Source organism: Agromyces excoecariae (genome assembly GCF_051715505.1).
GTDB lineage: Bacteria > Actinomycetota > Actinomycetes > Actinomycetales > Microbacteriaceae > Agromyces.
This window is the reverse complement of sequence record NZ_JBPSLA010000004.1, coordinates 111,554-165,150: the sequence shown is the minus strand read 5'-3', so window position 1 is coordinate 165,150 and position 53,597 is coordinate 111,554. Positions and strand designations below refer to the sequence as shown.

Genomic DNA, 53,597 nt, shown 5'->3' with positions numbered 1-53,597 from the left:
CCCGAGCCGCAGCGGCACCGGGTGGCGATGCTCGCCCTGCCGGTAGACCATGGCCCACTCGTGCAGCCCGAAGCAGCCGAACTGCGCCGGGCGCGCGGCGGTTCGGCGCAGCATCCGCTCGACCAGGCCGAGCATCGCACCCTTCTCGGCGCGCATCGCGGTGGCGTCGACGACGAGTCCTCCCTCGGTCGTGCCCGGCGCGTACCAGCGCCAGTCGGCGCGGGGCGTGCCCGCGGCATCGGCGAGTTCGACGCCCGCGCCCGGGTGCCAGCGACGCAGCAGCGCGGGGGAGTACGAGTAGTACGTGAAGAGGAAGTCCTCGATCGGATGCCGCGCGCCGCGCGCCCTGCGCGATCGGTGGCCGGCCGTGAGGGCATCGGCCCGTTCCGCGTGCGCCTGCTCGCGGGCGCGCCAGTCGGCGGCGTCGAGCGCGACGGCGTCGCGGATCGGGGCGGTCGAGGTCACCCGTCGAGGATAGGCGGCGATGCTGGACGACCGACCCGCGCACGGCGCCGCAACTGGTGCTTCGTGCATGCGGATCGGCTCTTCAGCCGCCGTGGGGGGCGACATGGGGCGGATTCTCATGCACGACGGAGTGTTCCGCAGGTGCGCGGACGGACTCAGCGGGTGCGGGCGCGGCGACCCACCGCGAAGCCGAGGATCGCCATCTTCAGGGCGAGGAGGAATCCGCCCGCCGTCAGCGGCGTGACCTCGGGGTCGGGATCGACGAACGACTCACGCCACACGCGTTCGATCGGATACCCGATGCTCATGATCGCCCCGAGCACGCCGAGCGTGCGCGCCGCGGCCACGGGCGGTCGGCGGCCGACGAGCAGCGCGAGGCTCGCGAACGCCTGCGCGATCAGCATCACGGTCGGCGCGGAGAGCTCGGTGCCCTCGACCCAGTGCCGGCGCCGCACCTCGTCGGGCGATCGATGCGGGAAGCCCGGCACGTCGCCCCCGCGGCCCTCCGCGTACGCCTTCCGCAGTCCGAGCGCGCCGAACACGAGCTGGACGATTCCGATCGCCCCCAGGAGTCGCATGCGCACATGCTCCCACCGGCCCGATCGAGCGACAAGTGCCCGATCAGGGCGTGATCTCGTCGACGAACGCGAACGCATCGGCCGCGATCGCGCCCCACTCGGCGTCGCGTGCGAAGGGCACCACAGCCCATTCGCGCATCGGGCGGCCGCGCATCACCATCGGCGCGAGCGCGAGTTCGTCGATTCGCTCCTCGGGGAGCTTGACGACGAGGTCGCCGCCGCGCTCGACGAACGCGAAGAGCTTGCCGCGCACCGAGTAGCCCTCGGACCCGAACATCTTCCCGACCGACACGTCGGGCCGGACGATCAGGTCAGCGGCCGCTTCGGCGAGGCGCTCGCGCCCCCGAGTGCGTGCATCCATGGGGCGACGCTACCGCCGGCCGACGACATCCGCCGCGCCGTCACCGGATCGGGCCGGCGTCAGGCGTGGTCGTCGTGATGGCCGTCGTGCAGGTGCGCCGACGCGGCGTCGAAGTGGATGCCGCAACGGCGGCAGTACTCCGCCTTCAACTCCTCGTATCGATCGTGCGAGACGTGGTGCGGGTCGTCGTTCCCGGTCATGTCGCCTCCTCGACGGCGTTGGTGCCGCGGACCATCCACTGCTCGGGCCGTGCGAGCGGCTCGAACCCTAATCGTTCGTACAGGGTATGCGCATCGCCCGTGGCGAGCACGAGCCGCTTCAACGCGAGCGGCTCGAGCTGCGCGACGACGAAGCCGACGAGCCCGAGGCCGACGCCGCGACCGCGCGCCTCCGGCGCCACGATCACGTCGCAGAGCCACGCGAACGTCACGCCGTCGGTGACGATGCGTGCGTAGCCCAGCTGCTTACCGGTCTCGGCGTCGTACGCGCCGTAGTTCCACGACGCGTCGATCGCGGCGTCCTGTACCTCGCGCGGCCGGCCGAGCGCCCAGTAGGCGTGCTCCGAGATCAATTCGTGCACGCGTGCCCGATCGAGGTCGGCCGTGTCGCCCGAGTACCGGATCCCGTCGCTCATCCGCCCATCCTCCCAGCCCGGCGGCGGCCGGCCGATCAGTGGTAGCGGCCGGAGTACGCGTTGATCGCCGGCTGGCCGCCGAGGTGGGCGTAGAGCACGTTCGAGTCCTTCGGGATGTCGCCCGACGAGACGAGCTCGATGAGTCCGGCCATCGACTTGCCCTCGTAGACCGGATCGAGGATGACGCCCTCGAGGCTCCCGGTGAGCCGCATGGCCTCGTCGGTCGACTCGACCGGGATGCCGTAGTAGTCGCCCGCCCAGCCCTCGAGCACCGTGATCTCGTCGTCGCGCAGGTCGCGTCCGAGGCCGATCGTCGACGCCGTGTTCCGCGCGATGCGCGCGACCTGGTCGCGGGTCTCGTCGACCTTCGCCGAGGCGTCGATGCCGACGACCCTGCGCGGCCGTCCGCCGAAATTGTGCTCGAGGTCGGCGAAGCCCGCGATCATGCCCGCGTGCGTCGAACCCGTGACCGAACAGACGACGATCGTGTCGAAGAAGACGCCGAGCGCCTCCTCCTGCGCCGCGACCTCGTGCGCCCAGTTCGCGAAGCCGAGGCCGCCCAGCGGGTGGTCGGACGCGCCGGCGGGGATCGCGTACGGCGTGCCGCCCGCGGTCTCGACATCCGCGATCGCCCGCTTCCACGAGTCGCGGAAGCCGATGCTGAAGCCGGCGGGGGAGAGGCGCACGTCGGCGCCCATGAGCCGCGAGAGCAGGATGTTGCCGACCCGGTCGTTCACCGAGTCGGGCCAGTCGACCCAGTGCTCCTGCACGAGCACGGCCTTCATGCCGAGGTGCGCGGCGACGGCCGCGACCTGCCGCGTGTGGTTCGACTGCACGCCGCCGATGGAGACGAGCGTGTCGGCGCCCTTCGCGAGCGCGTCGGGCACGAGGTACTCGAGCTTGCGGGTCTTGTTGCCGCCGAACGCGAGGCCGGAGTTGACGTCCTCGCGCTTCATCCAGACGCGGGCGCCGCCGAGGTGGGCGCTGAGCCGATCGACGGGGTGGATCGGGCTCGGCCCGAAGGTCAGCTGATGACGGGGGAAGTCGGCGAGGGCCATGGTTCTCTCCTTCAAGGGGTGGGCGTGACGGATGCCGCGGGCTCGCCCGCCGCGCCGTCGTCGATGGCCTCGTCATCGTCGTCGAGGTGCAGCAACCGGCCGAGCGTCGACCAGTTGTCGTGGGTGGCGGCGGCGGCCTCGTCGGCGAGGCCGGCCGCGCAGAGTTCGATGATGCGGTCGTGGTCGGCGACCGAGCCGCGACCCGCGAGCGAGCCGAAGCGGGCTCGCTCGAGGCGGCGGAGGAGGGGCGTCACCTGCTCCAGCAGGCCCGGCAGCAGCGGGTTCGCGCTCGCCGTGACGGCGACGCCGTGGAAGGCGTCGTCGGCCGCCATCGCGGCGTCGACGTCGTCGCCGTGCAGGGCCTTGGCGAAGGCGGCGTTGGCGTTGCCCATCGCCTCGAGGTCGGCCGTGGTCAGTTGCGGAACCGCCTCGCGGACCGCCAGCGCGTGCAGCGTCGCCGCGATGCGCTGCGCGGCGAGGGCGGTGCGCGTGTCGAGGGGGGCCACGACGGTCTGCTTCGCGCGACGCGTCTGCACGAGGCCCGCGGCCTCGAGTCGGGCGATCGCCTCGCGGATGGGCGTCCGGCTGACGCCGAGCCACGCCTCGAGCTCCGGGTCGCGCAGGCGCTCGCCGGGTGCGAACTCGCCCGAGACGATCGCGTCGCGAAGGTGCGTGTAGGCGTGGTCGCGCATCGACTTCGGGCGCTCCGCGTGAGCGCGGACGGGCAGCGGCATGCAATATATTGCAGCGGATGCCGCGGCTCGCGTCAACCCCGGCCGACTGCACCGTCTAGATCGTCCGCGGAATCGCGCGCCCGGGGAACAGCGTCGCGTACTGCCTCCGGTACAGGCGCTTGCCGACGAGCCGGTACGCCAGTCGGATCGGCAACGGGATGTCGGTGATGAACTCCCGCTGCTCGTCGGGCGGGTTCGTCGCGAGGATCATGCCGAGGTACGCGAGGACGACCTTCTTCTCGAAGGAGTCGACGCCGTGTTGGGAGAGCTTCTCGAACTCCTCCTCGGTGAGCACCTTCTCGACCGCGGGCGTGACCTCGGTCACCTCGCGGCGCAGGTGCACCTTCAACATGGCCGAGAGGTCCTCGTACTCCGCCGCGAGCTGCTCGCCGAGTTCGGCGTCGGCGCTCTCCCGCCACCGCTCGCGGATCGGGGCGAGGTCGTCGAGCGCCCGCCTGACCTGCTCGTGCTGCGCGAGCATCTGCGCGACGTGCAGTGCGCACGCCGGGGCGCGCTCGCCGAGCTGCGGGTACATGTAGAGGTCCTCGCCCTCGTGGTGCACGTGCAGGAGCTTGTCGAAGTTGCCGAGCACCTCGCCGACGTACCGCGAACGGTCGGTGTCGCCGTCGGCGGCGGATCGCACGAGCCCGGGCGCCTCGTCGTACGACCAGAGGAGGACCCGGTGGATGCGGCGCATCGCGGCCGTCGCCTGGCAGAGCACCGGCCCGTCGGGGACCGGCGCTGCGGTCTCTCCGGCCTGCATGGTGAAGAAGTCGGACATCGGACCATCCCCCAGATGACCGCGTCGCATGGATGCGAGCTGCGTCGTCGAGCGCGACGTTATCCCTCGCGGGTTCGGCCGACAAGGGTGCGGGGCAGCCCCGTCCGGGGGTCAGCGGCGGCGGCCGCGCTCGTCGCCGTGCGCGAGTCGGCGCACGTGAGTGAGGCGCTCCGCGGTCTCGACGAGGAACGCGCCCGAGCTCTCCTCCGCATGCCAGTGCTCGTCGACGATGGTGATCGGACGGAGGAGCACCTGGCCGCGCGGCTGGTACAGGGCGAGGTCGAGACCGTCGACGTGCTCGGCCAGGCGCCATGACAGGCCGGTGCGCCGCGCGACGTACTCGCCGAACGCGGCGCCGAGGGCGTTGACCATGATGGCCGGGTCGTCGCGCTCGGGCGGGTTGATGCGCCGCCATCCGGCGGACCAGCGGTCGTAGAGCGTCTTGACCTGCTCGAGGTCGTCGGGGTCGGCGCCCGCATCGGCGACCAGCGCGACGTGCGCGTCGATCCAGTCGCGCTCGGGCTCGCCGATCTCGACCAGGCGCGGCATCGGCGGCGCGTCGTCGATCGGCGCCGTCCGGCGCGAGAAGAGGGGCACCAGACGATTCTGCCCCGAACCTCCGACCGCGACGAACGCGGGGTGACGGATGTCGCCGCCCGGGCGTAGCGTGTCGCGCATCCGCGCCGGCATCCGTCCTGCGCGACGCATCCGAGGGGGAACGATGGCCAACCTGGTCGTGCACTTCGAGATCCACGCGAGCGAGCCCCAGCGGCTCGTCGACTTCTACGGCGACCTGCTCGGCTGGCGCTTCACGCGGTTCGGCGAGATGCCGTACTGGACCATCGACACGGGCGAGGGAGCCATCGGCAACGTCGACGGGCAGCCCGGCATGGGGATCAACGGCGGGCTCACCCAGCGCGACGGACCGGCGCCCGAGATCGGTGCGCCCGTCAACGGCTGCAACCTCGTCATCGGCGTCGACGGCAGCATCGACGAGGTCATGCGTCGCGCCGTCGAACTCGGCGCGACCGAGATGCTGCCCGCGGAGGACATGCAGGGCGTCGGCCGCGTCGGCTACCTGATCGATCCCGACGGCAACGGATTCGGGCTCATCTCGCCGACGCTCTCCGACGGCACGAGCGCCATGCCGGGCTGAGCTCCTCGGGGGCGGGGTCATCGCGGGCGCATCGGATCCGCATGGTCGATGCAAAGGCGTGCCCGGCAGCGTGGTCGCGCACGCCCGCCACGAGACGAGGAGACCGCGATGGCGAACGAGAACAGGCCCATGATCGACCCCCGCTGGATCGACGAGCACGGCGAGGTGATCGACGAGGACCATCGGGGCCTCACCTACGACATCCGCACGCTCATCGACCGGCGCCGAGCGCTCGGCATCTTCGGCGGGGTCGGACTCACGTCGCTCCTCGCCGCGTGCGGCATGAGCGAGTCCGACCAGGCGGGAGCGTCCGCCGGGTCGACCGAGAGCGCCTCGCCGAGCACGTCGGCCTCGCCGAGTGCGACCGCCGCGGCATCCGGCCCCGTCGACGAGGTGCCCGACGAGACCGCCGGGCCGTACCCGGGCGACGGCTCGAACGGGGTCGACGTGCTCGACGACTCGGGCATCGTCCGGAGCGACATCCGCTCGTCGTTCGGATCGTCGACGGCGGTCGCCGACGGCGTGCCGCTCACGATCCGCCTCACCGTGCGCGACGCCGCGACCGGCAGTCCGATGGTCGGGGCGGGCGTCTACCTCTGGCACTGCGATCGCGACGGCGGGTACTCCCTCTACAGCCCCGGCCTGCAGGACGTGAACTACCTGCGCGGCGTGCAGGCGACCGATGACGGCGGCACGGTGCAGTTCACCTCGATCTACCCCGCCTGCTACACCGGCCGCTGGCCGCACATCCACTTCGAGGTGTACTCGGACGTCTCCAACGCCGTCGCGTCCGGGCCCATCGTGAAGACCTCGCAGATCGCCCTGCCCGAGGAGGTGAACGCCGTCGTCTACGCGACCTCGGGCTACGAGCAGAGCGTGCGGAACGCCGCCCGCGTGAGCCTCGCGAGCGACAACGTGTTCGGCGACGACGGTGGCATCCACCAGATCGCGTCGATGTCGGGATCGCCCTCGTCGGGCTACACCGCGGCGCTCACGATCGGCGTCTGAGACGGGCCGTCCGGCGCCGCCCGACGTGCCGACCGACCGGCGATCGACCGGTCAGGTCGTCCGGTCGTAGCGAGCGCCGGACGGGCGGCTCGGGAGCGCGAGCAGCACGAGCAGGATCACCGGTCCGGCCAACGGGATGAACAGGAAGAAGAAGAACGCGCCCGGTCGATCCGAGTCGTGGAGCCGGCGCCAGCTGATCGCGAGGAACGGAACGGTGAGTGCGAGCGAGACGATGAGACCGATGGACCAGGCCACCCAGTACCCCGGCGCGTACACCACGTCGTTGTCGGCGGTCACCGTCACGCGGGTCACGCCGGTGAGGCTCAGCACCCCCGAGATCGCGGTCCCGAGGACGACGTACGCGAGGTAGGTCCACCAGAACTCGCTGCGGCTCGCCCGGCCGGAGAACGTGGCGTACTTGCGGAAGAATCGTGAGATCGCCTGGCCGATCGTCGCGCCGTACAGCGGCTGGTCGAGCGGGACGTCGTCGGACGGTCGGACGGTCGGGGATGCTGCGGACACGAGTCTCCTTCGGTCGAGCCGGTCGCGCCCGATCGACGCGCAGGCCTCATCCTGCCCGTCCGGTCCGCCGGACCACAAGGGAGCGCGAGCGTTCTGTCGGCGGGCGGTGCGAGGATGAGCGGGTGCTGCTCGACGAGGTCGTGACGACGGTCGAGCGGGTCGCCTCCACGCGGTCGCGGCTCGCGAAGGTCGACGCGCTCGCGGGGCTGCTCGCCGGGCTCGCGGCCGACGAGATCGTGCCCGCGGTCGGGTTGCTGACCGCGAAGCCCCGGCAGGGCCGGGTCGGCGTCGGCTGGCGCACGCTCCAGGGCGGACTGGGCGGACCGGCCGACGCGGCGACGCTCGAGATCCTCGACGTCGACGATGCGCTCGAGCGGCTCGCGAACGCGGCCGGCGCGGGGTCGGCCGCCGAGCGCGCGGCCGTGCTGGCCGACCTCGGCGCGCGCGCCACCGACCGCGAGCAGGACTTCGTCTCCCGCGTGATCCTCGGCGAACTCCGCACGGGGGCGCTCGAGGGCGTCCTCACCGACGCCATCGCCCGAGCGGCCGAGCGCCCGGGCGACGTCGTGCGCCGCGCGGCGATGCTCTCCGGCGACCTCGGCGAGACCGCCCGCATCGCGCTCACGGGCGCACCGGGCGACCTGGAGGCCGTCGGGCTCCGGGTCGGGCGCCCCGTGCTGCCGATGCTTGCCGGCACCGCGCCGAGCGCCGCGGCGGCACTCGAGCAGGTGGGCGAGGCATCCGTCGAGTTCAAGCTCGACGGGGCACGGATCCAGGTGCACCGATCGGGCGACGACGTGCGCGTCTTCACGCGCAACCTCGCCGACATCACGCACCGCGTGCCCGAGGTCGTCGACGTCGTGCGCGGCCTGCCCGCGAGCGAGCTCATCCTCGACGGCGAGACGCTCGCACTCGACGAGGGCGGCGCGCCCCGGCCGTTCCAGGACACGATGGCGCGCTTCGGCGCCGAGACCGCACGCGAGGTGCTGCTGCATCCGTGGTTCTTCGACGTGCTGCACGTCGACGGGCGCGACCTCATCGACGAGCCGCTCACGGCGCGGATGAGCGAACTCGAGCGCGTCGCGGGCGGGCACCGCATCCCGGGCGAGGTCACCGCGGACCCCGAGGTCGCCGAGCGCGTGGCACGCGAGGCGCTCGCCGCCGGGCACGAGGGCGTCGTCGTCAAGGGCATCGGTGCGCCATACGCGGCCGGGCGTCGTGGTGCGAGCTGGATCAAGGTCAAGCCCGTGCTCACCTACGACCTCGTCGTGCTCGGCGCGGAATGGGGGTCGGGCCGGCGCACCGGCTGGCTGTCGAACCTGCACCTCGGCGCCCACGACCCCGACGGCGAGTTCGGCGAGCCCGGCGGGTTCGTGATGGTCGGCAAGACGTTCAAGGGACTCACCGACGAGCTGCTCCGGTTCCAGACCGAACGCTTCCCCGAGATCGAGACGCGGCGCACGGCGCATGCGGTCTTCGTCGAGCCGATCACGGTGGTCGAGATCGCGATCGACGGCGTGCAGCGCTCGAGCCGGTACCCGGGCGGCGTCGCGCTGCGATTCGCGCGCGTCAAGGCGTACCGCCCCGACAAGGGACCGGGCGACGCCGACACGATCCAGACGCTGCGGGCGCTGCTCCGCGGCGGTGGCGAAGGGGGAACGGCATGACGGATGGCGCTGAGACGGGTTCGGGCGAAGCGGGCGGAGCCGGCGCGGGGCGCGTGCGCCAACTCCGGCTCGTCGTCGAGGCCGAGGACTTCGAGGCCGCGCTCGCGTTCTTCCGCGACGTGCTCGGCATGCCCGAGCAGGAGTCGTACAGCGGCGAGGGCGGGGCGGAGGTGCGCATCCTCGACGCCGGCCGTGCGACGCTCGAGCTCTCGAACCCGGCGCAGGTCCGCTTCATCGACCGGGTCGAGACCGACGGCGGCCGCAGCGACCGCATCCGCGTCGCGCTCGAGGTCGACGACACCGCCACCGTGACCGACGACCTCGTCGCCGGGGGCGCCGAGCTCGAGGCATCCGCTCGCGAGACGCCGTGGCGCTCGGTGAACGCCCGGGTGCGGGCGCCGGCCGGGCTGCAGCTCACGATCTTCCAGGAGCTCGACTGAGGCCGGCCGGGGGACCGGCGATCCGTTCGCCGGGCGCGGTCAGCGCCCCTCCGGGTCCATGTCGATGCCCGTGACCGGCACGCCCGCGCGTTCGTAGACGAGCGAGATCGCGCCCTTCGGGAACGCGACCGGCGGCTGGGCGAGCGTGAAGGCCGCGGGAACGGTGCCCGCGTCGAAGAGCCGCTTCCCGCTGCCGAACGCGATCGGGTAGAGGTACAGGTTCAAGCGGTCCACGAGGTCGGCGGCGAGCAGCGACCGTGCGAGGGCGCCACTGCCGATCACGTGGATCTCCTCGAAGCGGTCCTTGATCGCGGGCACCTCGGCCGCGACGTGCGTCACGACGGTCGTGTTCGCCCACGTGGGATCCGCCAGGGTGTGCGAGGCCACGAACTTCGGCACCTCCTCGAACTTCGCGCCGATCGGGGTGTCGGTGTGCCGCGGCCAGTAGTCGGCGAAGATGTCGTACGTCCTGCGCCCGAGCATCAGCGCATCGAGCCGGTCGATGCCGGCGCCGATCACCTCGCCGGACGTCTCGTCGATGTACGGAGCCTGCCAACCGCCGAATGCGAAGCCGCCCTCGGGGTCCTCCTCGGGCCCGCCGGGCGCCTGGTAGACCCCATCGAGCGTGATGAACAGGTCGACGGCGAGGATGCCCATCTCGTGCTCCCTTCCCGCAGGTCACCGTAGTCGTCGGCGCCCAGGGCCGTCGAGGGGTTGCACGGGCGTCCGACCCTGTCGGCGGTCACGGGCGCGGCGTAGCATCGAGTCGCCACGGTCCCGTGCGGCGACTCGACCGGGGTGCGGCGGCGACCGTCCGCCGTGGGCCTCCAGCGGGAGGTGGACCATGTGGTCGCGACCTTCGAATGCCGTTGCCGCCGTCGTGATCGTCGCGAGCGTGGGCCTGCTGGTCAGCGCCTGCACGGCCGGGGGCACGACGGATGCCTCCTCCGGCACCCTCCCGCAGGGCGACGAGCACGTCGAACTCGACCCGGGCGAGTTCAGCGCCGACATCGACCATCCGTACTGGCCCATGGTGCCCGGGACGCAGTGGGAGTACCGCGAACTCGACGGCGAGGGCGGCGAGTTCCGCGTCGTCGTCACCGTCACGACCGACACGCGCGAGATCGCGAACGGCGTGACCGCTCGCGTCGTCCGCGACACCGTCTACCAGGGCGACACGATCGTCGAGGACACCTTCGACTGGTACGCGCAGCGCGACGACGGGTCGGTCTGGTACCTCGGGGAGGACACCGCCGAGTTCGAGGACGGCGAGATCGCGACGACCGAGGGGTCGTTCGAGGCGGGCGTCGACGGTGCGGAAGCGGGCGTGCTCCTGCCCGGCGATCCGCAGCCCGGCCAGTCGTACCGACAGGAGTACTCCCGGGGTGAGGCGGAGGACGAGGGCGAGGTCCTCCGTCTCGGCGAGCGTGCCGAGGCCCCCTACGGCGCGTACGACGACGTGCTCGTGACCCGGGACACGACGCCGCTCGAGCCGGATGTCGTGGAGTACAAGTTCTACGCCCGCGACGTCGGGCCGCTGCTCGCGATCGACGTCTCCGGCGGGTCCGGTCGCGAGGAGCTCGTCGAGGTCCGGACCGTCCCGGAGGGGACTGGGACGGGGCCGCTCGGCGAGCCGGGCTGAGCTCGGGGCGGTCCCGGATGCGCGAGCGCGACGTGATGGTCGAGGTCGCGGCCGGCTACTCGAACGCCGAGATCGCCGCGCGGCTCTACCTCGGCGAGACCACCGTCAAGACGTACGTCTCGCGCGCGCTCGCGAAGCTCGGCCTGCGCGATCGGGTGCAGGCCGTCGTCTTCGCCTACGAGAGCGGGTTGGTGCGGCCCGGCGCCGGGGGATGACCCGCGCACGCGGCATCCGTCCAGCGGGCCCCGCCTAGGCTGGAACCCATGCATCTCGCCCTCGTCCGCCACGGACAGACCGACTGGAACCTGCGCGGGCTCATGCAGGGTCGCACCGACATCCCGCTGAACGACACCGGTCGCGCGCAGGCCCGGGAGGCGTCGCGGAGCCTCGACGCGGCCGAGTGGGACGTGGTCGTCAGCTCGACGCTCGGGCGCGCGCGAGAGACCGCGGCGATCCTCGCCGACGGGCTCGGGCTCCCGGTCGTCGGCGAGTACGAGGATCTCGTCGAGCAGGACTTCGGCGATGCGGAGGGCACGCTCGTCGCGCAGATCGACGATCGGTGGCCCGGTCGCGAGTTCCCCGGCAAGGAGCCCGAGCACGAGGTCGGCCCGCGCGGGGCGCGCGCGCTCGAACGCATCGCCGCCGACCACGCCGGCGCCCGCGTGCTGGCCGTGGCGCACGGCACCCTGATCCGGCACGTGCTCGGCGAGCTCAGCGGCCACGAGGCCCGCAGCTACCCGAAGCTCGACAACCTGTCGGTCTCGAAGGTCGGGCGAGCGGATGCCGCGTGGCAGGTGCTCACCGTCGGCGGCGCGCCGTTCGACGAGGTGCTCCCGTGGCTGCTCCCCGCCGTCGGCGACGCCGCGGGGCTCGGCCGCACCGCCTGATCGGCGGACCCGCCCGCCGCGGCCCGTGTTGCGAGTTCGGAACGATCGTGCGACGGGCCGGTGACACCCCTCCCGCCCGCGCGCGCACCGGACGTATGATCCGGAAATGGAGGCACCCGGCAGCACCACGCTCGTCGTCGTCGGCGACGAGGCCGGCGCTGCGATCGGATCGCTCGCGGGCCTCGCGAACGTCGAGAGCGCGACCTTCGCCGAGCTGACGGAGGCCACCGACGCGGAGGTCGTGACGTGGTCGGCCACCTCGCAGGCGCCGTTCGTGGTGCACGACCGCGATCCGCTCGGCCACGTGGCATCCGCCTGGGTCGAGTTCTACGACGAGCGGTCGACGCTCGGGGTCCTGCAACTCGAGATCGAGCAGGTGATCGACGCCGTCGCGCGCCATGAGCTGCGCGTGCCCGACTACTACGTGGTGCTCGAACCGGAGTCGCTGCGGGGCACCTGGATGCACTGGTGGCTCGGCGTCGTCGCCGCGGCATCCCCCAATCGCGTGCTGCCATGGGAGCCGGGCGACGCGCCGCTCGCCGGGCTCATCCGCCGGCTGCCCACCGCGCGGGCGTGGCCAGACGTTGACCGCTGGCTCCCGGGCGTGGTGAAGGCCGTGCCCGATCGGTTCGGGCCCGGCCTTCCCGGCGCGGCCTGAGCGGATGCCCGTTCATCGACGCCGCAGCCGAGTATTCCGACCCCGACAGCGGCGTCCGTCAGGTCGTCGCCCGCCCACCGCGAGTGGCTCCGGTCCGAGCTCGAGCACGTGCTGGAGGCCGCGGAGGCGTCGGGCGAGCACGTCGAACGGCCCGCCCCACGCGGAGACGGGCCGTTCGATCGGACGGGAGGGTCAGCCGCGCACGTGCACGTCGACCCACACGAGCCGGTGGTCGCTCGACGGGAACGGGAACGTGCCCGTGAGCGCAGACAGCGGATCGGCCAGGAGCGGCCAGAACACGCCCGCGTCGGCAACGCGGAGGTCCTTCGACGGCAGCACGTAGTCGGCGCGGAGGTTGCCGGGGGCGGTGTCTGCGAAGTCGGCGGTGTCGTAGGCGGGGTCGCCCTCGTGCGTCAGGTTGGCGCCGCCCTGCAGCATGGAGGCCTCGACCGCGCCCTTCGAGGTCGGCAGCGGGTCGGTGATGCGCGGGTGGTCGAGCAGCTGCTGGATCGCATCCGCCGTCGAGTCGCCGTCGACGGGGTCGGCGTTCTGGTCGCCGAGGATCACGAACGACGAGCCCGGCTGCAGGCCGCCCCTCGCGCCGGTGTCGTCGTAGATGTAGCGCGAGGTCGCGCCGGGCGTCACGTAGTCGGCCCAGAAGCGGATCTCGTCGTGGTTGCGGGTGCCGTTGCGGTCCTCGGCGCCGTCGAACGTCGGCGGCGTGGGGTGCGAGACGAGGACGTGCACGGTGCGCCCGTCGATGTCGACGGGGACGTCCCAGTGCGACTTGCTCGAGAGGCGGAACACGTCGAGTTCCTCGGGCGAGTACCAGTCGGCCGGTGCCGCGGTGTTCGGGTCGTCGGGAAGCAGCGCACCCGGCATGTCCTTCCACAGGAAGTGCTGGAAGGTGCGCACCGCGTCGTGGTCGATGGGGTGCTTCGAGAGCACGGCCATGCCGTACTGCCCGGGGAAGAAGCCGAAGCCGAACGCGTCGTCGCCGCCGCCGATGACGCCGTTGTTGTTGAGGTCGAACCCGCTCGGCACGCCCGTGTTCGAGGGCGCGACGAACGCGTACGGGTACTCGACGGGGTCGGCCCCGCCCTGCGAGACCTCGAGGTAGTTCTCGCGGAACAGGTCGACGGCGGAGCCGCCCGGTTCGTAGTCGAACTCGTTGAGCAGCACGATGTCGGGGTTCGCGCGCTGGATGATCTCGGCGACCGTCTTCGCCTGCGCGTTCGCGCCCGTGGAGAGGTCGGCGAGGAGCTGGCCGGGTGCGTTCCGGTTGAGGGAGAGGTTGTAGGTCGCGACGCGCACCGTGTCGGCGCGACCGGGCGTGCCGCCCGGCGCCGCCTGCGCGGGCGCTGCCACGGCTCCGGCGACGAGCGCCAGGGCCGCGGAGGCGACGAGTGAGGCGCGGAGGGCGGTGCGGGAACGGTCGGATCGTCTCGTGGACATGCGAGCTCCTCTGCTGGCGGTTCCGTCTGCGGCCCACGGTAGGGCGTCCGGGTTGCCGCCGGAAGAAGCGTGCGCGAACGAGCAGGAACGGTCGGGTGGTGCTCAGAGGTGCACGGGCGTGGTCGCGAAGGTCACCGCGAGGGCGTCGTCGCCCTGCACCCGGAACCGGCGGTCCGGTGCCGCGAGGTCGGCACGCTCCCAGAGCAGGAGCACGAGGTCGCCGACGTCCGCGGTGATCGTCGTGCCGGGTTCCTCGCCCGATGTCGCGTCGGGCGCGACCCGCTCGAGCACCCAGGCAGGGGTGACGCGCCAGCTGTCGTCCGTGTCGGCCGCGACGAGCGCGACCGTGCCGCCCAGCGGTTCGATGCCCCGACGGCGCGCCTCCGCCATGAAGACCTCGCCGAACTCGTCCACCGCGTCCGCCGCGCCCTCGCGGCTCACCTCGCGAGGCAGCCGCGGATCGGACTCGGCCGCGGTGCGCAGGTCCCAGAGGTGCTTCGTCGCCTCGTGCGCCATCCGTCGACGCCAGAACCGCGTCGGTCCGGTCGCGCCGTACAGGATCGGAACGATGCGGTCGGGGTCCGCGCCCTCGAGCACCGACACGAGTGCGTCGCTCCCCTCGCGGAACCAGGGCGCGCGATCGGCGTCCGCCGGCCGGCGGAACTCGCGACGGTCGGCCGGTGCGCCCGTGCGCACGACCTCGGCCGCCCAGCGCTGGATGTTCCCGAGGTGGTCGACGATCCGCCCCGCGGTGGGCCAGATCGCCGATCGCACGGGCGCCACGGGGTCGGTCAGCGCGGCCGTCGCGGCGAACGCCGTCGTGACGGCTCGGAGGTCGCTGAGGGACGACATGCCCCCATCCTGCCGCGTGCCCGGGGTTCGTGCGCGGGCGATCACGCCGCGGGACGCGCCGACGGGGTCAGGTCGAGCGCGCGGCTGCGGACCTCGCCGAGCGCGTGCTCGATCGCCCCGATGGTCACGCTGTCCTCGCCGAGCGCGGAGCGACGCAGCTCGGGCGCGGTCGGGTCGTCGCTGTCGTCGAGGATCCGGCCCGCGCGCTCGATGACGTCGGGCAGCGTCTCGGCGACGGCACCGCCGACCACGACCCGGTCGACGTCGAGGAGGTCGCCGAGGACGAGGCAGATGCGCGCGAGCCGCTCGGCCAGCCGATCGATGATCGCCACGGCGGCGGCGTCGCCGGATGCCGCGGCATCGCCGACGGCGGCCTCGTCGAGCGTGGCCGGGTCGAGGCCCGCGAGCGCGCCGTCACCGGCCCGGCCCTGTTCGATCGACTCGACCGCCCAGCGCCGGGCGAGGAGGGCGAGGCCGTCGGCCGAGCCGACGCCGTCGACGTGGTCGAGGAAACGCAGCTCGCCGGCCGCGCCGCGCCGGCCGCGGATCAGCCGGCCGTCGATCATGAGGCCCGCGCCCATGCCCTCGCCGGTCATGAGCGCGATGAAGGACTCGGCGTCGCGGCCCCCGCCGTTCGGCGCGGCGCGTTCGGCGATCGCAGCCAGGTTCGCGTCGTTCTCGATCGTCACCACGCCCGCGTCGTCGCGGAGGAGCTCCGCGTAGTCGGGGTTGACCAGTCGCCAGAACCAGTTCTCGGCGGGGGAGGCGCCGTCGCGGTCGACGGGCGCCGGCACGGCGACCGTGATCGCCAGCACGGCCGACGGGTCGACGCCGGCGTCGGCCAGGGCGCCGTCGATCGCGGTGCGCGCGAGCGCGCGCCGCTGGGCGGCATCGGCGAGCCGTTCGGACCGGTCGGGCCGGACGGCGGGGATGACCACGCCATGGCGGCCGATCGGCGTTCCGCGGAGGTCGGCGACGGCCGCCGAGACGTGGTCGTGGCCGGCGTCGACGCCGATCACGACGGCGGCACGGTCGCGGAGCGCGTAGCGGCGGGCGGGGCGTCCCTTCGTGTACGCGCCGACGGCGCGCGCGTCGCCGAGCTCCTCGAGCCAGCCCTGCCGCAGCAGCTCGTCGCACACCCCGATGACGGTGGAGCGAGTCAGCCCCGTGGCCGCCATCGCGTCGCTCGCCGTGAAGGCGCCGGTACGCCAGGCGTGGTCGAGGATCCGCCGCGCGTTCACCCGCCGGAGTACCTGCGGCGACGTCGCCGCCCCGTTCCCGTCCATGCACTTGACCTTTCCGTCGTCCTCAGTAATTATTTACGACACAGAGTAAATCTACACTCCAAATTTACAAGACGGCGTCGTCGGCACCGGCAGCGACGCCCCATCCCGGAGGAGACGACGACGTGCCCCACCGACCATCCAGCCCCAGCCGCCGCGCGGGCGCGGTGCCCGGCTCCCGCCGCATGCGGGCCCGCCTCGGCGCCGCTGTCGCCGCCGTCGTCGCCACCGGCCTCGCCCTCAGCGGCTGCTCCGGTGCCGGCAGCGGCCCTGAGGACATCACGTTCCTCCTGAGCAAGCCCGAGGCCATCCCGTACTTCCAGGACGTCGTCGCCGAGTTCAACGACTCCCAGTCCGACGTGCACGTCACGCTCGACTCGGCCTCGAACCTCTCGGCCGGCTTCCTCCGCGGCAACCCGCCCGACGTCGGGCTGCTCAACTACAACTACGAGATGGCGCGCTTCATGGAGCGCGGCGCACTCTCCGACCTCTCCGACATGCCCGAGGCCGACCGCATCCGCCCTGACGTGCAGGAGCTCGTCGACCAGTACGCGACCTATCCGGGCCGCACCAGCGTGCTGCCGTACTCCGTGGCCGCGGCATCCGTCATCTACAACGTCCGGATGTTCGAGGAGCAGGGCATCGAGGTGCCGACCACTTGGGACGAGCTCATCGCGGCCTGCGAGACGCTCGAGGCCGCATCGATCACCCCGATCTACGGCACGTACAAGGACGCGTGGACGGTTGCGCAGGGCCTCTTCGACTACAGCGTCGGCGGCACCACCGACGTACCGGAGTTCCTCGCCGCGCTCGACGAGGAGGGCACCGACGTCGGCCCCGACTCGCCGGTGTCGTTCCAGAAGACGATCCTCGACCCCGTCGAGCAGATGGAGCAGCTCGCCGCCTACACGAATCCGGACGCCCCGAGCCGGGGCTACGGCGACGGCAACGTCGCCTTCGCGAACAGCCAGGCCGCGATGTACTTCCAGGGTCCGTGGGCGCTCGGCGAGATCGCCAAGACCAGTCCCGACCTCGAGCTCGGGACCTTCCCGCTCCCGATGACGACGGACCCCGACGACCTGAAGGTTCGCGTGAACCTCGACCTGGCCCTCTGGGTCCCGGAGGCGAGCAACAGCAAGGAGGCGGCGCGCACGTTCGTGTCCTACCTCATGCAGCAGGACGTGATGGACGCCTACAACGCCGCCTTCCTCGGCTTCGGCACCACGACGGATGCCGCGCCCGTCACCGACGAGCGGATCCTCGGCATGCAGGAGTACTACGACGCCGGCGAGTTCTACCAGGGGCTGTCGCGGTCGGTGCCGCTCACCATCCCGATCGACAACTACATCCAGGCGATGGTCACGGGCGCGAGCGTCCCGGCGACCCTCGCCACCATCGACGCGGACTGGGCGCGACTCGCGCTGCGCGGCTGACGGCGATTCGAAAGGACATCCCGACATGAGCACTCCGGTCACCACCGCCGCGGCATCCGCCGGCTCCCTCGTCGACGAGGCCGAGCACGGCCGGGCCGACCACCTCGCCGGCGCCCGACACGACCGACGCGGTCGCACCCGCGTCGATCCGATCTACTACTGGTTCCTCGTCCCGACGCTCGCGCTCTTCACGCTGGCGATCACGGTCCCGGCGGTGCTCGGCATCTTCTACTCGTTCACGAACTTCATCGGCTTCGGCGACTGGGAGTTCGTGGGCCTCACCAACTACGTGGCCGCCTTCTCCGACCCGGCCATCCTCGCCAGCTACGGGTTCACCTTCGGCTTCGCGATCGTGACGGTGCTCCTGGTGAACGTCATCGCGTTCCTGCTCGCCGTCGGGCTCACGGCCAAGATCAGGTTCAAGGCGGGGCTCCGCGCCGTGTTCGTGATCCCCATGGTCATCTCGGGCATCGTGATCGCGTACGTCTTCAACTTCCTGTTCTCGAACTCGGTGCCCGCGCTCGGCACGTCGCTCGGGATCCCGTGGCTGTCCGAGTCGATCCTGGCCAATCCCGACCTGGCATGGCTCTCGATCGTCATCGTCACCGCCTGGCAGTCGATCCCCGCGACGCTGCTCATCTACATCGCCGGGCTGCTCTCCATCCCCGGCGAGGTGTACGAGGCCGCCGACATCGACGGTGCCGGGCCGGCCAGGCGGCTCTGGTCGGTGACGCTCCCGCTCGTCTCCGGCTACGTCGTGATCAACATGATCCTGGGCTTCAAGAACTACCTGAACGTCTACGACGTGATCGTCGGCCTCACCAACGGCGGGCCCGGCACGTCCACCCGCAGCATCGCGATGACGATCTTCACGGGCTTCACCGGCGGCGACTACGCCTACCAGATGGCCAACGCCACGATCTTCTTCATCATCGCGGTCGCCATCTCGGTGCTCCAACTCCGAATCACCCGCGGAAAGGCGGAGATCTGATGACCCAGACAGCAGCGAAGCGCACGCCCGCTTCCGTGACCCCCGTCCCCGGCCGCGACGGCGCGGCGGTCGCCATCCGCCGCCGCGGCAGGGTGGGCCAGGAGAAGACCAGCTGGACGACCATGGTCATCCTGCTCCTCTGCGCCATCACGGTGATCCTGCCGCTCTACGTCACGATCTCGATGTCGCTGAAGTCCACGTCGCAGGCGGTCGACGGCAACGCGTTCTCGCTGCCGGCGCCGATCGACTTCTCCGGGTTCGTCCAGGCGTGGGAGCTGACGAACTTCCCGGTGGCCTTCACGATCTCGCTGCTCGTGACCGCGGGCACCGTCATCGGCACCGTGCTCCTCGCGTCGCTCGCCTCGTACGCGATCGTGCGCAACTGGGAGCACCGGTTCTTCCGCTGGTCGTTCTTCTACCTGCTGGCGGCGATGTTCCTGCCGTTCCCGGTCGTCGCGCTCCCGCAGATCCAGCTCACCGGCCTCACCGGGCTCGCGAATCCGGTCGGCGTCACGATCCTGCACATCATGTTCCAGCTCTCGTTCAGCATCCTCCTGTTCACGGCGTTCCTGCGGTCGATCCCGCTCGAACTCGAGGAGAGCGCCCGGATCGACGGGGCGACGACCTGGCAGACCTTCCGGCAGCTGATCTTCCCGCTGCTCGCGCCCATGAGCGCGACGGTCGCGATCTTCGCGTTCCTGGCGTCCTGGAACGACTTCATGATGCCGTCGCTGATCATCGCCGATTCCGCGCAGCAGACGCTGCCGGTCGTGCAGTCGATCTTCCAGACCCAGTTCAGCAACAACTACAACGTGTCGTTCGCCTCGTACCTCATGGCCATGGCGCCCGCCATCGTCGTCTACCTCTTCACCCAGCGATGGGTGATGGAGGGCGTGACGCAGGGCGCCGTGAAGGGCTGATCGAACGCGGCCGCTCGGTGCCGCGGGCCCCGGTCCGCGGCACCGAGCCTTGTCCGAGCCCGTCACCACCACCACCACCACTCCGGAAAGGACCTTCCCGCACCATGAGCGACGTGCTCGCACGCCCCCACCTCGACCGACTCAGCGACGACGCCGACTGGTGGCGCCAGGCCACGGTCTACCAGATCTATCCCCGCAGCTTCGCAGACGCGGACGGCGACGGGATCGGCGACCTGCGCGGCATCCGCGCCCGCGTGCCGTACCTGCAGGCCCTCGGCATCGACGCCGTCTGGATGAGCCCGTTCTACCCGTCGGCGCTCGCCGACGGCGGGTACGACGTCGACGACTACCGCGACGTCGACCCCCGGCTCGGCACGCTCGCCGACTTCGACGACCTGGTCGCGGAGCTGCACGAGGCCGGCATCCGGGTCATCATCGACATCGTCCCGAACCACACGTCCGATCGGCACGAGTGGTTCCGCGAGGCGCTCGCCTCGCCGCGCGGCTCGGCCGCCCGCGCCCGCTACGTGTTCCGTGACGGGCTCGGCCCGAACGGCTCGCTGCCGCCGGCCGACTGGACGAGCGCGTTCGGCGGGCCCGCGTGGGAGCCCGTCGGCGACGGCCAGTGGTACCTCCACTACTTCGCGACCGAGCAGCCCGACCTCAACTGGGACAACCGCGAGGTGCGCGACGACTTCCTGCGCACGCTGCGATTCTGGTCGGATCGCGATGTCGACGGGTTCCGCATCGACGTCGCGCACGGGCTCGCGAAGCGTCTCGACGACGAACTGCCCGACCAGGCCACGCTCGACGCGCTGCCGCGCGACGGCGCCCACCCGCTCTGGGACCGCGACGAGGTTCACGAGATCTACGCCGAGTGGCGTCGCGTGTTCGATGAGTACACGCCGCCGCGCACCGGGGTCGCGGAGGCGTGGGTCGAGTCGCACCGCCGGCCGCGGTACGCGAGCGTCGACGGGCTCGGGCAGGCGTTCAACTTCGACCTGCTCGAGGCGTCGTTCGACGCCGCCGAGTTCCGCCGCATCGTCGACGCCAACCTCGCGCTCGCCGCGGCGTCGGGGTCGTCGACCACCTGGGTGCTCTCGAACCACGACGTGGTGCGGCACGCGACGCGCTACGGGCTGCCGGAGCCGACCGCACCAGGCGAGAAGCACGGCGCGGCATGGCTGCTCTCGGGAGGGACGACCCCCGCGCTCGACCGCGAGCGGGGGCTCCGGCGCGCCCGCGCCGCGTCGCTGTTCGTGCTCGGCCTGCCGGGCTCGGCCTACCTGTACCAGGGCGAGGAGCTCGGGCTGCCCGAGGTCGCCGACATCCCCGCCTCGCAGCGGCAGGACCCCGCGTACTTCCGGAACCCCGGCGTCGACATCGGCCGCGACGGATGCCGCGTTCCGCTGCCGTGGACGGCCGACGGCGACTCGTTCGGGTTCGGGCCCGACGGCGCGCACCTGCCGCAGCCGACGTGGTTCGGCGACTACTCCGTCGAGGCGCAGCGCGACGACCCCGACTCGACCCTGTCGCTGTACCGTCGCGCGCTCGCGCTGCGCCACGAGCTCAAGGCCGCGGAGGAGCTCGAGTGGGTGCCGACCGCCGAGCCCGACCTCGTGCACTTCCGGCGGCCGGACGGATGGGAGGTCGTGGCCAACTTCGGCACCGAGCCCGTGCCGCTGCCCGAGGGGTCGGTGCTCGTCGCGAGCGGCGACCTCGTCGGCGGCACGCTGCCCGGCGAGACGACGGCCTGGCTGCGTCGCTGAGCGACGCGCCGGCCGCTTGACGAGCGGGGCGCCGCGTGGTCGCATGACCTGTGATGGTTGCCACGCGGCCCCCGCTCATCACCGACGACGAGCTCGACGACCTCGAGCGCGAGGCGATCGGGCGCGTCCGCGGGCGGGTGCTCGAGATCGGCGCCGGCGAAGGTGAGAACTTCGGGGCGTTCGACCCCGAGGTCGAGTGGATCGGCCTCGAGCCCGACTCCGATCGCCGCCGCGAACTCGCGCAGCGCGCTCGGGAGTGGAAGCACGCGCGGGATCCGCTCGACGCGGTCGCCGAACGGATCCCCCTGGACGACGCGTCAGTCGACGCCGTCGTCGGCACGTACGTGCTCTGCTCGGTCACCGACCAGGCGACGGCGCTCGCCGAGGTCCGGCGCGTGCTCCGCCCCGGCGGCACGGTCGTCTTCGTCGACCACGTCGCCGCGCCGCCCGGCACGCTGAAGCGCGGCATCCAGCGGGTCGTCACGCCGTTCTCGCGACGCTACTGCCACGGATGCCACTGGGACCGCGACACGGGCGCCGCGCTCGCCGCAGCGGGCTTCGAGGCCGACCAGGCGCGCCTCGTGCGGGTGCCCTCGTTCCCGTTCGGACCCACCCGCGTGCTCGTGTTCCGCGGGCGCGTGCCCGGCGAGGTCGCGTGACGCCCGGCGTCGGCGGGCCCCCGCGCATCGTCGTGCTGACCGGTGCCGGAATCTCCGCGGAGAGCGGCGTGCCGACCTTCCGCGACGCCGGCGGGCTCTGGGAGGGCCACCGCGTCGAGGACGTCGCGACTCCGGAGGCATTCGAACTCGATCCCGATACCGTGCAGCGCTTCTACGATGCGAGGCGCCGGGCCGTGGCATCCGTCGCCCCGAACCCGGCGCACCACGCGCTCGCCGCGCTCGAGCGCGCGGTCGGCGACGACCTGCTCGTGGTCACCCAGAACATCGACGACCTGCACGAGCGCGCCGGGTCGACGCGCGTGCTGCACATGCACGGCGAACTCGGCCGAGTGCGGTGCGTCGCGTGCGAGGCGCGCACCGAGGCGCCCGGCGACCTCCTTCCCGGTCCGCCGTGCCCGAGCTGCGGCGAGCGGACGCTGCGCCCCGACGTCGTTTGGTTCGGCGAGATGCCCTACGGGCTCGACGAGATCGACGTCGCGCTCGCCGGGTGCGACGCGTTCGTGGCGATCGGCACCTCTGGTGCGGTGCACCCGGCCGCGGGATTCGTGCTCACCGCGTCGGCCTTCGGTGCGAGGACCCTCGAGCTGAACCTCGCAGAGAGCGAGATCACCCCGTTCTTCGCCGAGTCCCGAGTCGGACTCGCGAGCCTGCTCGTGCCCGAGTGGGTCGGCGAGGTGCTCCGCGAGGCGAGCTGAGGCGAACGACGACGGATGCCGCGGTGCGTGGGCTGCCGCCGCGGCACCCGCCGCCGGGTCCCCGGGTCGAGTGGTCGTGTCCCCCTCCGAGCGCTCGCCCGGACGCCGGCGGGGCCTCGCGCCGCGCCGCGGACGACGCGGCGCGAGGGTGACCCGCCATCACCTACTTCCGGAGGAATGCTCGGATCGGATGCACCCGGAGCGAGATCCGCTCGGAGGTCACGGCGACGGATCGACCACCGCCGACCGCGCGAGCAGGGTCGCCCCGGCGACCGCGGCCGGCATGGTCGCGACCGCCCCGAGCGGCACGAGGAAGCAGAGCTGGGTTGCGACGCCGAAGCCGAGGAACCGCCATCGGTTCGCACGCAGCAGCGCGCGACGATGCTCCGGTGGGATGCCCCGCGCGTCGAGTGCGCGCGCCGTGAGCTCGCGCGCGAGCAGCCGCCCCGTGAGCACCGCGCCGAGGATCGCCGCCACGACGGCGCCGACGACCGGGACCACGCCGACGAGCCCGACGAGCACGGCGGAGAGCAGGCCCTGCAGGACCAGCACGAGCGACCCGCGCACCCCGCTCCAGAAGCCGGGAGCCTCGCCGGGCGGGGCACCGCCGGCGTCGGTCTCGACCGCCGCCCAGATGCGCTCGTAGAACGGGTCGCCGACGATGAGCGTGAGCGCCGTGAACGTCACGAACGCCAGCACCGCCGCCCCCGCGAACACGACGACCGCGACGAGCGTGCGGAACGCGAGCCGCCAGAAATCCTGCCAGGCGTCGGCGAACGGGGTGGCGAGGTCGACCAGGCCGGGCAGGCCGACTCCGAGCGCCACGAGCCCCCAGACGAGCAGGGTGAACACGATGGCGGCCGGCACCAGCCCAAGCAGCATCACGCCCGGATCGCGCCGCCAGAACGCGAATCCGCGCAGCAGCATGCGGGCCCCGTCGACCAGATCGTGCAGCACCGGGCCAGCATATGGTCGCGCACCCGGTGCGACGCGGTGTTGCGCGCGCGTCACGCGCTCCCAGCCGACGGCGATATCGTCGGAGGCATCCGTTTCACGCCCGGTGGGCGCCTGCGCCGCCCGGGCAGCCGGCCGCCGCCGGAACCCGTTGGAGAAGGACCCGACGCCGCATGACCACGACCCCCACGACGTCCGCCCGCGCCGCCGAATGGTGGAAGGCGCAGCGCACGCGCGTGCTCTGGGGTGCCGTGATCGCGGTCGTCGCGTTCGCCGTGACCGTGGTCATCGCCCGGCTCATCGTCGGCGTACCGGCCGTGCAGTCGTTCCTCGAGGCGTATCCGGGCATCGTGCCGCCGCCCGAGGGCACGCCGGTGGGCATCCCGTGGTGGCTCGGGTGGCAGCACTTCCTCAACGCGTTCTTCCTCGTGCTGCTCGTGAAGACCGGGCTCGAGCTCCGCGGCAAGCGCCGCCCGCCCGGGTTCTGGACGCGCGACAACACGCGGTGGCCGCGCACGAAGCGCGCGCCCCGCCGCCTCGGCATCTGGCTCTGGTTCCACCTCTGGCTCGATGCCCTCTGGGTGCTCGTGGGCATCACCTACATCGTGCTGCTCTTCGCGACCGGCCAGTGGCTCCGGATCGTGCCGACCGACTGGGCGGTGATCCCCAACGCGATCTCCGCCGCGCTGCAGTACGCATCGCTCGAGTGGCCGACCGAAGACTCGTGGATCGTCTACAACGCGCTGCAGCAGCTGGCCTACTTCACGGTCGTGTTCATCGCGGCGCCGCTCGCGTTCATCACCGGGCTGCGGCTGTCGTCGATCTGGCCCGTCGAGGGGCGCTGGGCGTCGGCGAGGACCGAGCGGATGGCGCGTGCCGTCCACTACCCCGTGATGCTGTTCTTCCTCGCCTTCACGTTCGTGCACGTCGTGCTCGTGCTCTCGACGGGCGCCCTTCGGAAGCTCAACCAGATGTACGCGGCGCGCGACGCCGACGACTGGGTCGGCGTCGTGATCTTCGCGCTGTCGGTCGTCGTCATGGTGGTCGCGTGGTTCGTCGCGAAGCCCCCGCTGCTGAAGCGCATCGCCGCGAGGTCCGGACGCGTCCAGGGCTGACGGCCTCGGCGGCGCTGCCTAGGCTCGACCGCATGACCCGTTCGCCATCAGTGCCACCGTCGACGCCCGCGCGCACCGCCGGCCGTCGGTTCCTCGCCGCGAGCCTCGTGTTCGCGGGCGTCTCCCACCTCACCTGGGCGAGGCGCGAGTTCCGTGCCCAGGTGCCACCGTGGGTGCCGATGGATGCCGACGCAGTGGTCGTCGGTTCGGGGGTCGTCGAGGTCGGGCTCGGCGCCGCGCTCGTCGTGCTCCCGCGGGAGCGGTCGCGCGTCGGCTGGATCGTGGCGGCCTTCTTCGCCGCAGTGTTCCCAGGCAACATCGCGCAGTGGCGCGAGCGCCGCGACGCGTTCGGGCTCACGACCGACCGCGCGCGGTTCGTTCGACTGTTCTTCCAGCCGCTGCTCATCGGGCTGGCGCTCTGGTCCACCCGGCCGCCGCGCGGTGGGATGACGCGGTGAGTCCACGCCGGGCTAGGCTCGAAGGATGAGCCGCACCGTCTGGACCGTCCTCGGCGTCATCGCCGCCGTCGTGATCGCGTGGGTCCTCGTCGACGTGGTCTTCAGCGTGTTGTGGTTCGTCGTGAAGCTGGCCATCGTGGGCGTCGTCGCAGTCGCCGTGTTCTTCTGGCTGAAGTGGCTCGTGACCCGCCGCGACGAGCGACGGGCGGTCGAGCGATAGCGGACGATCGCGTGGAGACGACGACCGTCGACGTGCCCTCCCCGCACGGCGGGGTCGTGCGGGCGTTCGACACCGGCTCGCCGGCACCGGGCGCACCCGTGGTCGTCTGGCACGCCGGGTCGCCGCACACGGGCGAGCCGCTCGAGCCGCTCGCCGATGCGGCACGGGCGCGCGGCATCCGGCTCGTCACCTTCGCGCGCCCCGGCTACGGCGGATCGACGCCGCGACCGGCGCGGAGCGTGGCCTCCGTCGCCGCCGACGTCGCCGCGATCGCCGACGCGCTCGGCATCGACCGGTTCGCCGTCATGGGGTACTCGGGCGGCGGCCCGCACGCGCTCGCGTGCGCGGCGCTGCTGCCCGATCGCGTGAGCGCCGTCGCCGTGCTCGCGAGCCCGGCGCCGTTCGACGGCGACGACTGGTTCGACGGCATGCACGCGCCCGGCGCATTGCGTGCGGCGGCCGCCTCCCGCGACGACCGCATGCGGTTCGCCGAGACCGACGAGTTCGACCCCGCGCAGTTCATCGACGCCGACTTCGCCGTGCTCGCCGGCGAGTGGGGCGCCGTCGGCCGCGATGCCGGGCGCGCTGAGTCGGCGGGTCCGGGCGGACTCGTTGACGACGACGTGGCGTTCACCCGCGATTGGGGCTTCGGCCCGGCCGCCGTACGAGCACCCGTGCTCCTCGTGCAGGGCGAGCTCGACCGCGTGATCCCGCGCGCGCACGCCGTGCGCCTCGTGGCGGGCCTGCCCGACGCGCGGCTCTGGATGCGACTCGACGACGGGCACGTGGCCGTCCTCGGCGTGGTGCCCGAGGTGCTCGACTGGCTGGCGGAGCGCGCCGACGGGAGCTCGTCTCCCGGGTCGGCGGTCGACGGCTAGGGCGCGACCCGCTTCTTCGATCCCGCCCAGTCGACGAGGCGGTCGGCGTCCCAGTTCGTGATGATCCGCTCAGGCGGAATGCCGGCGGCCTCGGCGCGGGCGGCGCCGAGTGCGAGGAACCCGAAATGGCCGGGCGCGTGCCCGTCGGTGTCGATCGAGAACCGGCAGCCGGCTTCGAGCGCGACGGCGATGAGGTCGTCGGGCGGGTCCTGGCGCTCCGGCCGCGAGTTGACCTCGACCGCCACGTCGTGCTCGGCGCACGCGGCGAACACGGCCTCCGCATCGAACTCCGACTGCGGCCGCGTGCCGCGCGAGCCCTGCACGAGCCGCCCCGTGCAGTGCCCGAGCACGTTCATGCGCGGGTCGCGGATGGCGCGGAGCATCCGCTTCGTCATCTCCTCGCGCGGCGAGCGCAGCTTCGAGTGCACGCTCGCGACCACCACGTCGAGGCGATCGAGCAGGTCGGGACGCTGGTCGAGGACGCCGTCCTCGAGGATGTCGACCTCGATGCCGGTGAGGATCCGCACGCCGAGCCCGCCTCGGTCGCGATCGCCGCGCGCGTCCTCGTCGCGGTCGGGTTCGCCGAGCCCGGCGTTCAGTGCGCCGACGATCTCGAGCTGCGATTCCAGCCGTTCGGGCGAGAGCCCGTTGGCGACGCGGAGCGTCGGCGAGTGGTCGGTGAGCGCGAAGTACTCGAGCCCGGCGGATGCCGCGGCGCGCGCCATCGCGGCGATGCTCGTCGTGCCGTCCGACCAGTCCGAGTGCGCGTGGAGGTCGCCGCGCAGCAGCGCCCGGAGGCCCGTCGAGGTCTCGACCCCGGCCTTCTCGCGGAGGTCGGCGAGGTAGCCCGGCACCCTGCCGTCGAGCGCCTCGACGATGACGCCGAGGCTCGAGTCGCCGATGCCGGGGGTCCTCTTCAACCGGCCGTCGGCGGCGCGCGCGCGCAGCTCGTCGTCGGAGAGCGGGCCGATCACCCCAGCTGCGCGCCGGAACGCCTTCGCCTTGAACGGAGATGCGAGCTGCACCTCGAGCAGCGACGCGATCTCCTCGAGTGCCTGTACCGGGTCCATCGCCGCGCCCGTCAGCGGTGCTGGTCGACGAGCACGGGGTTGCCGTCGGGATCGACGACGATGAAGCTCCCCGGTCCCGACCCGCCCTCGTCGACCTCCGAGACGAACTCGGCGCCGGCCTCGCGGAGGCGCCGCTGCAGCTCGCGGACGTCGGTGAACGGGTCGACCTCGGCGGCCGATTGGTCCCATCCGGGGTTGAACGTGAGGAGGTTCCGCTCGAACATCCCGTGGAAGAGCCCGATGACGTGGGATCCGTTGCGGAGCATCAGCCACCCCTGGTCGGCGTCGCCGCCGAACGCCTCGAATCCGAGCCTCTCGTAGAACCTCCGAGAGGCGGGGAGGTCGTCGACGGCGAGGCTGACGGAGAACGCACCGAGGTCCATCGCCCCAGTCTGCTCGCGTTCCCGGCGCCGCGGAACCCCGGTCAGTCGGCGAAGGCGACCGCCCGCACGGGCGCCCCGTCGCCGCCGAGCGGGAGGGGGAAGAACCCGACGCGCACGAGCGTCGGCAGGCCGTCGAGCGCCGCGAGGTTCTCGACGATCAGGTGGTCGCCGCCGAGCACCGCGTCGTGCACCGGGAACGACGTCGTGCCCGCGGCATCCGTCGGATCGGGGCTCAGGGTGTCGACCGCGAGCACGTGCACGCCACGGGCGACGAGCTCGGCCGCAGCAGCCGGATCGAGTGACGGATGCCGCAGCGCGCGCTCGTCGCCGAACCACCGCCACCACCCGGTGTCGATGATCGCGATCGAGGGCAGCGCCTCGGGCAGCACGCCGTCGGGCAGCGCAGAGGCGAGTTCGCCGAGTCCGTAGACCTCGCCGTCGGCCAGCTCATCGAGGTGGAACACGACTGCGTCGCCGACGAGTTCGTCGAGTGCGACCTCGGCCATGGTCCGCCCGCCGGCCACGGCGTGCGACGGAGCATCGACGTGCGTGCCCGAGTGCGACCCGAGTGCGAGCGACGTGACGGCGACGCCGTCGCGGACGATCCCGAGCGCGGGCACGAGGTGCACGACCGGGTCGCCCGGGTAGACCGTCATGCCGTCGACGATCGGGTGGCTGAGGTCGCGGATGGTCGGGGAGGACATGCTGAATGCTAGGCCGCGCGCGACGCTCGCCGACCCGCGGAAACGCCGATCCGATCGACCCGGATCACGCCGGGCGGGTCGCGGACGCACCGGGTCAAGCCCTTCGCCCGCGCGTGCGCCGCGCCTATCGTCGAGCCATGGTCCTCCGACGTCGTCCAGCACGAGATCCGGCCCCCGTCGCGCCCGAAGGCGCCGAGCGCGCGCACCGCGGCGCCGGCGGCCCGATCTGGAACGACCGGCTCGGCAGGTGGTCGGTTCGGAGCCTCCAGATCCTCATCGTGATCGCGCTCGGCGCGCTCGGCGTGTGGGCGCTCACCCGGGTCACCCTCATCGTGATCCCCGTGCTCGTCGCGCTCATCCTCGCGTCGGCCGCGAGCCCGGTCATCGGGTGGCTCCGTCGCGGGATGCCGCCGATCCTCGCCGCGTGGACGGCGCTGCTGGGCGGCATCCTCGTGCTCGGCGGGATCGTCACGGCCATCGTGTTCGCGGTCCGCTCCCAATGGGACGACCTCGCGGACTCGGCCGTCGCGGGCTTCGAGGACCTCGTCGACTGGGTGCAGACGCTGCCGATCCCGATCGACGAGGCGCAACTCGAGGCCTGGCGCGACGGCATCCTCGACTTCGTCACGAGTGCGGAGTTCGGCCAGAGCGCGCTCACCGGCGTCTCGCAGGCGACCGAGTTCGTCACCGGGCTCGTGCTGATGCTCGTGGTGCTGTTCTTCTTCCTGAAGGACGGCGACCGGATCTGGGCGTTCTTCATGCGGCCGTTCCGGGGCGAGCGGCTCGAGCGGGGCCGGCGCATCGGCGAGACGAGCGTCAAGGTGCTCGGCGGCTACGTGCGCGGCACCGCGATCGTCGCGCTCGTCGACGCCGTCGCGATCGGGATCGGCCTCGCGATCCTCCAGGTGCCCCTCGCGCTGCCGCTCGCGGTCATCGTGTTCCTCACGGCGTTCATCCCGCTCGTCGGTGCGACGGTCGCCGGCATCCTCGCGGCCCTGGTCGCCCTCGTCGCCAACGGGCCGATCGTCGCCCTCATCGTGGTCGCGATCGTGATCGCCGTGAACCAGCTCGAGGGCGACCTGCTGCAGCCGGTCGTCATGGCCCAGTCTCTGAAGCTGCATCCGCTCGTCGTGCTCATCGCCCTCACCGCGGGCACGATCCTCGGCGGCATCGCCGGCGCCGTGCTCGCCGTCCCGTTGACGGCCGTCGGTTGGGCGATCGTGAAGGTGTGGGAAGCGCCCGATCCGTCGCTCGACGAGCGCAAGCACCTCCACCTCGGGCGACGGAGATCGTCCGACGACGTCGGAGACGGCGTGCCCGTGGGCTGATCGGCGGCCGTTCAGCCGCCGTGATCGCCGGTGGCGATCGCGGCCTCGAGCCGGTCGAGTGCGGCGACCTGTCCCTTGACCAGCAGCTCGCGTGCCTCGTCGACGGAGGCCCACCGTGCCTCGTCGATCTCGGGGAACGTCTCCCTCAGGCCCGACCTCGGCGGCCATTCCAGCTCGAAGGTGCCCGCGCGGAGCTCCGCGAGCTCGAAGTCGGGCGCCTCGCCCGCGAAGACGCGCAGCACCTTCTTGGCGGACGCCCGGACCGTTCCGAGTTCGACGTAGGCGACATCGGGTGCGGGAACCCCGACCTCCTCCTCGAACTCCCGGAACGCCGCGTCGCGGGGGAACTCGCCCGGGTCGATGAGACCCTTCGGCATCGACCAGGCCCGCTCGTGCCGGCCCGCCCAGAACGGCCCGCCCATGTGCGCGATGAAGACCTCGAGCCCGGGCGTGCGGCGGAAGAGGAGCACGCCCGCGCTCTGCAGCGTCGTCATCGACGGAGCGCCGCGCGGGCGGCGGCGGGCGAGCTCACCGCTTCGGTGCGCGCGCGAACACCCACAGGCAGGCGGCGAGGCCGACGCCGCCGACCGCCATGATCCCGAAGATCGCCCCCCAGAGCACCGTTTCGACCGACATGCGCACCTCCGTGTGTGTCCGTAGCCTCATTCTGGCGCGCGGACGGACGCGGGCGCCAGCATCGGAACCGCATCGACGGACGGTGGCCGCCCGCGGCATCCGTCGGTACCGTGGTGATGTCGAACGGGCGGGGAGGCTCTCATGGCGAAGGTGCTGGTCATCGGCGGACACGGTCGGGTCGCGTTGCAGCTCGCGCAGATCCTGACGGAACGCGGCGACGAGGTCGATTCGGTCATCCGCAATCCCGACCACGCCGCCGAGGTCGAGGCGACCGGTGCGAACCCGATCGTGGCCGACGTGGAGGCGCTCGACGTCGCCGGGCTCGCCGACCTCATCGCCGGCCACGATGCGGTCGTGTGGTCGGCGGGGGCGGGCGGCGGCGATCCGGTGCGGACGCGCGCGGTCGACCACGACGCCGCGGTGCGGTCGATGGATGCCGCGGCGCAGGCGGGCGTCGGACGGTACGTGATGGTGTCGTACTTCGGGTCGCGCGTCGACCACCGCGTTCCCGCCGACAGCGCGTTCCGGCACTACGCCGACGCGAAGGCCGACGCCGACGAGCACCTCCGTGCCTCCGGGCTCGACTACACGATCCTCGGGCCGTCGACCCTCTCGGACGGCCCCGGCACGGGCCGCATCGACGCGACCGCCGAGGAGAGCTCCGACGTCGATCGCGCCGACGTCGCGGCGACGGTCGCGGCGGCCCTCGTCGAGCCCGCCACGGTGGGCCGCACCATCCGGTTCAACCGGGGGGAGACCCCGATCGCCGACGCGCTGCGCTGATCAGGCCGAGCTGCGCCACACGATGTCGCAGTCGAGCCGCACCTCGGCCGGCGGCTCGTCGCCGCGCAGTCGGGCGAGCACGAGCCGCGCGGCCTCGGCGCCGAGCCCGGCCGCCGGCTGGCGCACGGTTGAGAGCGCCGGCGTCGTGCGCAGCGCCCACGCGCTGTCGTCGAAGCCCACGACGCCGATGTCGTCGGGAACGCTCCGACCGGTCTCCTTGATCGCCTCGATCGCCCCCGCGGCGACGGCGTCGGATGCCGCGAAGACGCCGTCGAGGTCGGGCGCGCGCTCGAGCAGCCGGCGCATCCCGTCGCGGCCGGCCGAGTAGGAGTACAGCGGCACGGGTTCGACGAGCGCCTCGTCGAACGCGTCGCCCAGCGCCTCGCGGAAGCCGGTCAGCCGATCGGTGCCGGAATCGCGGTCGAGCGCTGCAGCGATCATGCCGATCCGACGACGCCCGGTCTCGACGAGCCGACGCGTGATCGACGCGGCCGCACCGACGTTGTCGATGACGACGAACGAGGCGGACGCCGCGGCGCCCGGCGGGTGGCCGACGTACGCGGCCGGGAGCTGGAGCCGCTCGACGACGCGCGTGACCGGGTCGTCGGCGCGGGCGGACACGATGATCACGCCGTCGACGAGGCCGCCTGAGAGGTAGCGCGCGACCCGATCGGTGTCCCGCTCGGTGTCGACGATCAGCACGGCCATCTGGTGGTCGGCTTCCGACAACCGCGTATTGGCGCCGAGCAGGATCTCGCCGATGTTCGGATCCTCCACGAAGAGGGAGTGCGGTTCGTGCACGATGAAGCCGACGGCCTGGGTGCGCTGCATGACGAGGTTGCGCGCCGCGGTGTTCGGCACGTAGCCGACCTTCTCGATCGCGGCCTCGATGGCCTCGCGCGCCGCCGCCGACACGTAGCGTTCGCCGTTGACGTAGCGGCTCACGGTGCCGCGCGAGACGCCGGCCTCGAGCGCGACGTCGTGCACGGTGGCCCGCTTGGACCGGGCCTGCCTCGTCGTCATGCGACTCACTGTACTGCGGCGGGGTGTTGACACGAGCGAGGCGCGATGGCATTCTGTGTACGTTCACAGAAATCGCCCGGAGGTTCAGCTCGGGCAAAACTGTGCACGTTCACAGAATCAACGACGATCACCGGGAGCACCGTGGACCACCCCGCGACGACGCTGGCGCCGATCCCGCCGCAGCAGGCCGCGCCTGCGCCCGCCGCCGCTCGCCCCCGCTTCCAGCACCAAGGCGTCGCGTTCGGCTGCGACTACAACCCCGAGCAGTGGGAGCCGGCCACCTGGCGCGAGGACGTCGCGCTCATGCGCGAGGCGGGCGTCGACCTCGTCGCCATCAACGTCTTCGGCTGGGCCGCCCTCCAGGGCCCCGACGGCGCGTTCGACTTCGCCGCGCTCGACGAGGTGATCGAGCTGCTCCACGCCGCAGGCATCCGGGTCAACCTCGGCACCGGCACCTCGTCGCCCCCGCCGTGGCTCACCGCGCGCCACCCCGAGATCCTCCCCGTCGTCGAGGACGGCACGACCCGCTACCCGGGCGGCCGCCAGGCATGGTGCCCCAGCTCGCCGGTGTTCCGACGGTACGCGCTCGCGCTCGTCGACGCGGTCGCCGAGCGGTACGGCGCGCACCCGGCCGTCGAGCTGTGGCACGTGTCGAACGAGCTCGGCTGCCACAACGCGCTCTGCCACTGCGAGGCGAGCACGCAGGCCTTCCGGCGCTGGCTGCGCGAGCGCCACGGCACGATCGACGAGCTCAACCGGGCGTGGGGCACCAGCTTCTGGAGCCAGCGCTACACCGACTGGGATGAGATCCTCACCCCGAAGCTCACGATCTCGACCCGCAACCCCGGCCAGGTGCTCGACTTCCACCGGTTCTCCTCCGACGAGCTCCTCGGCTACTACCGGGCCGAGGCCGAGGCGATCCGCCGGCACAGCGCCCTGCCGATCACCACCAACTTCATGGTCACCGCGCACATCCGCGACCTCGACTACTGGTCGTGGGCGCCGGAGATGGACGTGGTCGCGAACGACCACTACCTCGACCACCGGCTGGGCGAGCCCCGGACCGAGCTGGCGTTCGCGGCCGACCTCACACGCGGCCTCGCGGGCGGCGAGCCGTGGCTGCTCATGGAGCACTCGACGGGCTCGGTCAACTGGCAGCCGGTCAACCTCGCGAAGGAGCCGGGCCAGCTGCTGCGCAACTCGCTCGCGCACGTGGCGCGCGGTGCCGACGCGGTGTGCTTCTTCCAGTGGCGCGCGTCGCTGCAGGGCTCCGAGAAGTTCCACTCCGCGCTCGTTCCGCACGCCGGCACCGACTCAGACCTCTGGCGCGAGGTGGTCGAGCTCGGCCGGATCGTCGGCGCGCTCGACGAGGTCGCCGGCACGCGAGTCCACGCCGACGTGGCGCTGCTCTTCTCATGGGAGTCGTGGTGGGCGTCCGACGCCGAGAACCGTCCGACCCACGCCATCGAGTACCTCGACCAGGTGCACGCGCTCTACGGCGCGCTCCACGACCTCGGCGCGACGGTCGACGTGGTCCGCCCCGGCGCCGACCTCACCGGCTACCGGCTCGTGGTGGCGCCGGGCCTCTACCTCGTCTCCGATGCGGATGCCGCGGCGCTCGACGCCGCCGTGGCAACGGGAACCCACGCGCTCGTGACCTTCTACAGCGGCATCGTCGACGAGCACGACCGCGTGCGTCCGGGCGGCTATCCCGGCGCATGGCGCGACCTCCTCGGCATCCGGGTCGCGGAGTTCGCTCCCGTCCAGCCCGGCACCGCGATCCCGCTCGAGTCGGGCGCGGTCGCCTCCCTCTGGGCCGAACGCCTCGAGGCGACGGATGCCGCGGTGCTCGACCGGTTCAGCGGCGGCCCCGCCTCGGGTCGACCCGCCGTGACCCGCCGCACGGGCGCCGACGGCGCAGGCGACGCCTGGTACCTCGCGACCCTGCTCGGTCGCGACGACCTGCGCGACCTCGTGGGGCGAGCGCTGGACGGTGCCGGCGTGGCATCCGTCGCCGGTGCGTCGGCCGACGTCGAGGTCACGCGCCGCGTCGACGACGAGCGCGCCTACACCTTCGTCGTGAACCACGGAGACGACGACGTCGAGATCGTGGTGCACGGCACCGAGCTCACGACGGGAACCGCCGTCGAGGGGCGCCTCGTGGTGCCGGCCGGCGCGGTCCGCGTGATCAGAGAGGAGGGAGCGGCATGACCGCACCCATGACCACCCCCACCGGAACGCGCGACGTCGCGCGTGCCGGCGGGACGACCCGGGCGCCGCGCCGCCGCCGGGTGCAGCATCCCTGGGCGATCGTCGCGTTCGTCGCGCCGTTCGCGGTGATGTTCGCGCTGTTCTACCTCGTGCCCATCGGCATGGCGATCTGGCAGTCGATGCTCGTCGTCGAACGGGAGGGCACCTACGGCGCCGCGACGGAGGTCTTCGGGGGCTTCCAGCAGTACGCGCTCGTCTTCCAGAACGAGGCGTTCTGGACCTCGGTCGGCCGCGTGCTGCTGTTCGGGGTCGTCCAGGTACCCGTCATGCTCGGCCTCGCACTGCTGTTCGCGCTCCTGCTGGACTCGCCGCTGATCCGCGGCAAGAAGTTCTTCCGGCTCGCGTTCTTCGCCCCGTACGCGGTGCCGGGCGTGATCGCGGCGATCATGTGGGGCTTCCTCTACTCGCCGAACCTCTCGCCCTTCGAGGCGCTCACGAGCCGCGTCGACCTGCTCTCGGCCGACTTCGTCCTCTGGGCGATCGCGAACGTCGTGACCTGGGTGTTCGTCGGCTACAACATGCTCATCATCTACTCGACCCTGCTGGCCATCCCGCAGGAGGTGTACGAGGCGGCGCGCATCGACGGCGCGGGCCAGGCCCGCATCGCGTGGTCGATCAAGATCCCGCTCGTCCGCCCTGCGCTCGTGCTCACCGCGGTCCTGTCGATCATCGGCACGCTGCAGCTGCTCGCCGAGCCGCAGACGTTCCGCTCCTTCAGCTCGGCGGTCACGAGCACCTACACGCCGAACATGACGATCTACGCCACGAGCGCGGTCCCGAACGTGTCGCTCGCCGCGGCCTTCTCGGTCGTGCTCGCGCTCGCCACGTTCATCCTCTCGTTCGCGTTCCTGCGCTTCACCCGACGGAAGGGGGCGGACGCATGAGCACCGCCATCGAACCCGAGGCGACCTCGGCCTCGCCCACGGTGAACCCCCGCGGAATCGGCCGGCGCGGCGACGCCCATCCGGGAGCAACGCGCGGACGCGGTCCCCGCGAGAGCCTGTTCTCGCGGACCGGCGCCATGATCGTGATGGCGGTCTTCACGCTCTACTTCCTGGTGCCGATCTGGTGGCTCCTCGTGGCCTCCACCAAGGACCGGGGCCAGCTGTTCAGCACCAACCCGCTCTGGTTCGCCGACTTCCAGCTGTTCGAGAACATCGGCGCGCTGTTCGACTACCGGAACGGCGTCTACCTCCGATGGATCCTCAACAGCCTGCTCTACGCCGGGCTCGGGGCGGTCGTCGCGACCGTGCTCGCGGCGATGTGCGGGTACGCCCTCGCGAAGTACCGGTTCCCGGGTCGCGAGACGATCTTCAACGTCGTTCTCGGCGGCGTGCTGGTGCCCGCCACGGCGCTCGCGCTCCCGCTGTTCCTGCTGTTCAGCCGGGTGCAGCTCACCGACACGTTCTGGGCGGTCTTCCTGCCCAGCGTCGTCAGCCCGTTCGGCGTCTACCTCTCGCGAGTGTTCGCCGAGGCATCCGTGCCCGACGAACTGCTCGAGGCGAGCCGGCTGGACGGCGCGGGCGAGCTCCGCACGTTCTTCACCGTCTCGATCCGGCTCATGTTCCCGGCGCTCGTGACCGTGTTCCTGTTCCAGTTCGTCACCATCTGGAACAACTTCTTCCTGCCGCTCATCATGCTGCGGAGCGAAGAGCTGTTCCCGGTCACCTACGGCCTCTACGCCTGGAACTCGACCATCAACCAGTTCCCCGAGCTGCGCACCTACGTGCTCGTCGGTTCGCTGCTCTCGATCATCCCGTTGATCATCACGTTCCTGCTGCTTCAGCGCTACTGGCGCACGGGCCTCGGCTCCGGCTCCCTGAAGTAGGCACCCGCCCGGAGGCATCCGGGTGAACACCCCCCACCGAGAAGAGGAAACCATGCGACACACGAAACGAGCGGTCACCGCAGCCCTGCTCACCTCCGCCGCTCTCGCGCTGACCGGATGCGCGGCCGGCGACTCCGGCTCCGGGAGCGGCGACGCCGCCTCGTGCGAGCCCGCCGGCGAGGACGTCACGCTGACGTTCACCAGCTGGATCCCGGGCATCGAGGACGCCGTCGCGGCCTGGAACGACGCGAACCCGGACATCCAGGTCGAGGTGCAGACCGGCCCCAACGGCAACTCGGGCACCTACCAGAACTTCTTCAACCAGCTCGAGGCCGGCAACGCCCCCGACCTCGGCCAGATCGAGTACGACGCGCTGCCGAACTTCCGCGTGCAGGACGGCCTCGAGAACCTCGCGGTATGCGAGGACGTCGTGGCCGCCCAGGACCAGTTCCTCGACTGGACGTGGGGCCAGGTCTCGCTCGGCACCGACGACGAGGCCTACGGCATCCCGCAGGACCAGGGCCCCATGGCGCTGTTCTACCGCAGCGACCTGTTCGAGCAGAACGGCATCGAGGTGCCGACCACGTGGGAGGAGTACCGCGAGGCCGCGGTGAAGATCCGCGAGCAGGGCGGCTACATCACGAACTTCTCGCAGACCGACATCAACCAGTTCGCCGGATTCGTCTGGCAGGCCGGCGGCGAGTGGTTCGCCAACGACGGCGACGCGTGGGACGTGGAACTGACCAGCGATGCGTCGATGCAGGTCGCCGACTACTGGCAGGACCTCATCGAGAACGACCTCGTCTCGACCTACCCCGCGTGGACCGACGAGTGGAACAACGCCTACAACTCGGGCGAGGTCTGGACGTGGAACTCCGCCGTCTGGGGTGCCAACTCGATCGCGTCCGGCGCGCCCGACACGGCCGGGAACTGGTCCGTCGCGCTCGCCCCGCAGTGGGAGTCGGGTGACGCCGCCGCCGGCAACTGGGGCGGCTCGTCGATCGCGGTCTTCAAGGGCACCGACCACCTCTACGAGGCGGCGAAGTTCGCGCTCTGGCTGAACACCTCGGATGAGGCGCTCACCATCCTCAACGAGCAGGCCGCGATCTACCCGGCCACGAAGGCGGGTCTCGAACTGCCCACGCTCACCGAGGGCGTCGAGTTCTACGGCGGCCAGGCGATCTACGACGTGTTCGCCGAGGCGTCCGCGCAGGTGGACCCCGACTTCGTGTGGGGCCCGACCATGACGCAGGTGTACGCCGACGTCTCCGACGGTTTCAAGGCCGCCGCCTCCGGCAGCAGCACCCTCGGGGAGGCGCTCGAGAAGGGCCAGGCGTCGACCATCGACGCGCTCGAGGCCCAGTCCATCCCGGTCGCGGAGTAGCCGCCGCGCCGAGACCCGCATCCGTGCCGCGGGCGTCGACCTCGTCGTCGACGTCCGCGGCACGGCCGTGCCTGGTCCGTTGCATCCGTGGCACGATCGGGTCATGCCCGACGACGCGCACCCCATGCCCACCCTGGCCGAGCGGATCGGGCCGATCCACCCTCCCGTCGCGCCATCGCACCCGGAAGTCGCGGACTGGCGCCCGGTCGCGCCCGGCGACCTCGAGGCGCTCCTGGAGTTCCACGCCGACGTGGCACGCGTCGATCACCCGCACTGGACCGAGAGCCGCGACGAGCTCGAGGCCGTCTTCGAACTGCCCCACGTCGACCCGCGGCGCGACACCCTCGTGGGGTTCGACCGTTCGGGCCGGATCGTCGCCCACGGGTCGGCCGTGCTGCCGACCGGCCGAGAGACGCTGGTGCGCTCGATCGTCCTCGGCGCCGTCCGTCCTGATGCACGCGGCCGGGGGATCGGGCGCGCCCTGCTCGGCTGGCAGGTCGCGCGCGCACGTGAGCAGCTCGCGGCGACCGGGGAGCGACTGCCCGGCTGGATCATCTCGTTCATCGAGGACGGGGTGACGGATGCCGCCGCGCTGCTCGCCCACGCCGGCTTCCGCGTCGCCCGCCACTTCTCCTCGCTCGAGCGCGATCTCGCCGCGCCCGTCCTCGCCGTCCCGTCGCCGTCGGGCGTGCGGCTCGAGACGTGGTCGCCGGCGTGGTCGGAGGCGGCACGCCTCGCGAGGAATGCCAGCTTCGCCGAGCACTGGGGAAGCCAGTCCGTCGACCGGGTGACGTGGGAGTCGATGGTCTCCGGTCGAGACTTCGCACCCGATCTCGGCGTCGTCGCCGTCGCCTCGGGCGATTCCGGCACGGAGCGCGTGATCGGCCTCGTCGCTGCGACCCGGAACCGCGGCGACTGGACCGGCCAGGGGTTCACCTCGGCCTACGTGCGACTCGTCGGCGTGGTCCCGGACGAGCGCGGACGGGGCATCGCACAGGCGCTCCTCGCGAGGCACCTCGCCGCGGCGTCCGCGGCCGGCCTCGAACGCTCGGTGCTCGACGTCGACGCCGAGAACCCGTCGGGCGCGCTCGCGCTGTACGCGCGGGCCGGCTACGTGGTCGCGCACGGCCATGCGAGCCACGTGCTGGAGGTCTGACGCCGCGGGCCGCGGCGCTGGCACCGCGAGCGGGGCTGACGGCGACGCCGGACCTGCGGGATGATCGGGGCATGACCCTCCCAGTGCCCGGAGTCCCCGCGGAATCCGGCGAGCCGGGCGGCGACAGCTACGCCGCGCTGCTCGTGCCCGCGTCGACGGCGTCGCGCGATGCCGTGCGCGAGGCGCTGCGCGACCTCGACTTCACCGGATGGCTCGCCCCGGCGTCCGACGACTGGGTCGTCGCGATCGCGGTGCCCGGCGACGGTACGATCGCCGCCGCGCGGCGCGGCGTGCTCGACGTTGGAGCCGCGCTCGCCGACGCGCTGCGCGTCCGGGCGTTCGCGGTGCGCGTCCGGTCGGACCGCCAGCTCGTGATCGCCGCGTGGGACGGCGCGGACGAGCTCGGCCGCTACTCGAGCGACCCGTCCCGGGAAGCGGGCGCCGACGACGAGGTGCTGGACGAGCCCTTCGGCGCCGAGCACGCGGCGGCATTCGCGGCCGCGGCCGGCCGGCCGGACTCGGCGGGGGAGCTCGAGGAGGTGCTCGCGGAATCGCTCGATTCCGACAGCGTGTTCGAGTCGGAGCGCCTCGCGCGGGTGCTCGGCCTGCTCGGGATGCCGCGATGGATCGTCGCGTCCGCGGCGCTGCCGAAGGACATCCCGACCGGGCCCGACCTCGGCGGGTTCGAACGTCTGGGTGCCGGATCGACCGGGATGTCGGGCGTCGTCCGGGGGTGGATGACCGGTCGCGTGCGACGCCGGACGCCCCCGCCTCCGGCGATCGCCGACCCGCCGCGGGCCGACGATCCCGGGGTCGATCCCTGGCTGCTCTGACGCACGGCCGTCCCGGTCGGCGGACACGCGGACGCGGGGTGGCCGCCCGCCGGGGGCAGGAGTAGCATCACCGCACCGCCCGACCGACACCGCCTCAGGAGGTCGCCATGAGCATGACCCTCGACGAACTGCCCGCCGTCACCGAGTGCTCGGTGGCCGGCTGCTCGTACAACGACCACTCCCGCTGCCATGCCGCCGCGGTCACGATCGCCGGCAGCGCCGGCGACGCCGAGTGCGCGACGTTCATCCCGCTCGGTACGAAGGGCGGGCTCGACAAGGTCGTCACCCACGTCGGCGCCTGCCAGCGTTCGGAGTGCATCCACAACGATTCCCTCGAGTGCCACGCGGCCGCGGTCCGCATCGGGCCCGGCGCGGACGACGCGGACTGCCTCACGTACCAGACGGCGTGACCGTCGCGGTCGCGACCGGCGACGGGACCCGACGCCGGTCGTTCTGCTGTCAGCGGATCGCCCTGTCGCGCGCCCGCGTGCGTGCGTAGCCTCGGCTCATGGGCGAGACGATCGAGTTCCCGGGCGAGCGCGCCGACACGAGGGCTCCCCACCGGGTGAGGCCGCTCTGGCGCGACGTGCTCGGCGACGTGCTGCGCGACGAACGCCTCGAGCAGGAGCGCATCCTGACGGAGGTCGCGCGCTCGGCCGGCGTCTCGCCGCAGTACCTCTCAGAGGTCGAGCGGGGACGCAAGGAGGCGTCGTCCGAGGTGCTGGGCGCCGTGGCCGAGGCGCTGGGGCTGGAACTCGTCGACGTCGTGGGGCGCGTCGCCGGGCGCCTCGAACAGCGCCGACCGGAGCGGGTCGGGTTCCGGCGCAGCATCGGCGCCGCGACGCCGGCCCCGATCGCACCCGCCCCGGTCGCTCCGGTCGCCCCCACGCGCATGGCCCCCGTCGACGTCTACCTCCTCGCCGCCTGACGCGCCGCCGCTGCGGCCGTGGCGGCCGTGGCGGCCATGTCGGCCGTGGCGGGTCGGGCGGGCACGGCCGACGGCACCTGCACCGCGAGCACGTGGTCGGCGAGCCCGTAATCGACGGCGGCCTGCGCCGGCAGGATGAGGTCGCGATCGGTGTCCGTGCGGATCGAGGCCGCGCTGCGGCCCGTGTCGGCCGCGAGCGCCGCCTCGAGTTCGGCGCGCACGCGCAGCACCTCGTCGGCGTGCAGGATCAGGTCGGGCACCGTGCCGCGGCCCTGCGTGGAGGGCTGGTGCAGCGTCACCGTGCTGTGCGGGAGCATCGAGCGCTGCCCCGGTGCACCGCCTGCGAGGAGGACTGCCGCGGGACCGCCGGCACGGCCGACGCACGTGGTCGCGACATCCGCTCGGATGTGCCGCATCGTGTCGTAGACCGCGAGCGCGGCGCTCGGCGATCCGCCGGGGGAGTTGACGTAGAGGCTGATCGGCGACTCGCCGGATTCCGAGGCCAGGTGGAGGAACTGCGCGATGAGCACGTTGGCGACGCCGTCGTCGATCTCGGTGCCGAGGTAGACGATGCGCTCCGAGAGCAGGCGGCTGTACACGTCGAGCGAACGCTCGACCCCGCCCCGCTTCTCGACGACGTAGGGGATCGTGTACGAGGTCATGCCGTCACCCCCAGCCCCGCGACCGCGCGCGGCTCGAGCGGGAAGAGCTCGTCGAAGCGCTCGGTGACGTGGTCGATGAACCCGTACTCGACGGCCGCCTCGGCGGTGTACCAGCGGTCGCGCAGCGAGTCCTCGCGCACGCGCTCGACGGCCTGGCCGGTGTAGCGCGCGATGAGCCCGAGCACGGTGTCGCGCGTGTACCGCAGGTCGTCGGCCTGCAGTTCGACGTCGACCGCCGTGCCGCCGATCCCCGCCGAGCCCTGGTGAAGCAGGATCCGCGAATGGGGGAGCGCCGCGCGCTTCCCGGGGGTTCCGGCCGTGAGCAGGAACTGCCCGGCGCTGGCCGCCATGCCGACGGCGATGGTCGCCACGTCGTTCGGGATGGCCCGCATCACGTCGTGGATCGCGAGCATGGCGGGCACCGAGCCGCCGGGCGAGTTGATCCAGAAGCGGATGTCGCGGCGCGCGTCGTCGGCGGCGAGCGCGACGAGCTGGGCGCAGATGCGGTTTCCGCCCGCCTGGTCGAGCTCGTCGCCGAGCACGATGATGCGTTCGTGGAACAGGCGCCGGGTCAGCTCGGCGTCGATGGGCTGGAGGGGTGGCGTCTCTCGATCGGTCATGCGCCCAGCCTGCGCTCGGTCGACGGCGGACGGGGCGGATGCTGCCGACGGCAGCGCTGCTCACGGCAGCGAGCGGGGTCGTGGCTTAGATTGAAACGGAGGGAGGTCCTCGCGATGAATGCGCTCGGCGCGCCAGCGGACACCGGCAGGACCGGTGTGCTGCAGCCGTACGTGCCCCGACTGGTGCGATTCTGGGATGAAGAGCATCCGGGTCGCCTGCACCAGGCCGTCGAGGGAACGATGGCGCTCGTCGACATCTCGGGATTCACGCGCATGTCGGAGCGCCTCGCACGTCACGGCGACGTGGGCGCCGAGGAGGTCACCGAGGTGATCGACGGCACCTTCGGTCGCCTGCTCCCGGCCGCCTACGCCTTCGGTGCGAACCTGCTGAAGTTCGGCGGCGACGCGCAGCTGCTGCTGTTCACCGGAGAGAACCACCACCTCCGCGCCGCGGCGGCGGCGCACGAGATGCGCGCCGAACTGCGGCGGATCGACGGATTCGCGACCAGCGCCGGCACGGTGCACCTGCGGATGTCGGTCGGCATCCACAGCGGCACCTTCGACTTCTTCCTGGTCGGGGACTCGCACCGCGAGTTCATCGTCGCCGGGCCGGGCGCCACGCGGACGGTGCAGATGGAGGGCGCGGCGACCGCATCGCAGATCCTGCTGAGCCCGGAGACCGCGGCCCTGCTGCCGCGCTCGAGCGTGGGCGCCGTGCGCGGGCCCGGCCGGCTGCTGCGCCGCGGACCGCACGTCGAGCAATCGGGGTTCCTCGCCGCCGATTCGCCCGAGCTCGATCTGCGGCAGTTCGTGCCCGTCGGGCTCCGGCGGACGCTCGAGTCCGGCACGATCGATCCGGAGCATCGGCCTGCGGCCATCGCGTTCCTGCACTACGCGGGGTTCGACCGGCTCGTGGCTGAGGATCCGACGCATGCGGCCGGCGTGCTCGACGAGCTGGTCGCGGAGGTGCAGCGGTGCGCCGACGACCGCGGCGTCACCTTCCTCGCGACCGACATCGCGCCCGACGGCGGCAAGATCATCCTCACCGCGGGCGTTCCCGACACCGCGGGGAACAACGAGGAGCAGATGCTGCTGGCCGCACGGGCGATCCGACACGGGGCGCCGAGTGACCTCCCCGTCCGGATGGGCATCACGTCCGGTCACGTCTTCGCGGGGGCCGTCGGCCCCGCCTACCGGCGCACCTACACGATCATGGGCGACGCCGTGAACCTCGCCGCCCGCATCATGGCCGCGGCGCCGGCCGGTGAGGTCTTCGTCACGAGCGACGTGCTCGAGGCGTCGCGCACGACCTTCCGGATCACCGAGTGCGAGCCGTTCTCCGTCAAGGGCAAGCAGCAGCCGGTGCAGGCGTACTCGGTGGGCGAGCCGAGGGGGAGCCGTGCCGGCGAGCAGTTCACCGCGACCCCGCTGATCGGCCGAGATGCCGAACTGGCGATCCTCACCGGAGCATGGGCCGACGCCCGCGAGGGTCGCGGCCGGATGATCGACGTCACGGGCGACGTGGGCATGGGCAAGTCCCGTCTCCTGGCGGAACTGCTCGCCGCCGCCAGGCCCGAGCGGGTGATCACCGCCGAGTGCCGGCTCTACCAGCTGGCGACGCCGTACTTCCCGTTCCGATCGCTGCTCAGGGCCGCGTGGAGGCTGGAGGGCCTCGATCAGCAGGCGACCGAGGCCGCGCTCGCCGAGCTGGTGCGCACGCATGCTCCCGACCTCGAGCCATGGCTGGCCCTCATCGGCACGCCCCTCGGACTCAGCCTCCCGGAGTCGGCGGAGGTGGCGCAGCTGGACGACCAGTTCCGCCCCGCCCGCACCCGCTCCGCCGTCGCCCAGCTGCTCCGCGCCACCGTCCGAGAGCCCACGCTCTTCCTCATCGAGGAGGGCCAGTGGATGGACGAGGCATCCAGGGACCTCCTGGGGGCGCTCATCGCCGAGGTCGAGGACGTGCCGTGGCTCGTCATCGTCAGCCGGCAGCCCGGCGACCAGGGCTTCGTGGCGGCCGAGGGGCCGGCGGTCACCCACGTCGACCTGCCGCCGCTCGACCTCGCCCAGGCCACCGTGCTGATCCAGCGCGCCACGCTGGGCACCCCCCTGCTTCCGAACCAGGTGGCCGCGCTCGCCGCGAGGGCGGAGGGGAGTCCGCTCTTCCTGCTCGAGCTCCTCCAGGTGCTGCGCGGCGGCGCCGGGGTCGACTACCTTCCGCAGTCCATCGAGGGACTCATCGCCGCCCGGATCGACCGGTTGCCCCCGGCCGACCGCAATCTCCTGCGGCGCCTCGCAGTGCTCGGCGCCGGCTTCCGGCAGGAGCACATGCCGGCTGTCCTCGGCGCGACCGCGACCGATGTCGGCCGGCAGGTGACGCTCCTCCGACGCCTCGGCGGATTCCTCTCCGTCGATGCGAACGGGTGGGTGCAGTTCCAGCACAGCCTGATCCGCGACGTCGCGTACGCGGGCCTGCCGTTCAAGACGCGGCGCGAACTGCATGCGCAGGTCGGCGACGCGATCGCCGCGTCGTCGTCCGACCATCCGTCGGGTCAGGTGGAGCTCCTGTCGATCCACTACTCGGAGGCGCATCGGTGGCCGGAGGCCTGGACCTCCTCGCGCGACGCCGGGACGCACGCCAAGGAGATCTACGCCAACCTCGAGGCGGCGACCTTCTACCGTCGTGCCGTGAACGCCTCTCGGTACGTCCCCGACCTCGCACCGGCGCAGGTCGCCGACATCTCGGAGGCCCTCGGCGACGTGCTCGAGCAGGCCGGGCTGTTCGGGGAGTCCGTCGAAGCGTACCGGCAGGCCGGCCGCCTCGTCCGCGACGACCCGATCCGGTCCGCGGACATCCTGCTGAAGCGGGCCCGCGCCCGGGCGCGCACCGGCGCGTACGTCTCGGCGTACCGCGATCTCACGCGTGGTCGTCACCTCGTCGCGGGGATCGGGAGCGACGAGGCCCTCCGCGCGACCGCACGGCTGAACGCACTGAACGCCCAGATCCGGCAGCTGCAGGAGCACATGCCGGCAGCGGTGCGGCTCGCCGAGCAGGCGATGGTCGAGGCCGAGGCGTCGGGCGAGCGGGAGGCGCTCGCCCGCTCGTACCAGGTGCTCGATGCGGCGTACGTGATGCTCGGCCAGTCGTCGAAGGCCGTCTACGGTGAGCGCGCCCTCGCCATCTACGAGGAGCTCGGCGACCTGCCGGGGACCGCGGTCGTGACGAACAACCTGGGGGGTCAGGCCTTCTGGCAGGGGCACTGGGAGGACGCCGTGGCCTTCTACGCCCGGGCCCGCGACGCCTTCATCCGCGCCGGGAACGAGGCGGAGGCGGCGACCTGCGGGGCGAACATCGGCGAGGTTCTCGTCAGCCAGGCACGGTTCGACGAGGCCGAGGAGGTGCTCGTGCCCTCGGTCCGCGTGCTCCGGGCGCACGGCCTGGTGGATGCCGCGATCTTCGCCGAGATCCAGCTGGCGCGGTTGCACCTGCTCCGCGGCGACGACGGGGCCATGGAGAGCCTGGTCTCACTCCGTGCCGAGGCGACCAGGACCGGCCAGGTCCAGTCGGCGATCGAGGCGGCCATCCTCGTCGCGCACGGCCTCGTGCTCGCGGGCGAACCCGAGCGGGCCCTCGACACGCTGGCCGAGACGGAGGAGGGCGCCGGCGGCGAGGCCGAGCTCTACGGCAGCACCATCGCGCGGACGCGGGCCCTGGCGCTCGCCGCGCTGGGGCGCACGACGGAGGCGCGCGAAGCGGTCTCGGCCGGGCTCGCCGTCGCGCGCGAGCAGGGACTCGCGTTCGAGGTCGCGCAACTCCGGCTCGTCGAGGCCGAACTCTCGGAGGACTCGTCGACGGCGGGGGAGATCCGAGCCGAGGCCGAAGGACTCCTCCGCGAGTTCGGCGTGGTGGGCACCACGCCGAACCATCGCGGATGAGGCTCGGTCGGAACGGTCAGCGCATCTTCGGGTCGCCGATGCCGACGACGCTCCAGGTGGTGCGCATCTCCGTCGCCGAGTAGATGCTCGTCGTCTCCTGGACGATGCACCACGTGTGGCCCGACGGGATCACACCGGTGTCGATCGATCCCGGCACGTCCGGTGTCGCGTACGGGTCGCCCGCGCACCAGGGCATGTCGACGAAGTCGAGCGGACCGTCGTCGTCCTGGTCGTACTCCAGCCGGTTGGTGAACGGGTTCGCCGAGGGCTTCGGGGCGAACGCCACCGTCCCCTGGTAGGCCGCGGGCTGCGGCGCGCCGATGTCCACCGGCACGAAGCTCAGCGTCTCGGCTTCGATGTCGACGTCGAGCGTGTACGGCTTCAGTACGCACTCGGAGCCGTCGGTGTTCTGCAGTCGAGTGAAGCTGCCGTAGACGGTGCCGACGTCGATCGTCGCGGTGCTGTTCTCCTCGGTGCAGCCGAGCTCTCCGTCGTACCCCGACCCGAGCGTGAAGATCGTGTCGAACGCGGGGTCGTTGCCGAAGTCGGAGCTGCCCTCGAGCGACATCTCACCGCTCAGCGGGCGGAAACGGACGGAATCGAACTCGGCTGAGGGCTCGATCGTCACGTAGCAGTTGTCGTTCGGGCCGGAGTCCGGACCGGAGTCCGACGCATTGCGGCAGTTGACGATGGGCGCCGCCGCGGTCGCGGTCGCGGTATACGGGGCCGTCGTCGTCCCGTCGGTTCCCTGCCCGGGGACGATGCCGCCGCCGGAACGGACCTGGAAGGTGTCCACCACCGCGTTGCCCTTCGAGGCGACGATGTCGACCCGGGCCGAGCCCTTCAGCTCCAGGTCGAGGCTCGCGCGGACCGCGTCCGGCACGCCCTCGAGACTGACGACCAGGAGTTCGGTGCTGTCCACCCGCGCACAGGGCACGCCCGTGGAGCCGCCGGTCTTGATGCCGATGGAGCCGTCCTTCAGCCCCGGTCCGCGGTCGCTGCCGTCGATCGAGGCCAGCGGCCCCTCCACCGTGATCTGGCAGTTCTTCGGGGTGCCGATGTCCTGTGTGATCGGGTCGCCGCCGTTGCTGTAGACGAAGCGGGTGCCATCGGAGCCGAGGTGCAGACGGAGCGTCTCGTCCGACGTCCCGGTCGCGCTCAACGCCGTTGCGCCGAGCCCGAGCATGAGTGCGGCGGAGATCGCCGCGAGCGTTCCAAGTGATCGAACCACGTTCATCGGGGCCTCCGAGCAGAGGTGATCCGGGGGACCGGGTCCATCCCGCGGGTCAGGGTCCGCTCATCGTATCGACGCGCCGTCGCAGCCACGACCCTCCTAATGGGGGCGTGACGGCGGTTTCGCGGGCGGCGAGGTCCCCGCCCGACGCACTCCGGCGCTCAGCCGGCGCGGGCGATCGCAGGACCCTCGCTGAACTGGCAGGCGGTCGCGGTGAGTCGCTCGTCGGGGTCGAGGCGGCCGAGCACGGCGCCGGCGATCTCGTAGAGCTGGCGAAGCTGGTCGGGCGACAGCGCGTCGAGCACGTACTGCCGTACGGTCTCGACGTGGCCCGGCGCTGCCTCGTCGATGAGTCCGAGGCCGGCGTCGGTGACGGTCGCGTTCGTCGCACGGCGGTCGGTCGGGCAGGGGAAGCGCCGGATCAGGCCGCGTTCCTCGAGGCGGCGCGCGACGTGCGAGAGCCGGGGCAGCGTGGCGTTGGTGCGGGCGGCGAGCGTCGTCATCCGCATCGTTCGGTCGGGGGCCGACGCCAGCGCCATCAGCGCGGCGTACTCGAAGTGCGTCAGCTGCACGTCTCGAAGGAGCTGGTGGTCGAGGACCCCGGGCAGGAGCTCGGTGAGCGCGACGAGCCGCACCCAGGCGGCCGATTCCTCGGTGTCGAGCCAGCGCGTGTCATCCGTCATGCCGTCATTCTCGCACATTCAGTTGACGCGACAACTGAATGTCGCTATCGTGTTGGTTGTCGCAACAACTTGTTGAGACAAGTAATCGCGTCGGATGGCGCGGAAAGGACATCATGACGACCGTCAGCATCATCGGGAACGGCAACATGGGCACCGCCATCGGCGGCATCGTGGCGGCCGGGGGCAGCACCGTCGAGTACGTGGGCCGCGACGCGGCCGAGCCGATCACGGGCGACATCGTCGTCCTCGCCGTGCCGTACCCCGCGGTCGCCGGCATCATCGAGGCGCGCCGCGAGCAGCTCGCCGGCAAGGTCGTGGTCGACATCACCAACCCCCTGAACTTCGAGACCTTCGACTCGCTCGTCGTGCCCGCCGACGGCTCGGCTGCGGCCGTCATCGCCGCCGCGCTCCCCGAGTCGCGCGTGCTCAAGGCGTTCAACACCAACTTCGCCGCCACGCTCGCCGCGAAGACCGTGGGTGGCGCCCAGCCCACGACCGTCCTCGTCGCCGGCGACGACGAGCTGGCCAAGCGGGCCCTCGTCGACGTCGTGCGCGCCGGCGGCGTGAACGCGGTCGACGCCGGCTCGCTCTCGCGGGCTCGCGAGCTCGAGTCGGTCGGGTTCCTGCAGCTCACGCTCGCCGTGCAGGAGAAGGTCGGCTGGAACGCCGGCGTCGCGCTCGTCGCCTGATCCGATCCCGCCCGCGCAGCGCCCCGGAGCCCGAGCCCCGGGGCGCTGCGCATGCCGTCCGAGCCACGCCGACGCAACCCGTTGACTCGTCCGGCCACCGGGAGGAACGTTGAGGTGACGGGAGCGCGGTACCCGACCGCGATCCCGCAGGCACCGAACGCCGGGAGGAGCACGACATGAACGGCGACCCGCTGAACCCCTGGGAGGGCGAGGACCGACTGGGACCCGCCGGGGACCTCAACCCCGACAGCCCCGACCTCACCGGGACCATCAACACGATCGGACTGCAGGACGCGTTCCCGGGTCACGACGCGAACGACGTCGAGGCCGACAACGCGGTCGAGGAGGAGACCCTGGAGGCGGTCGACCCCGCGAACCCGCCGGCCTGAGGGGCCGTTCGGCCCGGATCCCGCCGGGTGCGAGCGGCTAGCGTGAGCGCGTGGACTGGAGCACCTGGTTCGCATGGTTCGACGCCCGCGACGCCGATCTCGCGCGCGAGGTGGTCCAGCGCGGAATCGCCGCACTGTTCCTCGTCGCTTTCCTCTCGACGCTGAACCAGTTCCGTCCGCTGCTCGGCGAAGGCGGCCTCCTGCCCGTGCCGAGCCTGCTGCGCGCCGTCGACGACGCCGAGCGGCGCGTCCGCGAGCGCGCGGAACGTGCCGGCGAGCGCGTAGGTCGCCTCGGACGCACCCGTCGTCGCGGGTTCCTCGGCCCCACGATCTTCCGCCGCTGGGGATACACCGACGCGCGCCTCGTCGCCGTCTGCTCCGTCGGCATGATGCTCGCGGCATCCGTCGTGGTCGGCCTGCCGCAGCTCGGCCCACCGTGGGTGCCGATGCTCGCGTTCCTGGCGATGTGGGGGCTCTACCTCTCGATCGTGAGCGTCGGCCAGACCTTCTACGGCTTCGGCTGGGAGATGCTGCTCTGCGAGGCCGGATTCCTCGTCGCCTTCCTCGGCTCGCGCGAGATTCCGCCGCCGCTGCCCACGCTCGTCCTCGTCTGGTGGCTGGTGTTCCGGCTCGAGTTCGGAGCGGGCATGATCAAGATCCGCGGCGATCGCGCGTGGCGCGACCTCACCGCGCTGTACTACCACCACGAGACCCAGCCGATGCCGGGGCCGCTCAGCCGGCAGGCGCACCTCCTGCCGAAGTGGTTCCACCGGTTGGAGGTGATCGGCAACCACACCGCGCAGCTCGTCGTGCCGTTCCTGCTGTTCGCACCGCAGCCGGTCCGCACGGTCGCGGCCGCGATCATCATCGGGACCCAGCTCTGGCTGGTGGTCACGGGCAACTTCGCCTGGCTGAACTGGATCACGATCGTGCTCGCCTTCGGCGCGGTCGGAGACGGGGTCGTCCAGTGGCTGCTGCCGTGGCTTCCGCTCGACGCGATCGAGTCGCCGACGGATGCCGCGAGCCCGCCGTGGTGGATCGCGATCGTGCTGCTCGTCACCGCGCTCATCCTCTGGCTCAGCCGTCATCCGCTCCTGAACCTCGTCTCGAAGCGCCAGCTGATGAACGCGAGCTTCGACCGGTACATGCTGGTCAACGCATACGGCGCGTTCGGGTCGGTGACCCGGCAGCGCGTCGAGGTGGTCGTCGAGGGCACGGCCGACGATCCGCGCGACCCCGCCGCGGAGTGGCGCGAGTACGCGTTCAAGGGCAAGCCGGGCGACGCGCGGCGGATCCCGCGGCAGTTCGCGCCGTACCACCTGCGGCTCGACTGGCTCATGTGGTTCCTGCCCCTCGGTCGACTCGAGGAGGCCTGGTTCCTGCGGTTCCTCGAGCGCCTGCTCGAGGCGGATGCCCCGACGCTGCGGCTGCTCGCGCACGATCCCTTCGACGGCCGGCGACCCCGTTCGGTGCGGGCTCGCACCGAGCTCTACCGGTTCAGCACGCGCGAGGAGCACCGCCGCACGCGTGCGGTGTGGACGCGGCATCCGCTCGGCATCGCGATACCGCCGCTCACGCTCGACGGCGCCGCCCGCGACGACCGGGGCGAGGCCGACTGAGGAGCATGCGCCTCACGGCATGGACACAGCCGCGCCTCGGGAGAATGGTCGCATGGACTTCTCCCTCGAGTTCACGCCCGACCTGCTGGCCGTGTTCCTGACCCTGTTCGTGCTCGAGGTCGTGCTCGGCGTCGACAACGTGATCTTCATCTCGATCCTCGCCGCGAAGCTCCCCGTCGAGCAGCAGGCGAGAGCCCGCAACCTCGGTCTGACCCTGGCGATGCTGATGCGCGTCGGCCTCGTGTTCGCGGCCGGCTGGATCATCACGCTGAAGGAGGACCTGTTCGAGCTCTGGGGCATGGGCTTCTCGGGTCGCGACCTGATCCTCATCGCCGGCGGCGTCTTCCTCGTCTACAAGGCCGTCACCGAGATCCACCACAAGCTCGAGGGCGACGAGGAGCACACGACCGGGGCCGGCACGGCGACCTTCGGGGCCGTGATCCTGCAGATCCTCGCGCTCGACATGGTCTTCTCGCTCGACTCGGTGATCACCGCGGTCGGCATGACCGAGAACATGATCGTGATCATCACGGTCGTCGTCCTCTCGTTCGGCATCATGCTGTTCGCGGCGCGCTGGATCTTCGCGTTCGTGAACCGCCACCCCACCGTGAAGATGCTCGCGCTGTCGTTCCTGCTCCTCATCGGCGTGTTCCTCGTCGCCGACGGCTTCGGGGTGAAGATCGACAAGGCCCTCATCTACGTGCCGATGGCCTTCGCGATCTTCGTCGAGGTGCTGAACCTCGCGGCGGCCGCCCGCAAGCGCCGGCGGGCGGGCGAGACGCCCGTGGAGCCGGTGCACCTGCACCAGCAGTACGTCGACGACACCGGCACCGCGTTCGAATCCGCGCACCGCGACTGAGCAACCGGTCGCCGGCGGTCGCGGTCGCCTCAGGTGCCGCGCAGGTAGTCGAGCTGGGCCCTGACGGATGCCTCGGCCGCGCCTCGCACGGCTGGGTCGATGTCGGCGTAGACGGCGTCGGTGACCGCCTCGGCGGTCGCGGCGTCGCCGAGTCGCGCGAGTGCGGACCGGACCTGGTCGAGCCGTTCGGCGCGATGCGCGAGGTAGGCGTCGCAGATCGCCGCGAGGTCGGGCAGCGCCGGACCGTGACCGGGAAGCACGGCGACCCGGCCGCCCGATGCGGCGGCCGAGATGCCGATCGTGAGCAGCCGGTCGAGCGACTCGAGGTAGGGCCCGAGCGCACCGTCGGGGTGGGCGATGATCGTGGTGCCGCGGCCGAGCACGGAGTCGCCGGTGAGGACGGCGATCGGCGCGGCGTCCGCCCCATCGGGGTCGCGCAGCGCCACGCACATCGAGTCCGAGGTGTGCCCGGGCGTCGCCAGGACCTCGAGTCGGAAGCCGCCGGCGTCGATGACCTCGCCGTCGGCGAGGGGGTCGGCGCCCCGGCACCACACCCGATCGATCGCCCGGACGGGCGCGCCCGTGAGGTCCGCGAAGGCATCGACGGCGTCGGTATGGTCGGGATGGCGATGGGTGACGAGCACCAGTGCGACGCCGCCCTCGGCGAGGCGCGCGAGGTGCGCGGCATCCGCCGGGCCCGGATCGACCACGACCGCCCCGGTCGCGCCCTCGGCCCGCAGCACCCAGGAGTTCGTGCCGTCGAGCGTCATGGGGCCCGGGTTCGGCGCCCTGACGAGCGTCACGCCGTCGGGAAGCGGGGGAGCATCGGCGGTCTCGGCCATGTCCGAAGTGTAGCCATCGGCGTATCCTGATCGGCATGCAGGGCGATGTCGACTCCGATGGCGAGCCGATCGTCGGGTCGGCGGCGACGGTGGTGATCCTGCGCGAGGGTCCTCGGGGCGTCGAGGTGCTGCTCGGCGAACGCAACCATCGCGGCTCCTTCGCTGGGGCGTGGGTCTTCCCGGGCGGGGCCGTCGACGAGGCCGACGGCGCCGGCGACCCGATCGACTCGGTCGCCGCTGCCCGCCGGGCGGCGGTGCGCGAGACGTTCGAGGAGGTCGGGCTGGAGCTCTCCGAGGGCGACCTGGTCGAGTTCGCGCTCTGGCACCCGCCGAAGGGCGTGCCCAAGCGGATGCGCACGCGGTTCTTCGCGGCGCGAGCGCCCGATTCCGAGGTCCGCCTCGCGACCGATGAGCTGGTCCAGGTCGAGTGGTTCACGCCGACCGAGGCGCTCGAGCACCATGCCGACGGTGCCCTGACGCTCTTCCCGCCGACGTGGGTGACGTTGCACGAGCTCAGGAACGCGACCGACGTGGACGCGGCGCTCGCCGCGCTGGACGCCCACGAGCTCCGGGCATTCGTGGGCAGGTTCGACGACGACCGAACGACGCTCTACTGGCAGGAGGACGAGCACTTCCACACGGACGATCGAGAGCACCGCGCCGTGCCCGACGACGGGCCCGACGCCGACGGCCCTCGTCACCGCCTGATGATGGATCGGCTGCCGTGGGTGTACCTCCATTCCTTCTAGCGCGGGGTTCCGAGTCATTCGCTAGATGATCTAGTAACGAGATCATGTAGTATCAGTTGGATGTCTGACGAGCGATCATCGGGGTTCTGGTATTCCGCCGATCGCACCCGGCGTGGGGTCGCGGTCCTGAATGCGCTGCGCGAGTATCGCGCGGCCGAGGCGGCGATGCGCCGACGCACCCGGTCGGCGATGCGGATGGGCGAGACCGACCTCCTCGCCATCCGCTATCTGCTGAAGCGCGAAGGGGAGGGTCGTGCGGTCAGCCCCAAGGACCTCTCCGCGCACCTCGGGATCTCCTCGGCGTCGACCACGGTGCTGATCGACCGACTCGTCCGCAGCGGGCACGTCGAACGGCGACCGCATCCGACCGACCGGCGGGCGCTCGTCATCGCGCCGACGATCGCGAGCGATGACGAGGTGCGGGCGACCCTCGGCGACATGCATCGGCGCATGATCGAAGTCGCGGAAGGGCTGGACCCGGACGACGCGGTGGCCGTGCTCGACTTCCTGGTGTCGATGCGGGATGCGGTCGACAGCGTGCGCGACGCGGAGGGTGAGGAAGCGCCGTCGGCGCAGGTGACGGCGATGGCGCCGCGGGCGGTCGCCGGCCCCTGACCGGCAGATGGGGGCGATCGGCGATGTGTCAAGCCCGTGGGCCGGAATTGTCGCGCGTGTCGACGTCGCTGATACTTCT

The 53,597-nt window shown here is 72.1% G+C and carries 59 protein-coding genes and 1 pseudogene (1 of these 60 cut by a window edge); 35 read left to right on the top strand and 25 right to left on the bottom strand.

The annotated features are described in order from the left end of the window. The 9 genes from ACSJD1_RS05590 to ACSJD1_RS05550 all read right to left on the bottom strand — a co-directional run. A protein-coding gene (locus ACSJD1_RS05590; protein ID WP_438854325.1) for a 3-methyladenine DNA glycosylase crosses the window boundary here: on the bottom strand, positions 1 to 465 show its 5' portion. 423 nt of this gene lie to the left of the window's left edge; only the first 465 of its 888 coding nucleotides appear in the window; the start codon lies at positions 463 to 465; the stop codon falls past the left edge of the window. Between the two features lie 155 nt (positions 466 to 620). Next, positions 621 to 1,043: a hypothetical protein gene (locus tag ACSJD1_RS05585; protein WP_438854324.1), complete on the bottom strand. Its 423-nt coding sequence runs from the start codon at positions 1,041 to 1,043 to the stop codon at positions 621 to 623. 43 nt (positions 1,044 to 1,086) lie between these two features. Beyond that, entirely contained in the window at positions 1,087 to 1,404 is a 318-nt protein-coding gene (locus tag ACSJD1_RS05580; RefSeq protein ID WP_438854323.1) for a hypothetical protein, read from the bottom strand. A 59-nt stretch (positions 1,405 to 1,463) separates the two neighbouring features. Continuing rightward, the gene (locus ACSJD1_RS05575; RefSeq protein WP_438854322.1) at positions 1,464 to 1,604 is read right to left on the bottom strand and encodes a hypothetical protein; all 141 of its coding nucleotides are present in this window, start codon (positions 1,602 to 1,604) and stop codon (positions 1,464 to 1,466) included. Further along, positions 1,601 to 2,038 (bottom strand): GNAT family N-acetyltransferase, encoded by a 438-nt coding sequence (locus ACSJD1_RS05570; RefSeq protein ID WP_438854321.1) that lies wholly within the window; start codon positions 2,036 to 2,038, stop codon positions 1,601 to 1,603. The genes ACSJD1_RS05575 and ACSJD1_RS05570 overlap by 4 nt, the downstream gene beginning before the upstream one ends. 35 nt (positions 2,039 to 2,073) lie before the next feature. Next, a complete protein-coding gene (locus tag ACSJD1_RS05565) occupies positions 2,074 to 3,096 on the bottom strand; it encodes a 1-aminocyclopropane-1-carboxylate deaminase (protein ID WP_438854320.1) in 1,023 nt (340 codons plus the stop codon). Between the two features lie 11 nt (positions 3,097 to 3,107). After that, positions 3,108 to 3,830 carry a GntR family transcriptional regulator gene (locus ACSJD1_RS05560; protein WP_438854319.1) on the bottom strand — a complete coding sequence of 241 codons (723 nt, stop codon included), beginning with the start codon at positions 3,828 to 3,830 and terminating at the stop codon, positions 3,108 to 3,110. Between the two features lie 55 nt (positions 3,831 to 3,885). Beyond that, entirely contained in the window at positions 3,886 to 4,611 is a 726-nt protein-coding gene (locus ACSJD1_RS05555; protein ID WP_438854318.1) for a hemerythrin domain-containing protein, read from the bottom strand. Between the two features lie 111 nt (positions 4,612 to 4,722). Next, positions 4,723 to 5,208, bottom strand: a complete 486-nt coding sequence (locus ACSJD1_RS05550) for a DUF3806 domain-containing protein (RefSeq protein ID WP_438854317.1) — start codon at positions 5,206 to 5,208, stop codon at positions 4,723 to 4,725. 124 nt (positions 5,209 to 5,332) lie between these two features. Here ACSJD1_RS05550 and ACSJD1_RS05545 point away from each other — a divergent pair, with 124 nt between their 5' ends. Together ACSJD1_RS05545 and ACSJD1_RS05540 are read left to right on the top strand one after the other, a co-directional pair. Then, positions 5,333 to 5,767: a VOC family protein gene (locus ACSJD1_RS05545; protein WP_438854316.1), complete on the top strand. Its 435-nt coding sequence runs from the start codon at positions 5,333 to 5,335 to the stop codon at positions 5,765 to 5,767. Between the two features lie 108 nt (positions 5,768 to 5,875). Then, a complete protein-coding gene (locus ACSJD1_RS05540; RefSeq protein WP_438854315.1) occupies positions 5,876 to 6,775 on the top strand; it encodes an intradiol ring-cleavage dioxygenase in 900 nt (299 codons plus the stop codon). 51 nt (positions 6,776 to 6,826) lie between these two features. Here the strand turns inward: ACSJD1_RS05540 and ACSJD1_RS05535 are convergent, their stop codons facing one another. Next, positions 6,827 to 7,297 carry a DUF805 domain-containing protein gene (locus ACSJD1_RS05535; RefSeq protein ID WP_438854314.1) on the bottom strand — a complete coding sequence of 157 codons (471 nt, stop codon included), beginning with the start codon at positions 7,295 to 7,297 and terminating at the stop codon, positions 6,827 to 6,829. A gap of 122 nt (positions 7,298 to 7,419) precedes the next feature. On the opposite strand from ACSJD1_RS05535, the gene ACSJD1_RS05530 reads away from it, so the two are divergent. Beyond that, positions 7,420 to 8,964 carry an ATP-dependent DNA ligase gene (locus ACSJD1_RS05530; protein ID WP_438854313.1) on the top strand — a complete coding sequence of 515 codons (1,545 nt, stop codon included), beginning with the start codon at positions 7,420 to 7,422 and terminating at the stop codon, positions 8,962 to 8,964. Further along, on the top strand, positions 8,961 to 9,404 hold the full coding sequence (locus tag ACSJD1_RS05525; RefSeq protein WP_438854312.1) for a VOC family protein: 444 nt from the start codon (positions 8,961 to 8,963) through the stop codon (positions 9,402 to 9,404). The genes ACSJD1_RS05530 and ACSJD1_RS05525 overlap by 4 nt, the downstream gene beginning before the upstream one ends. 39 nt (positions 9,405 to 9,443) lie before the next feature. On the opposite strand, the gene ACSJD1_RS05520 is transcribed toward ACSJD1_RS05525, so the two are convergent. Continuing rightward, a complete protein-coding gene (locus ACSJD1_RS05520) occupies positions 9,444 to 10,061 on the bottom strand; it encodes a dihydrofolate reductase family protein (protein ID WP_438854311.1) in 618 nt (205 codons plus the stop codon). 187 nt (positions 10,062 to 10,248) lie between these two features. On the opposite strand from ACSJD1_RS05520, the gene ACSJD1_RS05515 reads away from it, so the two are divergent. The 4 genes and pseudogenes from ACSJD1_RS05515 to ACSJD1_RS05500 all read left to right on the top strand — a co-directional run bounded on the left by ACSJD1_RS05515 (position 10,249) and on the right by ACSJD1_RS05500 (position 12,591). Next, on the top strand, positions 10,249 to 11,046 hold the full coding sequence (locus ACSJD1_RS05515; protein WP_438854310.1) for a hypothetical protein: 798 nt from the start codon (positions 10,249 to 10,251) through the stop codon (positions 11,044 to 11,046). A gap of 20 nt (positions 11,047 to 11,066) precedes the next feature. Continuing rightward, a pseudogene (locus tag ACSJD1_RS05510) lies at positions 11,067 to 11,261 on the top strand (response regulator transcription factor); the annotation flags it as partial. A 48-nt stretch (positions 11,262 to 11,309) separates the two neighbouring features. Beyond that, on the top strand, positions 11,310 to 11,933 hold the full coding sequence (locus ACSJD1_RS05505; RefSeq protein ID WP_438854309.1) for a histidine phosphatase family protein: 624 nt from the start codon (positions 11,310 to 11,312) through the stop codon (positions 11,931 to 11,933). 106 nt (positions 11,934 to 12,039) lie between these two features. Continuing rightward, a complete protein-coding gene (locus tag ACSJD1_RS05500; RefSeq protein WP_438854308.1) occupies positions 12,040 to 12,591 on the top strand; it encodes a hypothetical protein in 552 nt (183 codons plus the stop codon). 192 nt (positions 12,592 to 12,783) lie between these two features. Here the strand turns inward: ACSJD1_RS05500 and ACSJD1_RS05495 are convergent, their stop codons facing one another. The 3 genes from ACSJD1_RS05495 to ACSJD1_RS05485 all read right to left on the bottom strand — a co-directional run bounded on the left by ACSJD1_RS05495 (position 12,784) and on the right by ACSJD1_RS05485 (position 16,184). Continuing rightward, positions 12,784 to 14,046: an endonuclease/exonuclease/phosphatase family protein gene (locus tag ACSJD1_RS05495; protein WP_438854307.1), complete on the bottom strand. Its 1,263-nt coding sequence runs from the start codon at positions 14,044 to 14,046 to the stop codon at positions 12,784 to 12,786. 102 nt (positions 14,047 to 14,148) lie between these two features. After that, positions 14,149 to 14,898 carry a maleylpyruvate isomerase N-terminal domain-containing protein gene (locus ACSJD1_RS05490; RefSeq protein ID WP_438854306.1) on the bottom strand — a complete coding sequence of 250 codons (750 nt, stop codon included), beginning with the start codon at positions 14,896 to 14,898 and terminating at the stop codon, positions 14,149 to 14,151. A 41-nt stretch (positions 14,899 to 14,939) separates the two neighbouring features. After that, a complete protein-coding gene (locus ACSJD1_RS05485) occupies positions 14,940 to 16,184 on the bottom strand; it encodes an ROK family protein (protein ID WP_438854305.1) in 1,245 nt (414 codons plus the stop codon). 182 nt (positions 16,185 to 16,366) lie between these two features. Between ACSJD1_RS05485 and ACSJD1_RS05480 the strand changes: the two genes are divergently transcribed. The 6 genes from ACSJD1_RS05480 to ACSJD1_RS05455 all read left to right on the top strand — a co-directional run bounded on the left by ACSJD1_RS05480 (position 16,367) and on the right by ACSJD1_RS05455 (position 22,669). After that, positions 16,367 to 17,614 (top strand): ABC transporter substrate-binding protein, encoded by a 1,248-nt coding sequence (locus tag ACSJD1_RS05480; RefSeq protein WP_438854556.1) that lies wholly within the window; start codon positions 16,367 to 16,369, stop codon positions 17,612 to 17,614. Positions 17,615 to 17,639: 25 nt separating this feature from the next. Beyond that, positions 17,640 to 18,605: a carbohydrate ABC transporter permease gene (locus ACSJD1_RS05475; RefSeq protein ID WP_438854304.1), complete on the top strand. Its 966-nt coding sequence runs from the start codon at positions 17,640 to 17,642 to the stop codon at positions 18,603 to 18,605. Beyond that, positions 18,605 to 19,525 carry a carbohydrate ABC transporter permease gene (locus ACSJD1_RS05470; protein WP_438854303.1) on the top strand — a complete coding sequence of 307 codons (921 nt, stop codon included), beginning with the start codon at positions 18,605 to 18,607 and terminating at the stop codon, positions 19,523 to 19,525. The genes ACSJD1_RS05475 and ACSJD1_RS05470 overlap by 1 nt, the downstream gene beginning before the upstream one ends. Before the next feature lie 104 nt (positions 19,526 to 19,629). Further along, complete coding sequence (locus ACSJD1_RS05465; RefSeq protein ID WP_438854302.1) at positions 19,630 to 21,294, top strand: glycoside hydrolase family 13 protein; 1,665 nt, start codon at positions 19,630 to 19,632, stop codon at positions 21,292 to 21,294. A gap of 53 nt (positions 21,295 to 21,347) precedes the next feature. After that, positions 21,348 to 21,953, top strand: a complete 606-nt coding sequence (locus ACSJD1_RS05460) for a class I SAM-dependent methyltransferase (RefSeq protein WP_438854301.1) — start codon at positions 21,348 to 21,350, stop codon at positions 21,951 to 21,953. Next, entirely contained in the window at positions 21,950 to 22,669 is a 720-nt protein-coding gene (locus ACSJD1_RS05455) for an NAD-dependent deacylase (protein ID WP_438854300.1), read from the top strand. The genes ACSJD1_RS05460 and ACSJD1_RS05455 overlap by 4 nt, the downstream gene beginning before the upstream one ends. A 219-nt stretch (positions 22,670 to 22,888) precedes the next feature. On the opposite strand, the gene ACSJD1_RS05450 is transcribed toward ACSJD1_RS05455, so the two are convergent. Then, positions 22,889 to 23,626, bottom strand: a complete 738-nt coding sequence (locus ACSJD1_RS05450; RefSeq protein ID WP_438854299.1) for an EI24 domain-containing protein — start codon at positions 23,624 to 23,626, stop codon at positions 22,889 to 22,891. Between the two features lie 170 nt (positions 23,627 to 23,796). On the opposite strand from ACSJD1_RS05450, the gene ACSJD1_RS05445 reads away from it, so the two are divergent. The 4 genes from ACSJD1_RS05445 to ACSJD1_RS05430 are packed head-to-tail and all read left to right on the top strand — an operon-like array spanning position 23,797 to position 26,294. Then, positions 23,797 to 24,738, top strand: a complete 942-nt coding sequence (locus ACSJD1_RS05445) for a cytochrome b/b6 domain-containing protein (RefSeq protein ID WP_438854298.1) — start codon at positions 23,797 to 23,799, stop codon at positions 24,736 to 24,738. Between the two features lie 32 nt (positions 24,739 to 24,770). Further along, positions 24,771 to 25,196: a DoxX family protein gene (locus tag ACSJD1_RS05440; RefSeq protein ID WP_438854297.1), complete on the top strand. Its 426-nt coding sequence runs from the start codon at positions 24,771 to 24,773 to the stop codon at positions 25,194 to 25,196. A 25-nt stretch (positions 25,197 to 25,221) separates the two neighbouring features. Next, positions 25,222 to 25,416, top strand: coding sequence for a hypothetical protein (locus tag ACSJD1_RS05435; protein WP_438854296.1), 195 nt, complete (start codon positions 25,222 to 25,224; stop codon positions 25,414 to 25,416). Between the two features lie 11 nt (positions 25,417 to 25,427). After that, positions 25,428 to 26,294, top strand: coding sequence for an alpha/beta fold hydrolase (locus ACSJD1_RS05430; RefSeq protein ID WP_438854295.1), 867 nt, complete (start codon positions 25,428 to 25,430; stop codon positions 26,292 to 26,294). Here the strand turns inward: ACSJD1_RS05430 and ACSJD1_RS05425 are convergent. Genes ACSJD1_RS05425 through ACSJD1_RS05415 form a run of 3 tightly spaced genes read right to left on the bottom strand, consistent with a single transcriptional unit; the run spans position 26,291 to position 28,451 of the window. Then, positions 26,291 to 27,364 (bottom strand): PHP domain-containing protein, encoded by a 1,074-nt coding sequence (locus ACSJD1_RS05425; RefSeq protein ID WP_438854294.1) that lies wholly within the window; start codon positions 27,362 to 27,364, stop codon positions 26,291 to 26,293. The genes ACSJD1_RS05430 and ACSJD1_RS05425 overlap by 4 nt on opposite strands. Before the next feature lie 11 nt (positions 27,365 to 27,375). Continuing rightward, positions 27,376 to 27,747, bottom strand: a complete 372-nt coding sequence (locus ACSJD1_RS05420; RefSeq protein ID WP_438854293.1) for a VOC family protein — start codon at positions 27,745 to 27,747, stop codon at positions 27,376 to 27,378. Positions 27,748 to 27,788: 41 nt separating this feature from the next. After that, entirely contained in the window at positions 27,789 to 28,451 is a 663-nt protein-coding gene (locus tag ACSJD1_RS05415) for a cyclase family protein (protein WP_438854292.1), read from the bottom strand. A 137-nt stretch (positions 28,452 to 28,588) separates the two neighbouring features. Here ACSJD1_RS05415 and ACSJD1_RS05410 point away from each other — a divergent pair, with 137 nt between their 5' ends. Next, positions 28,589 to 29,779 carry an AI-2E family transporter gene (locus tag ACSJD1_RS05410; RefSeq protein ID WP_438854291.1) on the top strand — a complete coding sequence of 397 codons (1,191 nt, stop codon included), beginning with the start codon at positions 28,589 to 28,591 and terminating at the stop codon, positions 29,777 to 29,779. An 11-nt stretch (positions 29,780 to 29,790) separates the two neighbouring features. Here ACSJD1_RS05410 and ACSJD1_RS05405 read toward each other — a convergent pair whose 3' ends face one another. Continuing rightward, on the bottom strand, positions 29,791 to 30,273 hold the full coding sequence (locus ACSJD1_RS05405) for an NUDIX domain-containing protein (RefSeq protein WP_438854290.1): 483 nt from the start codon (positions 30,271 to 30,273) through the stop codon (positions 29,791 to 29,793). A 283-nt stretch (positions 30,274 to 30,556) separates the two neighbouring features. Between ACSJD1_RS05405 and ACSJD1_RS05400 the strand changes: the two genes are divergently transcribed. Then, the gene (locus tag ACSJD1_RS05400; RefSeq protein WP_438854289.1) at positions 30,557 to 31,198 is read left to right on the top strand and encodes an SDR family oxidoreductase; all 642 of its coding nucleotides are present in this window, start codon (positions 30,557 to 30,559) and stop codon (positions 31,196 to 31,198) included. Here ACSJD1_RS05400 and ACSJD1_RS05395 read toward each other — a convergent pair whose 3' ends face one another. Continuing rightward, positions 31,199 to 32,221, bottom strand: a complete 1,023-nt coding sequence (locus tag ACSJD1_RS05395) for a LacI family DNA-binding transcriptional regulator (RefSeq protein ID WP_438854288.1) — start codon at positions 32,219 to 32,221, stop codon at positions 31,199 to 31,201. Positions 32,222 to 32,362: 141 nt separating this feature from the next. Between ACSJD1_RS05395 and ACSJD1_RS05390 the strand changes: the two genes are divergently transcribed. The 8 genes from ACSJD1_RS05390 (at position 32,363) to ACSJD1_RS05355 (ending at position 40,621) form a co-directional block, all read left to right on the top strand. After that, positions 32,363 to 34,432, top strand: a complete 2,070-nt coding sequence (locus tag ACSJD1_RS05390; RefSeq protein ID WP_438854287.1) for a beta-galactosidase — start codon at positions 32,363 to 32,365, stop codon at positions 34,430 to 34,432. Continuing rightward, the gene (locus ACSJD1_RS05385; RefSeq protein WP_438854286.1) at positions 34,429 to 35,376 is read left to right on the top strand and encodes a carbohydrate ABC transporter permease; all 948 of its coding nucleotides are present in this window, start codon (positions 34,429 to 34,431) and stop codon (positions 35,374 to 35,376) included. The genes ACSJD1_RS05390 and ACSJD1_RS05385 overlap by 4 nt, the downstream gene beginning before the upstream one ends. Beyond that, positions 35,373 to 36,320 carry a carbohydrate ABC transporter permease gene (locus ACSJD1_RS05380; protein ID WP_438854285.1) on the top strand — a complete coding sequence of 316 codons (948 nt, stop codon included), beginning with the start codon at positions 35,373 to 35,375 and terminating at the stop codon, positions 36,318 to 36,320. Before ACSJD1_RS05385 ends, ACSJD1_RS05380 begins: the two co-directional genes overlap by 4 nt. A 52-nt stretch (positions 36,321 to 36,372) precedes the next feature. Next, a complete protein-coding gene (locus ACSJD1_RS05375; protein ID WP_438854284.1) occupies positions 36,373 to 37,704 on the top strand; it encodes an ABC transporter substrate-binding protein in 1,332 nt (443 codons plus the stop codon). Between the two features lie 103 nt (positions 37,705 to 37,807). Then, on the top strand, positions 37,808 to 38,860 hold the full coding sequence (locus ACSJD1_RS05370; RefSeq protein ID WP_438854283.1) for a GNAT family N-acetyltransferase: 1,053 nt from the start codon (positions 37,808 to 37,810) through the stop codon (positions 38,858 to 38,860). Between the two features lie 71 nt (positions 38,861 to 38,931). Then, positions 38,932 to 39,693, top strand: a complete 762-nt coding sequence (locus tag ACSJD1_RS05365) for a hypothetical protein (protein WP_438854282.1) — start codon at positions 38,932 to 38,934, stop codon at positions 39,691 to 39,693. Between the two features lie 107 nt (positions 39,694 to 39,800). After that, a complete protein-coding gene (locus ACSJD1_RS05360; RefSeq protein WP_438854281.1) occupies positions 39,801 to 40,103 on the top strand; it encodes a DUF1540 domain-containing protein in 303 nt (100 codons plus the stop codon). 98 nt (positions 40,104 to 40,201) lie between these two features. Beyond that, positions 40,202 to 40,621, top strand: a complete 420-nt coding sequence (locus ACSJD1_RS05355) for a helix-turn-helix domain-containing protein (protein WP_438854280.1) — start codon at positions 40,202 to 40,204, stop codon at positions 40,619 to 40,621. On the opposite strand, the gene ACSJD1_RS05350 is transcribed toward ACSJD1_RS05355, so the two are convergent. Both ACSJD1_RS05350 and ACSJD1_RS05345 read right to left on the bottom strand, forming a co-directional pair. Next, entirely contained in the window at positions 40,603 to 41,283 is a 681-nt protein-coding gene (locus tag ACSJD1_RS05350; protein WP_438854279.1) for a ClpP family protease, read from the bottom strand. The genes ACSJD1_RS05355 and ACSJD1_RS05350 overlap by 19 nt on opposite strands. After that, complete coding sequence (locus tag ACSJD1_RS05345) at positions 41,280 to 41,903, bottom strand: ClpP family protease (RefSeq protein ID WP_438854278.1); 624 nt, start codon at positions 41,901 to 41,903, stop codon at positions 41,280 to 41,282. Before ACSJD1_RS05345 ends, ACSJD1_RS05350 begins: the two co-directional genes overlap by 4 nt. Before the next feature lie 114 nt (positions 41,904 to 42,017). Here ACSJD1_RS05345 and ACSJD1_RS05340 point away from each other — a divergent pair, with 114 nt between their 5' ends. Continuing rightward, positions 42,018 to 45,839, top strand: a complete 3,822-nt coding sequence (locus ACSJD1_RS05340) for an adenylate/guanylate cyclase domain-containing protein (RefSeq protein WP_438854277.1) — start codon at positions 42,018 to 42,020, stop codon at positions 45,837 to 45,839. Between the two features lie 16 nt (positions 45,840 to 45,855). Here the strand turns inward: ACSJD1_RS05340 and ACSJD1_RS05335 are convergent, their stop codons facing one another. Continuing rightward, a complete protein-coding gene (locus ACSJD1_RS05335; RefSeq protein WP_438854276.1) occupies positions 45,856 to 47,076 on the bottom strand; it encodes a hypothetical protein in 1,221 nt (406 codons plus the stop codon). A gap of 158 nt (positions 47,077 to 47,234) precedes the next feature. Further along, positions 47,235 to 47,756 carry a MarR family winged helix-turn-helix transcriptional regulator gene (locus ACSJD1_RS05330; RefSeq protein ID WP_438854275.1) on the bottom strand — a complete coding sequence of 174 codons (522 nt, stop codon included), beginning with the start codon at positions 47,754 to 47,756 and terminating at the stop codon, positions 47,235 to 47,237. 113 nt (positions 47,757 to 47,869) lie between these two features. Between ACSJD1_RS05330 and ACSJD1_RS05325 the strand changes: the two genes are divergently transcribed. From ACSJD1_RS05325 to ACSJD1_RS05310, 4 genes are all read left to right on the top strand, one after another. Next, on the top strand, positions 47,870 to 48,445 hold the full coding sequence (locus tag ACSJD1_RS05325; protein WP_438854274.1) for an NADPH-dependent F420 reductase: 576 nt from the start codon (positions 47,870 to 47,872) through the stop codon (positions 48,443 to 48,445). Between the two features lie 176 nt (positions 48,446 to 48,621). Continuing rightward, the gene (locus ACSJD1_RS05320; protein WP_438854273.1) at positions 48,622 to 48,834 is read left to right on the top strand and encodes a hypothetical protein; all 213 of its coding nucleotides are present in this window, start codon (positions 48,622 to 48,624) and stop codon (positions 48,832 to 48,834) included. Between the two features lie 50 nt (positions 48,835 to 48,884). Continuing rightward, on the top strand, positions 48,885 to 50,453 hold the full coding sequence (locus ACSJD1_RS05315) for a lipase maturation factor family protein (protein ID WP_438854272.1): 1,569 nt from the start codon (positions 48,885 to 48,887) through the stop codon (positions 50,451 to 50,453). Positions 50,454 to 50,505: 52 nt separating this feature from the next. Continuing rightward, complete coding sequence (locus tag ACSJD1_RS05310) at positions 50,506 to 51,312, top strand: TerC family protein (protein ID WP_438854271.1); 807 nt, start codon at positions 50,506 to 50,508, stop codon at positions 51,310 to 51,312. A gap of 29 nt (positions 51,313 to 51,341) precedes the next feature. Here the strand turns inward: ACSJD1_RS05310 and ACSJD1_RS05305 are convergent, their stop codons facing one another. Further along, positions 51,342 to 52,154 carry an MBL fold metallo-hydrolase gene (locus tag ACSJD1_RS05305; RefSeq protein ID WP_438854270.1) on the bottom strand — a complete coding sequence of 271 codons (813 nt, stop codon included), beginning with the start codon at positions 52,152 to 52,154 and terminating at the stop codon, positions 51,342 to 51,344. 35 nt (positions 52,155 to 52,189) lie between these two features. On the opposite strand from ACSJD1_RS05305, the gene ACSJD1_RS05300 reads away from it, so the two are divergent. Both ACSJD1_RS05300 and ACSJD1_RS05295 read left to right on the top strand, forming a co-directional pair. Beyond that, entirely contained in the window at positions 52,190 to 52,903 is a 714-nt protein-coding gene (locus ACSJD1_RS05300) for an NUDIX hydrolase (protein ID WP_438854269.1), read from the top strand. Positions 52,904 to 52,963: 60 nt separating this feature from the next. Further along, positions 52,964 to 53,518: a MarR family winged helix-turn-helix transcriptional regulator gene (locus ACSJD1_RS05295; RefSeq protein WP_438854268.1), complete on the top strand. Its 555-nt coding sequence runs from the start codon at positions 52,964 to 52,966 to the stop codon at positions 53,516 to 53,518. Positions 53,519 to 53,597 lie beyond the last annotated feature (79 nt).

Coding starts and splice junctions, on each gene's coding strand:
- ACSJD1_RS05585 (WP_438854324.1), bottom strand. CDS start 1,043: ATGCGACTCCTGGGGGCGATCGGAATCGTCCAGCTCGTGTTCGGCGCG.
- ACSJD1_RS05580 (WP_438854323.1), bottom strand. CDS start 1,404: ATGGATGCACGCACTCGGGGGCGCGAGCGCCTCGCCGAAGCGGCCGCT.
- ACSJD1_RS05575 (WP_438854322.1), bottom strand. CDS start 1,604: ATGACCGGGAACGACGACCCGCACCACGTCTCGCACGATCGATACGAG.
- ACSJD1_RS05570 (WP_438854321.1), bottom strand. CDS start 2,038: ATGAGCGACGGGATCCGGTACTCGGGCGACACGGCCGACCTCGATCGG.
- ACSJD1_RS05565 (WP_438854320.1), bottom strand. CDS start 3,096: ATGGCCCTCGCCGACTTCCCCCGTCATCAGCTGACCTTCGGGCCGAGC.
- ACSJD1_RS05560 (WP_438854319.1), bottom strand. CDS start 3,830: ATGCCGCTGCCCGTCCGCGCTCACGCGGAGCGCCCGAAGTCGATGCGC.
- ACSJD1_RS05555 (WP_438854318.1), bottom strand. CDS start 4,611: ATGTCCGACTTCTTCACCATGCAGGCCGGAGAGACCGCAGCGCCGGTC.
- ACSJD1_RS05545 (WP_438854316.1), top strand. CDS start 5,333: ATGGCCAACCTGGTCGTGCACTTCGAGATCCACGCGAGCGAGCCCCAG.
- ACSJD1_RS05540 (WP_438854315.1), top strand. CDS start 5,876: ATGGCGAACGAGAACAGGCCCATGATCGACCCCCGCTGGATCGACGAG.
- ACSJD1_RS05525 (WP_438854312.1), top strand. CDS start 8,961: ATGACGGATGGCGCTGAGACGGGTTCGGGCGAAGCGGGCGGAGCCGGC.
- ACSJD1_RS05520 (WP_438854311.1), bottom strand. CDS start 10,061: ATGGGCATCCTCGCCGTCGACCTGTTCATCACGCTCGATGGGGTCTAC.
- ACSJD1_RS05515 (WP_438854310.1), top strand. CDS start 10,249: ATGTGGTCGCGACCTTCGAATGCCGTTGCCGCCGTCGTGATCGTCGCG.
- ACSJD1_RS05505 (WP_438854309.1), top strand. CDS start 11,310: ATGCATCTCGCCCTCGTCCGCCACGGACAGACCGACTGGAACCTGCGC.
- ACSJD1_RS05500 (WP_438854308.1), top strand. CDS start 12,040: ATGGAGGCACCCGGCAGCACCACGCTCGTCGTCGTCGGCGACGAGGCC.
- ACSJD1_RS05495 (WP_438854307.1), bottom strand. CDS start 14,046: ATGTCCACGAGACGATCCGACCGTTCCCGCACCGCCCTCCGCGCCTCA.
- ACSJD1_RS05490 (WP_438854306.1), bottom strand. CDS start 14,898: ATGTCGTCCCTCAGCGACCTCCGAGCCGTCACGACGGCGTTCGCCGCG.
- ACSJD1_RS05485 (WP_438854305.1), bottom strand. CDS start 16,184: ATGGACGGGAACGGGGCGGCGACGTCGCCGCAGGTACTCCGGCGGGTG.
- ACSJD1_RS05480 (WP_438854556.1), top strand. CDS start 16,367: ATGCGGGCCCGCCTCGGCGCCGCTGTCGCCGCCGTCGTCGCCACCGGC.
- ACSJD1_RS05475 (WP_438854304.1), top strand. CDS start 17,640: ATGAGCACTCCGGTCACCACCGCCGCGGCATCCGCCGGCTCCCTCGTC.
- ACSJD1_RS05470 (WP_438854303.1), top strand. CDS start 18,605: ATGACCCAGACAGCAGCGAAGCGCACGCCCGCTTCCGTGACCCCCGTC.
- ACSJD1_RS05465 (WP_438854302.1), top strand. CDS start 19,630: ATGAGCGACGTGCTCGCACGCCCCCACCTCGACCGACTCAGCGACGAC.
- ACSJD1_RS05460 (WP_438854301.1), top strand. CDS start 21,348: ATGGTTGCCACGCGGCCCCCGCTCATCACCGACGACGAGCTCGACGAC.
- ACSJD1_RS05445 (WP_438854298.1), top strand. CDS start 23,797: ATGACCACGACCCCCACGACGTCCGCCCGCGCCGCCGAATGGTGGAAG.
- ACSJD1_RS05440 (WP_438854297.1), top strand. CDS start 24,771: ATGACCCGTTCGCCATCAGTGCCACCGTCGACGCCCGCGCGCACCGCC.
- ACSJD1_RS05435 (WP_438854296.1), top strand. CDS start 25,222: ATGAGCCGCACCGTCTGGACCGTCCTCGGCGTCATCGCCGCCGTCGTG.
- ACSJD1_RS05425 (WP_438854294.1), bottom strand. CDS start 27,364: ATGGACCCGGTACAGGCACTCGAGGAGATCGCGTCGCTGCTCGAGGTG.
- ACSJD1_RS05420 (WP_438854293.1), bottom strand. CDS start 27,747: ATGGACCTCGGTGCGTTCTCCGTCAGCCTCGCCGTCGACGACCTCCCC.
- ACSJD1_RS05415 (WP_438854292.1), bottom strand. CDS start 28,451: ATGTCCTCCCCGACCATCCGCGACCTCAGCCACCCGATCGTCGACGGC.
- ACSJD1_RS05410 (WP_438854291.1), top strand. CDS start 28,589: ATGGTCCTCCGACGTCGTCCAGCACGAGATCCGGCCCCCGTCGCGCCC.
- ACSJD1_RS05405 (WP_438854290.1), bottom strand. CDS start 30,273: ATGACGACGCTGCAGAGCGCGGGCGTGCTCCTCTTCCGCCGCACGCCC.
- ACSJD1_RS05400 (WP_438854289.1), top strand. CDS start 30,557: ATGGCGAAGGTGCTGGTCATCGGCGGACACGGTCGGGTCGCGTTGCAG.
- ACSJD1_RS05395 (WP_438854288.1), bottom strand. CDS start 32,221: ATGACGACGAGGCAGGCCCGGTCCAAGCGGGCCACCGTGCACGACGTC.
- ACSJD1_RS05385 (WP_438854286.1), top strand. CDS start 34,429: ATGACCGCACCCATGACCACCCCCACCGGAACGCGCGACGTCGCGCGT.
- ACSJD1_RS05380 (WP_438854285.1), top strand. CDS start 35,373: ATGAGCACCGCCATCGAACCCGAGGCGACCTCGGCCTCGCCCACGGTG.
- ACSJD1_RS05375 (WP_438854284.1), top strand. CDS start 36,373: ATGCGACACACGAAACGAGCGGTCACCGCAGCCCTGCTCACCTCCGCC.
- ACSJD1_RS05370 (WP_438854283.1), top strand. CDS start 37,808: ATGCCCGACGACGCGCACCCCATGCCCACCCTGGCCGAGCGGATCGGG.
- ACSJD1_RS05365 (WP_438854282.1), top strand. CDS start 38,932: ATGACCCTCCCAGTGCCCGGAGTCCCCGCGGAATCCGGCGAGCCGGGC.
- ACSJD1_RS05360 (WP_438854281.1), top strand. CDS start 39,801: ATGAGCATGACCCTCGACGAACTGCCCGCCGTCACCGAGTGCTCGGTG.
- ACSJD1_RS05355 (WP_438854280.1), top strand. CDS start 40,202: ATGGGCGAGACGATCGAGTTCCCGGGCGAGCGCGCCGACACGAGGGCT.
- ACSJD1_RS05350 (WP_438854279.1), bottom strand. CDS start 41,283: ATGACCTCGTACACGATCCCCTACGTCGTCGAGAAGCGGGGCGGGGTC.
- ACSJD1_RS05345 (WP_438854278.1), bottom strand. CDS start 41,903: ATGACCGATCGAGAGACGCCACCCCTCCAGCCCATCGACGCCGAGCTG.
- ACSJD1_RS05340 (WP_438854277.1), top strand. CDS start 42,018: ATGAATGCGCTCGGCGCGCCAGCGGACACCGGCAGGACCGGTGTGCTG.
- ACSJD1_RS05335 (WP_438854276.1), bottom strand. CDS start 47,076: ATGAACGTGGTTCGATCACTTGGAACGCTCGCGGCGATCTCCGCCGCA.
- ACSJD1_RS05330 (WP_438854275.1), bottom strand. CDS start 47,756: ATGACGGATGACACGCGCTGGCTCGACACCGAGGAATCGGCCGCCTGG.
- ACSJD1_RS05325 (WP_438854274.1), top strand. CDS start 47,870: ATGACGACCGTCAGCATCATCGGGAACGGCAACATGGGCACCGCCATC.
- ACSJD1_RS05320 (WP_438854273.1), top strand. CDS start 48,622: ATGAACGGCGACCCGCTGAACCCCTGGGAGGGCGAGGACCGACTGGGA.
- ACSJD1_RS05310 (WP_438854271.1), top strand. CDS start 50,506: ATGGACTTCTCCCTCGAGTTCACGCCCGACCTGCTGGCCGTGTTCCTG.
- ACSJD1_RS05305 (WP_438854270.1), bottom strand. CDS start 52,154: ATGGCCGAGACCGCCGATGCTCCCCCGCTTCCCGACGGCGTGACGCTC.
- ACSJD1_RS05300 (WP_438854269.1), top strand. CDS start 52,190: ATGCAGGGCGATGTCGACTCCGATGGCGAGCCGATCGTCGGGTCGGCG.
- ACSJD1_RS05295 (WP_438854268.1), top strand. CDS start 52,964: ATGTCTGACGAGCGATCATCGGGGTTCTGGTATTCCGCCGATCGCACC.